57 protein-coding genes (2 of these 57 running past the window's edge) are annotated in these 54670 nt (G+C 69.7%); 26 read left to right on the top strand and 31 right to left on the bottom strand.

Going from position 1 to position 54670, the window contains the following annotated elements; all coding sequences use genetic code 11:
* A protein-coding gene (locus tag ASG30_RS12315) for an arginine/lysine/ornithine decarboxylase (protein WP_055896672.1) crosses the window boundary here: on the top strand, positions 1-941 show its end. Its footprint begins 1327 nt before the window's first position; 941 of the gene's 2268 nt are visible here — the last part of the coding sequence; its start codon lies beyond the left edge, outside the window; its stop codon occupies positions 939-941.
* A 57-nt stretch (positions 942-998) separates the two neighbouring features.
* Here ASG30_RS12315 and ASG30_RS12310 read toward each other — a convergent pair whose 3' ends face one another.
* Positions 999-1865 (bottom strand): DNA ligase, encoded by an 867-nt coding sequence (locus tag ASG30_RS12310; protein WP_055896669.1) that lies wholly within the window; start codon positions 1863-1865, stop codon positions 999-1001.
* 30 nt (positions 1866-1895) lie between these two features.
* Positions 1896-2687 carry an enoyl-ACP reductase FabI gene (gene fabI / locus ASG30_RS12305; RefSeq protein WP_055896666.1) on the bottom strand — a complete coding sequence of 264 codons (792 nt, stop codon included), beginning with the start codon at positions 2685-2687 and terminating at the stop codon, positions 1896-1898.
* A gap of 37 nt (positions 2688-2724) precedes the next feature.
* Between fabI and ASG30_RS12300 the strand changes: the two genes are divergently transcribed.
* The 13 genes from ASG30_RS12300 to ASG30_RS12240 all read left to right on the top strand — a co-directional run bounded on the left by ASG30_RS12300 (position 2725) and on the right by ASG30_RS12240 (position 19067).
* Entirely contained in the window at positions 2725-4521 is a 1797-nt protein-coding gene (locus ASG30_RS12300; protein WP_055896663.1) for an extracellular solute-binding protein, read from the top strand.
* Positions 4522-4524: 3 nt separating this feature from the next.
* The gene (locus ASG30_RS12295) at positions 4525-5559 is read left to right on the top strand and encodes a microcin C ABC transporter permease YejB (protein WP_055896660.1); all 1035 of its coding nucleotides are present in this window, start codon (positions 4525-4527) and stop codon (positions 5557-5559) included.
* Positions 5552-6637, top strand: a complete 1086-nt coding sequence (locus tag ASG30_RS12290) for an ABC transporter permease (RefSeq protein WP_442965689.1) — start codon at positions 5552-5554, stop codon at positions 6635-6637. Before ASG30_RS12295 ends, ASG30_RS12290 begins: the two co-directional genes overlap by 8 nt.
* Entirely contained in the window at positions 6634-8244 is a 1611-nt protein-coding gene (locus tag ASG30_RS12285) for an ABC transporter ATP-binding protein (protein ID WP_055896657.1), read from the top strand. Before ASG30_RS12290 ends, ASG30_RS12285 begins: the two co-directional genes overlap by 4 nt.
* Complete coding sequence (gene arfB / locus ASG30_RS12280) at positions 8245-8664, top strand: alternative ribosome rescue aminoacyl-tRNA hydrolase ArfB (protein ID WP_055896652.1); 420 nt, start codon at positions 8245-8247, stop codon at positions 8662-8664.
* A 147-nt stretch (positions 8665-8811) separates the two neighbouring features.
* Complete coding sequence (gene rimP, locus ASG30_RS12275; protein ID WP_055896649.1) at positions 8812-9378, top strand: ribosome maturation factor RimP; 567 nt, start codon at positions 8812-8814, stop codon at positions 9376-9378.
* A complete protein-coding gene (gene nusA, locus ASG30_RS12270) occupies positions 9378-10871 on the top strand; it encodes a transcription termination factor NusA (protein WP_055896646.1) in 1494 nt (497 codons plus the stop codon). The genes rimP and nusA overlap by 1 nt, the downstream gene beginning before the upstream one ends.
* 23 nt (positions 10872-10894) lie before the next feature.
* On the top strand, positions 10895-13744 hold the full coding sequence (gene infB, locus ASG30_RS12265) for a translation initiation factor IF-2 (RefSeq protein WP_055896644.1): 2850 nt from the start codon (positions 10895-10897) through the stop codon (positions 13742-13744).
* Between the two features lie 41 nt (positions 13745-13785).
* Positions 13786-14154 (top strand): 30S ribosome-binding factor RbfA, encoded by a 369-nt coding sequence (gene rbfA / locus ASG30_RS12260; RefSeq protein WP_055896640.1) that lies wholly within the window; start codon positions 13786-13788, stop codon positions 14152-14154.
* Between the two features lie 3 nt (positions 14155-14157).
* Positions 14158-15126, top strand: coding sequence for a tRNA pseudouridine(55) synthase TruB (gene truB, locus ASG30_RS12255; RefSeq protein ID WP_055896638.1), 969 nt, complete (start codon positions 14158-14160; stop codon positions 15124-15126).
* Positions 15123-16955: a translational GTPase TypA gene (gene typA, locus ASG30_RS12250; RefSeq protein WP_055896635.1), complete on the top strand. Its 1833-nt coding sequence runs from the start codon at positions 15123-15125 to the stop codon at positions 16953-16955. Before truB ends, typA begins: the two co-directional genes overlap by 4 nt.
* Positions 16956-17133: 178 nt before the next feature.
* The gene (locus ASG30_RS12245; RefSeq protein WP_055896633.1) at positions 17134-18006 is read left to right on the top strand and encodes a DMT family transporter; all 873 of its coding nucleotides are present in this window, start codon (positions 17134-17136) and stop codon (positions 18004-18006) included.
* Complete coding sequence (locus ASG30_RS12240; RefSeq protein WP_055896631.1) at positions 18003-19067, top strand: enoyl-CoA hydratase/isomerase family protein; 1065 nt, start codon at positions 18003-18005, stop codon at positions 19065-19067. Before ASG30_RS12245 ends, ASG30_RS12240 begins: the two co-directional genes overlap by 4 nt.
* A 7-nt stretch (positions 19068-19074) precedes the next feature.
* Here the strand turns inward: ASG30_RS12240 and ASG30_RS12235 are convergent, their stop codons facing one another.
* From ASG30_RS12235 to smpB, 4 genes are all read right to left on the bottom strand, one after another.
* Positions 19075-19890, bottom strand: a complete 816-nt coding sequence (locus ASG30_RS12235; RefSeq protein WP_055896628.1) for an anti-sigma factor family protein — start codon at positions 19888-19890, stop codon at positions 19075-19077.
* A gap of 4 nt (positions 19891-19894) precedes the next feature.
* Positions 19895-20410, bottom strand: coding sequence for a sigma-70 family RNA polymerase sigma factor (locus ASG30_RS12230; RefSeq protein ID WP_055896625.1), 516 nt, complete (start codon positions 20408-20410; stop codon positions 19895-19897).
* Positions 20411-20458: 48 nt separating this feature from the next.
* Positions 20459-20830, bottom strand: a complete 372-nt coding sequence (locus ASG30_RS12225) for a COG4315 family predicted lipoprotein (protein WP_055896622.1) — start codon at positions 20828-20830, stop codon at positions 20459-20461.
* Positions 20831-20909: 79 nt separating this feature from the next.
* Entirely contained in the window at positions 20910-21383 is a 474-nt protein-coding gene (gene smpB / locus ASG30_RS12220; RefSeq protein WP_055896620.1) for an SsrA-binding protein SmpB, read from the bottom strand.
* Between the two features lie 68 nt (positions 21384-21451).
* Between smpB and ASG30_RS12215 the strand changes: the two genes are divergently transcribed.
* Together ASG30_RS12215 and ASG30_RS12210 are read left to right on the top strand one after the other, a co-directional pair.
* Positions 21452-21892: a type II toxin-antitoxin system RatA family toxin gene (locus ASG30_RS12215; protein ID WP_055896616.1), complete on the top strand. Its 441-nt coding sequence runs from the start codon at positions 21452-21454 to the stop codon at positions 21890-21892.
* Between the two features lie 4 nt (positions 21893-21896).
* Positions 21897-22211: an RnfH family protein gene (locus ASG30_RS12210; RefSeq protein ID WP_055896613.1), complete on the top strand. Its 315-nt coding sequence runs from the start codon at positions 21897-21899 to the stop codon at positions 22209-22211.
* On the opposite strand, the gene ASG30_RS12205 is transcribed toward ASG30_RS12210, so the two are convergent.
* Entirely contained in the window at positions 22205-22717 is a 513-nt protein-coding gene (locus ASG30_RS12205; protein ID WP_055896610.1) for a DUF4124 domain-containing protein, read from the bottom strand. The genes ASG30_RS12210 and ASG30_RS12205 overlap by 7 nt on opposite strands.
* Positions 22718-22856: 139 nt before the next feature.
* On the opposite strand from ASG30_RS12205, the gene guaB reads away from it, so the two are divergent.
* The 7 genes from guaB (at position 22857) to ASG30_RS12170 (ending at position 29754) form a co-directional block, all read left to right on the top strand.
* Positions 22857-24326, top strand: coding sequence for an IMP dehydrogenase (gene guaB / locus ASG30_RS12200; RefSeq protein ID WP_055896608.1), 1470 nt, complete (start codon positions 22857-22859; stop codon positions 24324-24326).
* Between the two features lie 95 nt (positions 24327-24421).
* The gene (locus ASG30_RS12195; RefSeq protein ID WP_055896605.1) at positions 24422-24727 is read left to right on the top strand and encodes a type II toxin-antitoxin system Phd/YefM family antitoxin; all 306 of its coding nucleotides are present in this window, start codon (positions 24422-24424) and stop codon (positions 24725-24727) included.
* A complete protein-coding gene (locus ASG30_RS12190) occupies positions 24714-25130 on the top strand; it encodes a type II toxin-antitoxin system VapC family toxin (RefSeq protein ID WP_055896602.1) in 417 nt (138 codons plus the stop codon). The genes ASG30_RS12195 and ASG30_RS12190 overlap by 14 nt, the downstream gene beginning before the upstream one ends.
* A gap of 1 nt (position 25131) precedes the next feature.
* Positions 25132-26745: a glutamine-hydrolyzing GMP synthase gene (gene guaA / locus ASG30_RS12185; RefSeq protein ID WP_055896599.1), complete on the top strand. Its 1614-nt coding sequence runs from the start codon at positions 25132-25134 to the stop codon at positions 26743-26745.
* An 81-nt stretch (positions 26746-26826) separates the two neighbouring features.
* Complete coding sequence (locus tag ASG30_RS12180; RefSeq protein WP_055896595.1) at positions 26827-27444, top strand: FMN-binding negative transcriptional regulator; 618 nt, start codon at positions 26827-26829, stop codon at positions 27442-27444.
* 10 nt (positions 27445-27454) lie between these two features.
* Positions 27455-28837: a tRNA adenosine(34) deaminase TadA gene (gene tadA, locus ASG30_RS12175; RefSeq protein ID WP_082522060.1), complete on the top strand. Its 1383-nt coding sequence runs from the start codon at positions 27455-27457 to the stop codon at positions 28835-28837.
* Positions 28834-29754, top strand: a complete 921-nt coding sequence (locus ASG30_RS12170) for an LD-carboxypeptidase (protein WP_055896592.1) — start codon at positions 28834-28836, stop codon at positions 29752-29754. The genes tadA and ASG30_RS12170 overlap by 4 nt, the downstream gene beginning before the upstream one ends.
* Before the next feature lie 10 nt (positions 29755-29764).
* Here the strand turns inward: ASG30_RS12170 and ASG30_RS12165 are convergent, their stop codons facing one another.
* The 9 genes from ASG30_RS12165 to mltG form a co-directional block, all read right to left on the bottom strand.
* On the bottom strand, positions 29765-30106 hold the full coding sequence (locus ASG30_RS12165) for a hypothetical protein (protein ID WP_055896589.1): 342 nt from the start codon (positions 30104-30106) through the stop codon (positions 29765-29767).
* A gap of 290 nt (positions 30107-30396) precedes the next feature.
* Positions 30397-31026 (bottom strand): hypothetical protein, encoded by a 630-nt coding sequence (locus tag ASG30_RS12160; RefSeq protein WP_055896586.1) that lies wholly within the window; start codon positions 31024-31026, stop codon positions 30397-30399.
* Positions 31027-31049: 23 nt separating this feature from the next.
* Positions 31050-31625, bottom strand: coding sequence for a hypothetical protein (locus tag ASG30_RS12155; RefSeq protein WP_156385508.1), 576 nt, complete (start codon positions 31623-31625; stop codon positions 31050-31052).
* A 101-nt stretch (positions 31626-31726) separates the two neighbouring features.
* Positions 31727-32386 carry an ankyrin repeat domain-containing protein gene (locus ASG30_RS12150; RefSeq protein WP_055896581.1) on the bottom strand — a complete coding sequence of 220 codons (660 nt, stop codon included), beginning with the start codon at positions 32384-32386 and terminating at the stop codon, positions 31727-31729.
* Complete coding sequence (locus ASG30_RS12145; RefSeq protein ID WP_055896578.1) at positions 32383-33189, bottom strand: TatD family hydrolase; 807 nt, start codon at positions 33187-33189, stop codon at positions 32383-32385. The genes ASG30_RS12150 and ASG30_RS12145 overlap by 4 nt, the downstream gene beginning before the upstream one ends.
* 42 nt (positions 33190-33231) lie before the next feature.
* Complete coding sequence (locus ASG30_RS12140) at positions 33232-33588, bottom strand: PilZ domain-containing protein (RefSeq protein ID WP_055896575.1); 357 nt, start codon at positions 33586-33588, stop codon at positions 33232-33234.
* A 10-nt stretch (positions 33589-33598) separates the two neighbouring features.
* Positions 33599-34594 carry a DNA polymerase gene (locus tag ASG30_RS12135; RefSeq protein WP_055896572.1) on the bottom strand — a complete coding sequence of 332 codons (996 nt, stop codon included), beginning with the start codon at positions 34592-34594 and terminating at the stop codon, positions 33599-33601.
* Positions 34591-35235 (bottom strand): dTMP kinase, encoded by a 645-nt coding sequence (gene tmk, locus ASG30_RS12130; protein WP_055896569.1) that lies wholly within the window; start codon positions 35233-35235, stop codon positions 34591-34593. The genes ASG30_RS12135 and tmk overlap by 4 nt, the downstream gene beginning before the upstream one ends.
* Positions 35232-36227 (bottom strand): endolytic transglycosylase MltG, encoded by a 996-nt coding sequence (gene mltG / locus ASG30_RS12125; protein ID WP_055896567.1) that lies wholly within the window; start codon positions 36225-36227, stop codon positions 35232-35234. Before mltG ends, tmk begins: the two co-directional genes overlap by 4 nt.
* A gap of 47 nt (positions 36228-36274) precedes the next feature.
* Here mltG and ygfZ point away from each other — a divergent pair, with 47 nt between their 5' ends.
* Positions 36275-37192 (top strand): CAF17-like 4Fe-4S cluster assembly/insertion protein YgfZ, encoded by a 918-nt coding sequence (gene ygfZ / locus ASG30_RS12120; protein WP_055896564.1) that lies wholly within the window; start codon positions 36275-36277, stop codon positions 37190-37192.
* Here the strand turns inward: ygfZ and ASG30_RS23110 are convergent, their stop codons facing one another.
* From ASG30_RS23110 to ASG30_RS12105, 3 genes are read right to left on the bottom strand one after another with little or no spacing between them, the layout of a single operon-like run.
* Complete coding sequence (locus tag ASG30_RS23110) at positions 37193-39409, bottom strand: O-antigen ligase family protein (protein ID WP_055896561.1); 2217 nt, start codon at positions 39407-39409, stop codon at positions 37193-37195. It lies immediately after the preceding gene.
* Between the two features lie 11 nt (positions 39410-39420).
* A complete protein-coding gene (locus ASG30_RS12110; protein WP_055896558.1) occupies positions 39421-40293 on the bottom strand; it encodes a YbgC/FadM family acyl-CoA thioesterase in 873 nt (290 codons plus the stop codon).
* Positions 40290-41204, bottom strand: coding sequence for an alpha/beta hydrolase (locus tag ASG30_RS12105; protein ID WP_082522059.1), 915 nt, complete (start codon positions 41202-41204; stop codon positions 40290-40292). Before ASG30_RS12105 ends, ASG30_RS12110 begins: the two co-directional genes overlap by 4 nt.
* A 99-nt stretch (positions 41205-41303) precedes the next feature.
* Between ASG30_RS12105 and ASG30_RS12100 the strand changes: the two genes are divergently transcribed.
* Complete coding sequence (locus ASG30_RS12100) at positions 41304-42440, top strand: iron-containing alcohol dehydrogenase (protein WP_055896554.1); 1137 nt, start codon at positions 41304-41306, stop codon at positions 42438-42440.
* 105 nt (positions 42441-42545) lie between these two features.
* Here ASG30_RS12100 and ASG30_RS12095 read toward each other — a convergent pair whose 3' ends face one another.
* Both ASG30_RS12095 and ASG30_RS12090 read right to left on the bottom strand, forming a co-directional pair.
* Complete coding sequence (locus ASG30_RS12095; protein WP_055896551.1) at positions 42546-43643, bottom strand: hypothetical protein; 1098 nt, start codon at positions 43641-43643, stop codon at positions 42546-42548.
* Between the two features lie 4 nt (positions 43644-43647).
* A complete protein-coding gene (locus tag ASG30_RS12090) occupies positions 43648-45969 on the bottom strand; it encodes a Tex family protein (RefSeq protein WP_055896548.1) in 2322 nt (773 codons plus the stop codon).
* A 141-nt stretch (positions 45970-46110) separates the two neighbouring features.
* On the opposite strand from ASG30_RS12090, the gene ASG30_RS12085 reads away from it, so the two are divergent.
* A complete protein-coding gene (locus ASG30_RS12085) occupies positions 46111-46677 on the top strand; it encodes a hypothetical protein (protein WP_156385507.1) in 567 nt (188 codons plus the stop codon).
* A gap of 94 nt (positions 46678-46771) precedes the next feature.
* Here the strand turns inward: ASG30_RS12085 and ASG30_RS12080 are convergent, their stop codons facing one another.
* The 10 genes in view from ASG30_RS12080 to ASG30_RS12035 are tightly spaced (at most 26 nt apart) and all read right to left on the bottom strand, a layout consistent with a single transcriptional unit that may run on beyond the window.
* On the bottom strand, positions 46772-47323 hold the full coding sequence (locus ASG30_RS12080; RefSeq protein ID WP_055896544.1) for a methylated-DNA--[protein]-cysteine S-methyltransferase: 552 nt from the start codon (positions 47321-47323) through the stop codon (positions 46772-46774).
* 8 nt (positions 47324-47331) lie between these two features.
* Complete coding sequence (locus tag ASG30_RS12075) at positions 47332-48237, bottom strand: SDR family oxidoreductase (protein WP_055896542.1); 906 nt, start codon at positions 48235-48237, stop codon at positions 47332-47334.
* Positions 48234-49181, bottom strand: a complete 948-nt coding sequence (locus ASG30_RS12070) for a glutathione S-transferase family protein (protein ID WP_055896539.1) — start codon at positions 49179-49181, stop codon at positions 48234-48236. Before ASG30_RS12070 ends, ASG30_RS12075 begins: the two co-directional genes overlap by 4 nt.
* A 26-nt stretch (positions 49182-49207) precedes the next feature.
* The gene (locus tag ASG30_RS12065) at positions 49208-50905 is read right to left on the bottom strand and encodes an isovaleryl-CoA dehydrogenase (RefSeq protein WP_055896536.1); all 1698 of its coding nucleotides are present in this window, start codon (positions 50903-50905) and stop codon (positions 49208-49210) included.
* Positions 50898-51932 carry a fatty acid desaturase family protein gene (locus ASG30_RS12060; protein WP_156385506.1) on the bottom strand — a complete coding sequence of 345 codons (1035 nt, stop codon included), beginning with the start codon at positions 51930-51932 and terminating at the stop codon, positions 50898-50900. Before ASG30_RS12060 ends, ASG30_RS12065 begins: the two co-directional genes overlap by 8 nt.
* 8 nt (positions 51933-51940) lie before the next feature.
* Complete coding sequence (locus ASG30_RS12055) at positions 51941-52957, bottom strand: NADP-dependent oxidoreductase (protein WP_055896533.1); 1017 nt, start codon at positions 52955-52957, stop codon at positions 51941-51943.
* A gap of 9 nt (positions 52958-52966) precedes the next feature.
* Positions 52967-53398, bottom strand: coding sequence for a PaaI family thioesterase (locus tag ASG30_RS12050; protein WP_055896530.1), 432 nt, complete (start codon positions 53396-53398; stop codon positions 52967-52969).
* Complete coding sequence (locus tag ASG30_RS12045; RefSeq protein WP_055896527.1) at positions 53399-54190, bottom strand: SDR family oxidoreductase; 792 nt, start codon at positions 54188-54190, stop codon at positions 53399-53401.
* Between the two features lie 9 nt (positions 54191-54199).
* On the bottom strand, positions 54200-54439 hold the full coding sequence (locus ASG30_RS12040; RefSeq protein ID WP_055896523.1) for a hypothetical protein: 240 nt from the start codon (positions 54437-54439) through the stop codon (positions 54200-54202).
* A gap of 2 nt (positions 54440-54441) precedes the next feature.
* A protein-coding gene (locus tag ASG30_RS12035) for an acyl-CoA dehydrogenase (protein ID WP_055896520.1) crosses the window boundary here: on the bottom strand, positions 54442-54670 show its 3' end. It continues 1604 nt past the right edge of the window; the window shows 229 of its 1833 coding nt (coding positions 1605-1833); the start codon falls outside the window, past its right edge — the gene reads right to left on this strand; it ends in the stop codon at positions 54442-54444.

The following is a 54670-nucleotide window of genomic DNA, read 5'->3' as shown; positions in this document are numbered from 1 at the left end:
GCGACGTGGCCGCCGCGATGATGGAGCCGCCCGGCGGCACGGCCCTGGTGGAGGAGAGCATCCAGGAGGCGCTGGACTTCCGCCGCGCCATGCGCAAGGTCGACCAGGAGTACGGCAAGGACTGGTGGTTCAAGGTCTGGGGACCGGACCGGCTGGCCGAGTCGGGCATCGGCCGGGCCGACGACTGGATCATCAAGGGCGAGGCGCGCGCCGCCAAGTGGCACGGCTTCGGCAACCTGGCCGAGGGCTTCAACATGCTGGACCCGATCAAGTCCACCGTGGTCACGCCCGGCCTGGACCTGAACGGCAAGTTCGCCAAGACCGGCATCCCGGCCTCGATCGTCACCCGCTTCCTGGCCGAGCACGGGATCATCGTGGAGAAGACCGGCCTCTACAGCTTCTTCATCATGTTCACCATCGGCATCACCAAGGGCCGCTGGAACACGCTGCTGACGGCGCTGCAGCAGTTCAAGGACGACTACGCGCGCAACCAGCCGATGTGGCGGATCCTCCCGGAGTTCTGCGCCCAGCATCCGCGCTACGAGCGCATGGGGCTGGCCGACCTGTGCCAGCACGTGCACGAGATGTACGCCAAGTACGACATCGCCCGGCTGACGACCGACATGTACCTGTCGGACCTGACGCCCGCGATGAAGCCGAGCGACGCCTACGCCCACATCGCCCACCGCAAGACCGAGCGGGTGGAGATCGACGAGCTGGAGGGCAGGGTGACCACGTCCCTGGTGACGCCTTACCCACCCGGCATCCCGCTGCTGATCCCCGGCGAGGTGTTCAACCGCAAGATCGTCGACTACCTGAAGTTCTCGCGCGAGTTCAACGCCAGCTGTCCGGGCTTCGAAACCGACATCCACGGCCTGGTGGAGGAGGTCGGCGCGGACGGCAAGACGCGGTACTACGCGGACTGCGTGCGGGCGTCCTGATCACCCGGCGTCATCCCCGCGAAGGCGGGGATCCAGGGGCGCGCGCAGCGCGCTGGCTTAACCTCCGAGATCCGGCCGCTCCCGCAGGAACGTGGCGAACCGGGGCACCCCCGCCTCGGTCCGTCCGCGGTACCGGTAGCTGACCCAGCTGCCCACCCGCGGCGGCTGCCGGCGCTGCACGTCCGTGAAGCCGGAGCCGACCCGGAACCGCAGTCCCTGCGGCGTCTCGACCAGCAGCGCACCCATCACGCCGGCGTGCCGCCCCTCGCCCGGCAGGTGCTTGAGCACGCGCGCATCGTCATCGTCCTCCGGCTTGTACTTGAGCACGGCATCGCTGCGGCCGGCACGGTAGGTCGAATCCCATCGGTGCAGCATCAGCCCTTCGCCGCCTTCGCGCACCGTCCGGGCCAGCAACGCACGCAAGGCGGCATGACCGCCCACGGTGGCCTGTTCCACCACGGAGATCGGACCGCCGGCCGGCACCAGCGCAGCGAGCGCCGCATGCCTTTCGCGGAACCGCCCCGGGTGCGCCGGCAGGTCGAACACCATGTAGCGCAGGGCCTTCCAGGCCTGGGGATCGGGCGACCGGGTCCGGGCGATGCCGACTGCGGTCTCGAACCGGCCACGACCGGCCCACAGCTCGCCGTCCAGCGGCGTGGCGGGCCAGCCGGCGGTGAACCAGGCGGGCGCGTGGATCCGCTCGCCGCCGCGGGTCCAGAGCGCCTGCCCGTCCCAGTAACCGCGCAGGCCGTCGTACTTCTCGCTGACGCCGTAGCGGCCGAGGTCGATCGATGGGCTGTAGTTCTGCGCCAGCATCAGCGCCGGCGCGGCCGTGGCCGCACCCGGGGCCAGGCCGCCGGCAGCGGCCAGCCAGGCGATCGCCTGGCGGCGCGAAAGGTTCTTGGGCGAGTGTGAGTCCCGCATCGTGCGCTCCCTCGAAAGGAAGCGCGGATGCTAGGCGGCGGGCTCGGCGATGCCACCCACCACTTGGCTGAAGCCGCCGTCCACGTAGGTGATCTCGGCGCTGACGCCGCCCGCCAGGTCCGACAGCAGGAACGCGGCCACGTTGCCCACGTCCTCGATGGTGACGTTGCGGCGGATCGGCGAGGCCTCGGCCACCACCGAGAGGATCTTGCCGAAGCCCTTGATGCCGCTGGCCGCCAGCGTCTTGATGGGGCCGGCGCTGATGCCGTTGACGCGCACGCCCTTGGGGCCCAGCGATTCGGCCAGGTAGCGCACCGACGCTTCCAGCGAAGCCTTGGCCAGGCCCATGGTGTTGTAGTTCGGGACCGTGCGGATCGCGCCCAGGTAGGTCAGGGTCAGCAGCGATGCCTTGTCGTTGAGCATCGGCGCCGCGGCCTTGGCCATGGCGGGGAAGCTGTACGCGCTGATGTCGTGCGCGATGCGGAAGGCCTCGCGCGACAGGCCGTCGAGGAAGTCGCCGGCGATGGCCTCGCGCGGCGCATAGCCGATGGCGTGGACGAAGCCGTCGAACTTCGGCCAGGTGGCCGAGAGGTCGGCGAACAGCTTCGCGATCTGGGCGTCGTCGCCCACGTCGCAATCGAACACCAGTCTGGAGTCGAAGTCCGCCGCGAATTCGGTGATGCGGTCCTTGAAGCGCTCACCGACGTAGCTGAAGGCCAGTTCCGCGCCTTGCGCGTGGCAGGCCTTGGCGATGCCGTAGGCGATGGAGCGGTTGGACAGCACGCCCGTGATCAACAATTTCTTGCCGGAGAGGAAGCCCATGCGTCTTGCGTGTTGGAAAAGTCGGCAGAATTGTCTCATGCAAGGTTGGCTCGTCCTGCTGGCGACCCTGGTGGCCGCGCCCTCCTGGGCGGCCCATGCGTACGCACAGTTCGGCGACATCAAGTACGGGCCGGACTTCACCCACTTCGCCTACGTCGATCCCAATGCGCCCAAGGGCGGCGAGATCCGCATGGTCCCGCCCACGCGGCCGACCAACTTCGACAAGTTCAACCCGTTCACGCTCAAGGGCACGCCGCCCTACGGCATGGGCGGGCTGCTGTTCGACAGCCTGCTGTCCGGCAACTTCGACGAGCCCACCACCGCCTACGGCCTGCTGGCCGAGGACGTGGAGCCGGCGCCGGACGGCCGCTCGGTCACCTTCCGGCTGCGGCCGCAGGCGCGCTTCCACGACGGCAAGCCGGTGCTGGCCGCCGACGTGGTGCACTCCTTCCGCACGCTGATCAGCAAGGAGGCGGCGCCGCAGTTCCGCACCATCTACGCCGAGGTGCGCCAGGCGGTGGCAATGGACGAGCGCACGGTGCGCTTCGAGTTCGAGTCGCCCAACCCGGAACTGCCGCTGGTGGTGGGCGGCATGCCGGTGTTCAGCCGCGAGTGGGGCAAGGGCAAGCCCTTCGACCAGGTGGTGACCGAGGTGCCGATCGGCTCGGGCCCGTACCGCATCGCCAACCCGCGCATGGGCCGCGACATCACCTACCAGCGCGACCCGAACTACTGGGCGCGCGACCTGCCGGTGCGCCGGGGCCATTTCAACTTCGACCGCATCAGCTTCAAGATCTACCTGGACGACACGGCGCGCTTCGAGGGCCTGAAGTCCGGCGAGTTCGACTTCATGCGCGAGTTCACCTCGCGCAACTGGGCGCGCCAGTACAAGGGCAAGCAGTTCGACAGCGGCGAGCTGAAGAAGGCCACCTTCGAGAACCGCAACCCGGGCGACTTCCAGGGCTACGTGTTCAACCTGCGCAATCCCAAGTTCCAGGACATCCGGGTGCGCAAGGCGCTCACCCTGGCCATGGACTTCGAGTGGATGAACCGGCAGCTGTTCTACGGCCTGTACAAGCGCGTGCAGGGCTACTTCCCGAACAGCGACTTCCACGCCGAGGGCACGCCCACGCCCGAGGAACTGGCATTGCTGGAGCCGCTGCGCGGGAAGCTGCGGCCGGAGGTGTTCGGCAGCATCCCCGTGTCGCCCAGCACGAACGCGCCGCGCAGCCTGCGCGACAACCTGCGCGAGGCCCAGGCCCTGCTGCGCGAGGCGGGCTGGACCTACCGCGACGGCGCGCTGCGCAACGAGAAGGGCGAGCCCTTCGTCATCGAGTTCCTGAACGACCAGCCTTCGCTGGTGCGCATCGTCGCGCCCTTCGAGCAGGCGCTGGCCAAGCTGGGCATCGGCTGGGTTTACCGGCAGGTGGACTTCTCGCTGAGCAAGGAGCGCATGGACAAGTTCGAGTTCGAGCTCACCACCCGGCGCATCCCCGGCATGGTGGCTCCCGGCGGCGAGCTGCTCGAGTACTTCGGCTCTCGGGCGGCGACCACCAACGGCTCGGCCAACTACTGGGGCATCGCCGATCCGGCGGTGGACGACCTGCTGCAGAAGGTGGTGCAGGCCAAGACCCGGGCCGAGCTGAGCGCCGCCATGCGGGCCCTGGACCGGGTGCTGTCGCACGGCCATTATTCCATCCCGCAGTATTTCAGCGGGGCCTTCTTCATCGGCTACCGGGCGAAGCGCTTCGTGCTGCCGCCGGTGGTGCCGCCTTACTACGAGGCCGACACCTGGGCCATGGCCACCTGGTGGGCGTCGCCCCAGAACCGCTGAAACATGACGGCCTACATCCTCAAGCGACTGCTGCTCATGGTGCCCACGCTGCTGGGCGTTTTGCTGGTCACCTTCGCCATCGTGCAGTTCGTGCCGGGCGGGCCGGTGGAGCAGATGGTGGCGCAACTGCAGGGCCGTGACTCCGGCGGCGAGCGTGCCGCGGCCACCGGCGCGGGCTACCGCGGCCGCCAGGGCATCGACGAGAAGCGCATCGCCGAGATCCGCCAGCTCTACGGCTTCGACAAGCCGGCCCACGAGCGCTTTATCCAGATGCTGGGGCAGTTCGCGCGCTTCGACCTGGGCCGCAGCTTCTACCAGCACAAGGACGTGTGGGAGCTGGTGAAGGAAAAGCTGCCCGTGTCCATCAGCCTGGGGCTCTGGACGTTCTTCCTCAGCTACCTGATCGCGGTGCCGCTGGGCGTGGCCAAGGCGGTGCGGGCCGGCACGCGCTTCGATTTCCTGACGACTCTGATCGTGCTGGTGGGCTACGCGATCCCGGGATTCGTCCTGGGCGTGGCCCTGCTGGTGGTGTTCGGCGGGCAACTGCAGTGGTTCCCGCTGCGGGGGCTGACCTCGGCCAACTGGGAGCAGCTGAGCGTGGGCGCCAAGGTGGTCGACTACCTGTGGCACATCGCGCTGCCGGTCACGGCCATGGTGTTCGGCAGCTTTGCCGTCACGGCCATGCTGACCAAGAACGCCTTCCTGGAAGAGATCCGCAAGCAGTACGTCCTGACGGCGCGCGCCAAGGGGATGGACGAGCGCCGGGTGCTGTGGAAGCACGTGTTCCGCAACGCGCTGATCCCCATCATCACGGGCTTTCCGGCGGCCTTCATCGGCGCCTTCTTCACCGGGTCGCTCTTGATCGAGACCCTGTTCTCGCTGGACGGGCTGGGCCTGCTGAGCTACGAGAGCGTGATCCGGCGCGACTACCCGGTGGTGCTGGGCACGCTGTACCTCTTCACGCTGATCGGGCTGGTGACCAAGCTGATCAGCGACCTTTCCTACGTGCTGGTGGACCCCCGTGTCAAACTTGACTGACGCCCTGCTGGCCCCGGAACTCGAGCCCGCGGCCCGCGATGCGCAGGCGCCGGTCAGCGTCAGCCCCGGCCGCCGCGCCTGGCAGCGCTTTCGCCGCAACCGCCTGGGCTTCGTCAGCCTGGTGATCTTCTCGGTGCTGGTGGTGCTCAGCCTGTTCGCGGAGGTGCTGTCCAACGACAAGCCGCTGGTGGTGCGCTACGAGGGCAGCCTGTACTTCCCGCTGGTTCGCGACTATCCGGAGACTGCGTTCGGCGGCGACTTCCACACCCCCACCGACTACCTGGACCCTTTCATCCAGCGCAAGCTCGCCCAGGGCGGCAACTGGGCGGTCTACCCGCCCAACCGCTACGGCCCCAAGACGCTGAACTACTTCGCCAGCAGCCCCAACCCGGCCGCGCCTTCGCGCGAGAACCTGCTGGGCAGCGACGACCGCGGGCGCGACCTGCTGGCGCAACTCATCTACGGCTTCCGGGTCAGCGTGCTGTTCGGGCTGGCGCTGACGGCCATCGGCGTGGTGCTGGGGGTGGCGACCGGCGCGATCCAGGGCTACTTCGGCGGCAAGACCGACCTGGCGTTCCAGCGCTTCATCGAGATCTGGGGCTCGATGCCCGAGCTGTACCTGCTGATCATCTTCTCGGCGGTGTTCGCGCCCAGCGTGGCGCTGCTGCTGATCCTGCTGTCGCTGTTCGGCTGGATGGGCCTGTCCGACTACGTGCGGGCCGAGTTCCTGCGCAACCGGCAGATGGACTACGTGCGGGCGGCGCGGGCCTTGGGCGTGGGCAACGGCCGCATCATGTGGCGGCACATCCTGCCCAACAGCATGACGCCCGTGGTGACCTTCCTGCCTTTCCGCATGAGCGCTGCCATCCTGGCGCTGACCTCGCTCGACTTTCTGGGGCTGGGCGTGCCGCCCGGCACGCCGTCTCTGGGCGAGCTGCTCAACCAGGGCAAGGCCAACCTGGACGCCTGGTGGATCTCGCTGTCCACCTTCGCCGTGCTCTCCATCACCTTGCTGCTGCTGACCTTCATGGGCGACGCGCTGCGCGATGCGCTGGACCCTCGGAAGGCGAGCACATGAGCGGCGGGCCCCTGCTGGACGTCCACGGCCTGCGCGTCGCCTTCGGCGGCAAGGAGGTGGTGCACGGCGTAGACCTGCGCATCCGCCAGGGCGAGAAGCTGGCGCTGGTCGGCGAGTCGGGTTCGGGCAAGACGGTGACGGCGCTGGCGCTGCTCGGCCTGGCGCAGAACGCCACCGTCAGCGGTTCGGCGATGCTGGCGCCGGGCAAAGAGGGCGGGGCGCCGGTCGACCTGGTCGCCTTGCCGGAGCGGCAGCTCCTGGGCATCCGCGGCGACGACATCGCCATGATCTTCCAGGAGCCGATGACGGCGCTGAACCCGCTCTACACCGTGGGCGACCAGGTGGCCGAGGTGCTGGAGCTCAAGCAGGCGCTGTCGCGGCGCCAGGCCTGGGAGGCCGCGGTGGAGGCATTGGCCGCCACCGGCATCCCGGAGCCGCACCGGCGCGCCCACGCGTATCCGCACCAGCTCTCCGGCGGCCAGAGACAGCGGGCCATGATCGCGATGGCGCTGGCCTGCCGCCCGCGGCTGCTGCTGGCGGACGAGCCGACCACGGCGCTGGACGTCACGCTGCGCGTGCAGATCCTGGCGCTGCTGGACGACCTGCAGCGCCAGACCGGCATGGCGCTCCTGCTGATCACGCACGACCTGAACATGGTGCGCAAGTTCGCCGACCGGGTGGCCGTGATGGAGAACGGACACCTGGTGGAGGAGGGCGGCGTCAACGTCGTCTTCGCCCACCCGCAGCACGCCTACACGAAGAAGCTGATCGACAGCCGTCCCGCGCGCCACGTGGTCGAGGGTCTGGGCGGCGAGGACGAGGTCATGCGGGCCGACGGCCTGCGCGTCGCCTACCCGGTGCCGGTGCCCGGCGTGCGGGGGTGGTTCCGCCGCGGCGAGTTCATCGCCGTGCAGGGCGCGAGCTTCGGCATCCCGGCGCGCCGTACGCTGGGCGTGGTGGGCGAGTCGGGTTCGGGCAAGTCCACCCTGGCGCTGGCGGCGCTGGGGCTGATGCCGCACCGTGGCGAGCTCGAAGTGGTAGGCCACCAGTGGGGCCTGCACGCCGCGTCCAACAAGGCGGCGCGGCGCCAGGTGCAGGTGGTGTTCCAGGACCCGTTCTCCTCGCTGTCGCCCCGGATGACGGTGGAGGAGATCGTGGGCGAGGGCCTCCTGGTGCACGAACCGGAGCTGGCCGCGCCCGGACGGCGCGAGCGCGTGCTGGCGGCGCTGGCGGACGTCGGCCTGACCGAAAAGCAGTTTCCCGGCCTGCTCGACCGCTATCCGCACGAGTTTTCCGGCGGCCAGCGCCAGCGGCTGGCGATCGCCCGGGCGCTGATCGTCGGTCCCCGGCTGCTGGTGCTGGACGAGCCCACCAGCGCACTGGACGTCACCATCCAGAAGCAGGTGCTGGGCCTGCTGCAGCGGCTGCAGCGCGAGAAGGGCCTGGCCTACCTGCTGATCACCCACGACGTGGACGTGATCCGCGCCATGGCCCACGACGTGCTGGTGATGAAGGACGGCCAGGTGCTGGAATCCGGCCCGGTCGACCAGGTGCTGGGGCAGCCCTCGCACGACTACACCCGCGCCCTGGTGGCCGCCGCCGCCTGAATGGCGCTGGAGCGCAGGCACACGCCCATTCCGCCGGAAGAGGTGGAGATCACCGCCGTGCGGGCGCAGGGCGCCGGCGGCCAGAACGTCAACAAGGTCTCCAGCGCGGTCCACCTGCGCTTCGACATCCGGGCGTCGTCCCTGCCGGCCGACCACAAGGCCCGCCTGCTGGCGCTGCAGGACCGGCGCATCAGCCGCGCGGGCGTGGTGGTGCTCAAGGCCCAGACCCACCGCAGCCAGGACATGAACCGGGCCGAGGCCTGGGAGCGGCTGCAGGAGCTGGTGGACGGCACGGCCGAGCCGCCGCACTTGAGGAAAGCGACGCGGCCCCCAGCTTCAGCGGGCCGTCGACGCCTGGCCGACAAGCGCCACCAGTCCGAGGCCAAGCTCAGGCGTACGGGACGCGATCCTCTGGGCTGATCGGCCTCCTCGCAGTTGCGTAAAAGCCGCTCTCGCGGTACAATCTTTGCTTCACGACCAGGACGGGCGGGTACTCACCGGCCCTTTTTTTTTGCCCGTCGCCTTTTTGGCATCGGGCCTGGTCGGTGCAAGGAACAGACGAGAACCGTGGCGCTGCAGGAGATCGCCCAGCAAACCGTGACCGGACTGGGATATGAGCTGGTGGAGATTGAACGCTCCGCCGGCGGACTGCTGCGCGTGACGATCGACCTGCCGTGGGCGCCGGGGCAGGAAGGCTTCGTGAACGTCGAGGACTGCGAGAAGGTCACGCGCCAGCTGCAGTATGCGCTGGAGGTCGAGGGCGTCGACTACAAGCGGCTGGAAGTGTCCTCGCCGGGGCTGGACCGGCCGCTGCGCAGCGAGCGCGATTTCGAGCGCTTCGCCGGCGAGCTGGTGGACATCACGCTGAAGGCGCCGGTCGGCGCCGCGGGCGCCGGCCAGGTGTCGGCCAACCGCAAGAAGTTTCGCGGCCAGCTGGGACGGGGCGAGGGGGGCGGCTGGCAGCTGGTGTGGAGCGAGGAGCCCGCGGCCAAGCCGGGGCAGCGCGTGAGCCGCAAGAAGGAGCCGCCGCCGCTGCAGGCGATCGGCTTCACGCTGGACGAATTGAAGGAGGCGCGCCTAGCGCCGGTAGTGGATTTCAAGGGCCGCAGGCCCAGGCAGACAGGAGAGTCGTGATGAATCGCGAATTGTTGATGCTGGTCGAAGCGATCTCGCGCGAGAAGAACGTGGAGCGGGACGTGGTGTTCGGCGCCGTGGAGTCGGCGCTGGCCCAGGCCACCAAGAAGCTGTACCAGGGCGAGGTGGACATCCGCGTGGCCATCGACCGTGACAGCGGCGACTACGAGACTTTCCGCCGCTGGCTGGTCGTGCCCGACAGCCAGGGGCTGCAGAACCCCGACGCCGAGGAGCTCCTCATGGACGCCCGCGAGCGCGTGGACGACGTGGACGAGGGCGACTACATCGAGGAGCCGGTCGACTCGCTGCCCATCGGCCGCATCGGCGCCATGGCCGCCAAGCAGGTGATCCTGCAGAAGATCCGCGACGCCGAGCGCGAGATGCTGCTCAACGACTTCATGTCGCGTGGCGACAAGATCTTCGTGGGCACGGTCAAGCGCATGGACAAGGGCGACATCATCGTGGAGTCGGGCCGCGTCGAAGGGCGCCTGCGCCGCGGCGAGATGATCCCCAAGGAGAACCTGCGCAACGGCGACCGCGTGCGGGCCATGATCATGGAGGTGGACCTGACGCTGCGTGGCGCGCCCATCATCCTGTCGCGCTCGGCGCCCGAGTTCATGATCGAGCTGTTCCGCCAGGAAGTGCCCGAGATCGAGCAGGGCCTGCTGGAGATCAAGAGCTGCGCCCGCGACCCCGGCTCGCGCGCCAAGATCGCCGTGCTGTCGCACGACAAGCGCGTGGACCCGATCGGCACCTGCGTCGGCGTGCGCGGCACCCGCGTGAACGCGGTGACCAACGAGCTGGCCGGCGAGCGCGTCGACATCGTGCTGTGGTCCGAGGACCCGGCGCAGTTCGTGATCGGCGCGCTGGCGCCCGCCAACGTGACCTCCATCGTCGTGGACGAGGAGAAGCACGCGATGGACGTGGTGGTCGACGAGGAGAACCTCGCCATCGCCATCGGCCGCGGCGGGCAGAACGTGCGCCTGGCTTCCGAGCTCACCGGCTGGAAGATCAACATCATGGACGCCAACGAGTCGGCCCAGAAGCAGGCCGAGGAACAGAGCGGCCTGCGCAGCCTGTTCATGGAAAAGCTGGATGTGGACGAGGAAATCGCCGACATCCTGATCGTCGAGGGCTTCACCAGCCTGGAAGAAGTGGCCTACGTGCCCATCCAGGAGATGCTGGAGATCGAGTCCTTCGACGAGGAAACCGTCAATGAGCTGCGCGCCCGTGCAAAGGATGCGCTGCTCACCATGGAAATCGCGCGCGAAGAGAGCGTCGAGGAAGTCTCGCAGGACCTGCGCGACCTCGACGGCCTCAGCCCGCAGCTGATTTCCCAGCTGGCCGAGGCCGGCGTGCAGACTCGTGACGAGCTGGCCGATCTGGCTGTCGACGAGTTGACCGAGATTACCGGCCAGTCTCCGGACGAGGCCAAAGCCCTGATCATGAAAGCGCGCGAACACTGGTTTTCCGGTGCGACCGCGCAAGCGTGACGTGATGGAGGGTTCGAGAACATATGTCCAGTACGACCGTCGCCGAGTTCGCCAGCGAACTCAAGAAATCTCCCCAGACGCTGCTTGAGCAATTGCGCAGCGCCGGCGTGGCCAAGTCCGCGCCGACCGACGCGCTGTCCGAGGCGGACAAGCAGAAGCTGCTCGGTTACCTGCAGGCCAGCCACGGCACGGCCTCGCCCGAGCGAAAGAAGATCACATTGGTCAAGAAGTCCACCAGCGAGATCAAGCAGGCCGATGCCAGTGGCAAGGCCCGCACGATCCAGGTGGAAGTGCGCAAGAAGCGCACTTTCGTCAAGCGCGAGGAGGGCGGCGACACCGCCGTCGTCGAAGCGCCTGAAGCCGAGCTGCACGAACCTTCCGCGCCCCGCCAGGACGACGCCGAACTGGCCCGTCGCGAGGAAGAGGCGCGCCGCCAGGCCGAGCTGATCAGCCGGCAGGAGGCCGACCTGGTCGAGAAGCGCCGCCTGCGCGAAGAGCAGGAGCGCCGCGAGCGCGAGGCCGAGGAACGCGCCGCCGCCTACGCCGCCAACGAGGAACAGAAGAAGGTCGCCCAGACCCAGGCGCAGGCGGAAGCCAGCGCCGAGGCCGCCGCGGCTGCTGCTGCCCGTGCGGCCGCCGCCGCGGAAGCCCGCGCGCGCGCCGAGGCCGAATCCAAGGCCCGCGCCGACGAGGAAGCCGCCCGCGCCAAGGACCTCGAGGAACGCCGCCGCAAGGCCCTGGCGGAAGCCGAGGCCATCCGCGCCATGATGGCCGCGCCCAAGAAGGTGCTGGTCGCCAAGAAGCCGGAAGAAGCCAAGCCGGTCGCCAAGCCGGGTGACGGCGCCAAGCCGGCCGCCAAGGGCACGCTGCACAAGCCCGCCGTCACGGCGCGCGCCCCGGGCGCCGCCCCGGCCGGCCCGGGTGCGGGCAAGGAAGTCAAGTCGGCCAAGCTGTCCTCCAGCTGGGCCGCCGATCCGTCCAAGAAGAAGGCCATCCCGACCCGCGGCGACGCCTCGGGCGGTGTCGGCCGCAACAGCTGGCGTGGGGGCCCGCGTGGCCGCCGCGGCAACGACCGCGACCAGCGCGACGATTCGCAGCAGGTCCAGGCCGAGCAGCGCGTCATCGAAGTGCACGTGCCGGAGACCATCACGGTCGCCGAGCTGGCGCACAAGATGGCCGTCAAGGCGTCCGAGGTGATCAAGGCCCTGATGAAGATGGGCCAGATGGTCACCATCAACCAGCCGCTGGACCAGGACACGGCCATGATCGTGGTCGAGGAAATGGGCCACAAGGCGGTCACCGCCGCGCTCGACGACCCCGAGGCCTTCACCGAGGAAGAAGTGGGCCAGGCCACCGCCGACGCGCTTCCGCGCGCCCCGGTCGTCACCGTCATGGGCCACGTCGACCACGGCAAGACCTCGCTGCTGGACTACATCCGCCGCGCCAAGGTGGCGGCGGGCGAAGCCGGCGGCATCACCCAGCACATCGGCGCGTACCACGTGGAAACGCCGCGCGGCGTGATCTCGTTCCTGGACACCCCGGGCCATGAGGCCTTCACGGCCATGCGGGCCCGCGGCGCGCAGGCCACCGACATCGTCATCCTGGTGGTGGCGGCCGACGACGGCGTGATGCCGCAGACGCGCGAGGCGGTCAAGCACGCCAAGGCGGCGGGCGTCCCCATCGTGGTGGCGGTCAACAAGATCGACAAGCCCGGCGCCAACCCCGACCGCGTCAAGCAGGAGCTGGTGGTCGAGGAAGTGGTGCCCGAGGAGTACGGCGGCGATTCGCCGTTCGTCAGCGTCTCGGCCCTCACCGGCCAGGGCGTCGAGGAACTGCTGGAGCAGGTGCTGCTGCAGGCCGAAGTGCTGGAGCTGAAGGCGCCGGTGGAAGCCGCCGCCAAGGGCCTGGTTATCGAAGCGCAGCTGGACAAGGGCCGCGGCCCGGTCGCCACGGTGCTGGTGCAGTCCGGCACGCTGAAGGTGGGCGACGTGGTGCTGGCGGGCCAGACCTACGGCCGCGTGCGCGCCATGCTCGACGAGAACGGCAAGACCATCAAGTCGGCCGGCCCGTCGATCCCGGTGGAGATCCAGGGCCTGACCGAAGTGCCGCAGGCAGGCGACGAGTTCATGGTGCTGACCGACGAGCGCCGTGCGCGCGAGATCGCGACGTACCGCGCCGGCAAGTTCCGCAACACCAAGCTGGCCAAGCAGCAGGCCGCCAAGCTGGAGAACATGTTCTCGGACATGACCGCCGGCGAAGTGAAGATGCTGCCGATCATCGTCAAGGCCGACGTGCAGGGTTCGCAGGAAGCGCTGTCGCAGTCGCTGGTCAAGCTGTCGACCGAAGAGGTCAAGGTGCAGATGGTCTACGCGGCCGTGGGCGGCATCAGCGAGTCGGACATCAACCTGGCCATCGCCTCCAAGGCGCTGATCATCGGCTTCAACGTGCGCGCCGATGCCGGTGCGCGCAAGCTGGCCGAGGGCAACGGTGTCGACATCCGCTACTACAACATCATCTATGACGCGGTGGACGAGCTGAAGGCCGCCATGTCCGGGATGCTGGCGCCGGAAAAGCGCGAAGAGATCATCGGCTCGGCCGAGATCCGCACCGTGTTCGTGGCTTCCAAGATCGGCACCGTGGCCGGCTCGTACGTCACGTCGGGCGTGGTCACCCGCAACGCGCACTTCCGACTGCTGCGCGACAACGTGGTGATCTACACCGGCGAGATCGAGTCGCTCAAGCGCCTGAAGGACGACGTGCGCGAGGTCAAGGAAGGCTTCGAGTGCGGTATCAAGCTGAAGAACTACAACGACATCAAGGAAGGCGACCAGCTCGAGGTCTTCGAGATCAAGGAAGTCGCCCGTACGCTGTAAGGTGAACGCGGGCCCCGCGCGAGCGGGGTTCGCGCCCCTCGATGAAGAAGACCGGAAAACCCAACCGCAGCTACCAGGTCGCCGACCAGATCCAGCGGGACCTGGCCGAGCTGATCCGCGAGATCAAGGATCCGCGGCTGGGCATGGTCACGATCAACACGGTCGAGGTCACGCCCGACTACGCGCACGCCAAGGTGTTCTTCAGCGTGCTGGTGGGCGACCCGCACGAGTGCGAGGAGGCGCTGAACCACGCCGCCGGCTTCCTGCGCAACGGCCTGTTCAAGCGCCTGCACATCCACACCGTGCCGACGCTGCATTTCCAGTTCGACCGCACCACCGAGCGTGCCGCCGACATGAACGCGCTGATCGCCCGCGCGGTCGCTTCGCGTTCCAAAGATTCCGACGGCTAGACGATGAGCGCACCACGAGCACGGGTCGTGAGGCGCCCCGTGCACGGGGTGCTGCTGTTCGACAAGCCGCTGGGCCTGTCGAGCAACGACGCGCTGCAGAAATGCAAATGGCTGCTGCGCGCGGAGAAGGCGGGCCACACCGGCACGCTCGATCCGCTGGCCACGGGCGTGCTGCCCCTGTGCTTCGGTGCGGCCACCAAGTTCAGCCAGCTGCACCTGGACGCCGACAAGACCTACGAAGCCGTGGCCGTGCTGGGCGTCAGGACGAGCACCGGTGACGCCGAAGGCCAGGTGATCGCCGAGCGCGCCGTGCCCGGGATCGCCCCCGCCGACCTGCAGGCGCTGGAGCGCCGGTTCACCGGTGCGCAGCGCCAGGTGCCGCCGATGCACAGCGCACTGAAGAAGGATGGCAAGGCCCTGTACGAGTACGCCCGCGCCGGGCAGGAAGTCGAGCGCGAAGGCCGCGACATCGTGGTGCACCAGCTCTCGATCGCCGCCACCGTCGACGCCGGCCGGCCCGCGCTGCGCTTCACCGCCCGCGTGAGCAAGGGCACCTACATCCGCACCCTGGGCGAGGACCTCGGCGAGGCGCTGGGCTGCGGCGCGCACCTGTCCTTCCTGCGGCGCACCGCCACCGGGCCCTTCGACGTTTCGCAATGCGTGACGCTGGAGGCCCTGGAGGCGATGGGCGAGGAGGAGCGCGAGGCGGCGCTGCTGCCGCCCGAAGCGCTGCTGCCCGGTCACCCGCGCGTCATGCTCGGCGCCGAAGATGCCGGGCGTTTCCTGTCGGGCCTGCGCCGGCGCGGCGCCTGGACCGACATGCCGGCCGTCGCCGTCTTCGGCGATTCGCCTCCCGCCCTCCTGGGCACCGGCCACGTGAAGGCCGGAGAACTCATCCCCGGGCGTCTGCTGAGCCCGATCGAAATCCAGCAAATCCTGCAGTCGCCCACCGCGACGACCACGACCCCATGAGCAATAAGCAGATCCGCAACATCGCCATCATCGCCCACGTCGACCACGGCAAGACCACCATGGTCGACCAGCTGCTGCGCCAGTCCGGCACCTTCGCCGAGCACGAGAAGGTGGTCGACACCGTGATGGACAACAACGCCATCGAACGCGAGCGCGGCATCACCATCCTGGCCAAGAACTGCGCCGTGAGCTGGAAGGGCACGCACATCAACATCGTCGACACCCCGGGACACGCGGACTTCGGCGGCGAGGTCGAGCGCGCCCTGTCCATGGTCGACGGCGTGGTGCTGCTGATCGACGCGCAGGAAGGCCCGATGCCGCAGACGCGCTTCGTCACCAAGAAGGCGCTGGCCCTGGGCCTGCGGCCGATCCTGGTGGTCAACAAGGTCGACAAGCCCGGCGCCCGGCCGCAGCACGTGGTGAACGCCGCCTTCGACCTGTTCGACAAACTGGGCGCCACCGACGACCAGCTCGACTTCCCGGTGGTCTACGCCTCGGGCATCAACGGCTGGAGCTCGCTGGAGGAGGGCGCGCCCGGCGAGCAGTGGGGCCCCGACATGTCGGCCCTGTTCGACACCGTCCTGCAGCACGTGCCCGCCCACGAGGGCGATCCGGACGCGCCGGTGCAGCTGCAGATCTCGGCGCTGGACTACTCCAGCTTCGTCGGCCGCATCGGGGTGGGGCGCATCAACGCCGGCACCCTGAAGCCGCAGATGGACGTGCTGGTGATGGAAGGCCCGGATGGCAAGTCCATCAAGGGCCGCATCAACCAGGTGCTGACCTTCCAGGGCCTGGACCGGGTGCAGGTCACCGAAGCCGGCCCCGGCGACATCGTGCTGATCAACGGCATCACCGACATCGGCATCGGCGTCACGGTCACCGACCCGCTGTCGCCGGCGCCGCTGCCCATGCTCAAGGTCGACGAGCCGACCCTGACCATGAACTTCTGCGTCAACACCAGCCCGCTGGCCGGCCGTGAAGGCAAGTACGTCACCAGCCGCCAGATCTGGGACCGCCTGCAGAAGGAACTGCAGTCCAACGTCGCGCTGCGCGTGAACGAGACCGACGAGGAGGGCGTGTTCGAGGTGATGGGCCGGGGCGAGCTGCACCTGACCATCCTGCTGGAGAACATGCGGCGCGAAGGCTACGAGCTGGCCGTGTCCAAGCCGCGCGTGGTGTTCAAGAACGAGGGCGGCGAGCGCCAGGAGCCGATCGAGCTGGTCACCATCGACATCGAGGAGCAGCACCAGGGCGGCGTGATGCAGGCCATGGGCGAGCGCAAGGGCGACCTGGTCAACATGGAACCGGACGGCCGTGGCCGCGTGCGCCTGGAATACCGCATCCCGGCGCGCGGGCTGATCGGCTTCTCCAACGAGTTCCTCAACCTCACGCGCGGCTCGGGCCTGATCTCCAACATCTTCGACCGCTACGAGGGTTTCCGCGGCGAGATCGGCGGGCGCAAGAACGGCGTGCTGATCTCCATGGACGACGGCGAGATCTTCACCTACGCCCTGGGCAAGCTGGACGACCGTGGCCGCATGTTCGTGCGCGCCAACGACCCGGTGTACGAGGGCATGATCGTGGGCATCCACAGCCGCGACAACGACCTGGTGGTGAACGCCACGCGCACCAAGCAGCTGACCAACTTCCGCGTGTCCGGCAAGGAAGACGCGATCAAGATCACGCCGCCGATCGAGCTGACGCTGGAGTACGGCGTCGAGTTCATCGAGGACGACGAGCTGGTGGAGATCACGCCCAAGTCGATCCGCCTGCGCAAGCGTTTCCTCAAGGAACACGACCGCAAGCGGGCGCTGCGCGAAGCGGCCTGAGAGGAAGCCCTGGATCCCCGCCTGCGCGGGGATGACGGGAGAGCGGTCCGGGATGACGGGAGAGCGGTCCGGGGTCGCGCCGCGGCGGGCCGGGATGGTGGGGCGGCAGGCTGCACCGTTTAGAGTCCGTCATTCCCGCGGAGGCGGGAATCCAGCGCTCCCCAAACGCAGAACGACAATGAGGCTCAAGCACTCCCAAGCCGTCTTCCTGATGGTCGCGGTGACCCTGATGTGGTCCATCGCCGGCGTCATCACGCGCCACCTGGAGCAGGCGCGCAGCTTCGAGATCACCTTCTGGCGCAGCTTCTTCACCGTGCTGTCGCTGCTGGTGATCCTGCCGTTCTTCCAGGGCCGCGCGGTGTTCGGCAAGGTCCGCCACGGCGGCGCGGCGCTGTGGCTGTCGGGCCTGTGCTGGAGCGTGATGTTCACCGCCTTCATGGTGGCGCTCACGCTCACCAGCGTGGCCAACGTGCTGGTCACGATGGCGGTGGGGCCCTTCCTCACGGCGCTGGTGGCCCGCATCTTCATCGGCCACCGCATCCCCGGCCGCACCTGGGCGGCCATCCTGGTGGCCGGGGCGGGCATCGCCTACATGTACGGCGCGCAGGTGTCCGGCGGGCAGCTCGCCGGGACGCTGGTGGCGCTGTGCGTGCCGTTGGCCGGTGCGGTCAACTGGACCATCACGCAGAGGGCCCACGCCCACGGATCGGACATCGACCTGGTGCCGGCCGTGCTGGTCGGCGCGGTGATCTCCTCGCTGGCCACGCTCCCGCTGGCCATGCCGTTCGCGGCGTCCTGGCACGACATCGGCCTCTTGGCCCTGCTGGGCCTGGTGCAGCTGGCGATCCCGTGCGCGCTGTCGGTGGTCTGCGCCCGGGTGCTGAAGGCGCCCGAAATCGCGTTGCTGGCCCTGCTGGAGGTGATCTTCGGGATCCTGCTGGCCTGGGTGGGCGCCGACGAGGTGCCCACGCAGACCGTGCTGGCCGGCGGCGCGCTGGTGATCGGCGCGCTGGTGATGAACGAACTGATCGGATGGAAGCAAAAAGCATGAGCGAGGAAGTCGTCGCGGAAGTCGCCGGCAAGGCCGGGCGCATCACCCTGAACCGGCCCAGGGCGCTCAATGCGCTGTCGCTGGCCATGATCCGCGAGCTCACCGCCACGCTGCGGGCGTGGCGGGACGACCCGGGCGTCGAGGTGGTCACCATCCGCGGCACCGGCAAGGAAGGTCCGTTCGGCGCGTTCTGCGCCGGCGGGGACATCCGCTTCTTCCATGCGGCGGGCCTCTCCGGCGATCCCCAGCTGGAGGACTTCTTCACCGAGGAGTACACGCTCAACCACCTGGTGCACCGCTACCCCAAGCCCTACGTGGCCTTCATGGACGGCATCGTGATGGGCGGCGGCATGGGCATCTCGCAGGGCGCGCGCTGCCGCATCGTCACCGAGCGCACGAAGATGGCCATGCCCGAGACCAACATCGGCCTGTTCCCCGACGTGGGCGGCGGACACTTCCTCTCGCGCTGCCCGGGCCGGCTGGGCGAGTACCTGGCGCTCACCGGCGAGGTGATCGGCGCGGCCGATGCAGTGGATGCCCGGCTGGCCGACCTGGTGCTCCCATCGTCCGAGCTGCCGGCGCTGTGGGAGCGGCTGTCCCTGGAGGGCGAGGCGGCCGTGCCGACGCCGCACCGCGTCGAAGGCTCGCAGCTGGCCGATCACCGGCTGGAGATCGACCGCGTCTTCGCGCTGGACACCGTGCAGGATATCGTGCGCGAACTCGAGGCCGGCCCCGGCGACTGGAGCCGGCACACCGCCGCCGTGCTGCGCAAGCGCTCGCCGCTGATGCTGCACGTGGTGCTGGAGCAGGTGCGCCGCGCGCGCGGCATGAACCTGGCCGACGACCTGCGCATGGAGCGCGACCTGGTGCACCACTGCTTCCACCTGCGGCCGGGCGCGGCCAGCGAGACGGTGGAGGGCATCCGCGCGCTGGCCGTGGACAAGGACCATGCACCGCGCTGGAACCCGGCGCGCATCGAGGACGTGACGCCCGAGGCGGTCGCGGCGTTCTTCCGCAGCCCGTGGTCGCCGCAAGCGCACCCGTTGCGCGACCTCGACTGAAGCGAAGTCAGAGCTGGCGGTGCACGCTGTCGGCCAGCGGGCGCAGCTGCGCCCGCTCCAGTCGGCCTGCCAGGGCGTAGCCGAACCCCTGGTCGACCCAGTAGAAGCTCGACGCGCCGGCCTCGGTGGTGAACCGGAAGGCCGTCTCGCCGCTGGAGGCGCCGACGTCCTTGCCGGGCGCCACCGCGCCGACGTACAGCGTGATGCGCTCAGCGCGGGCGTTCTGGTACATGAACTGCGCCCGCGCGCCCTGTTCGCCGGGCAGCAGGCGGCCGCCCACGAGCTCGTAGCCCTGCGCCGTGAGGTCGGGCACCTTCAGCGGCCGGCCGAGGCGCTTGGACAGCCACTGCACCAGGTGCTCCTGCTCGGACGCGGGGACCTCGACGGGGTGCCGCACCTCGGGCGAATAGACCCGGTGCGCCAGCACCGCCTGCCGGCCGAAGTCGGCCATCTGCGGCGACCGCGAAATCGCGCCAGGCCCTGTCCGGCCCCACTGGCCGTTCGCCAGCCACCCGGCCGTGAAGGCCACCAGCACCGAGGCGGCGACGCCGCCCCAGCGCTGCCACCGGTCGACCAGGCGGCCACGCTCGCCGACCCGGCGGACGGCCTGCACCAGCGCAGGCGGCACGGCCTCGTCCCGCACGTCCCGGTGCAGGGTGCGCAGCAGCGCCCGCTGCTCCTGCCAGGCCTGGGCCGACTGCGACGCCGCCGGATCCGCGGCCAGACGCGCGCGCAGGTCCGCGGCGTCCTGCGGCGACAGGCGTCCGTCGGCCAGCGCGTGCAGCATGGCTTCGTCGGGGGAAGGGGAGGGGTCCTGTGTCATCGATTCATTTCATGCGCTTGAGCGGCACGACGGCGGCGCTCGGGCGCGGCGTGGCTTCCATCAGGTCGCGCAACCGGCTGCGAGCGCGCGACAGGCGCGACATCACGGTGCCGATGGGCGTTCCGGTGATGCGCGCGACGTCCTGGTAGGCCAGGTCCTCCAGCGTCACCAGCAGCAGCACCTCCCGCTGCTCCTCGGGCAGGCGCATCAGGCAGCGTTGCAGGTCGAGCAGCTGGTCGTTCGAGGGTGCGGGGGCGACCAGTTCGGCCTCGGCGTCCTCCAGGTCCACGCGCTGGCCGGCCTGCCGCACGGCGCGACGGGCGCCGTCGACGAACAGGTTGTGCATGACGGTGAAGAGCCAGGCGCGCAGGTCGGTGCCCGCGCGCCAGAGGTTCCAGCGGCCGCAAGCCCGCTCGAGCGTGTCCTGCACCAGGTCGTCGGCCGCCCAGCGGTCGCCCGTGAGGGCCCGCGCGTAGCGCCGCAGCTGGGGGATCTGCGCTTCCAGTTCGCCGGTGTGCACGGCGCTAGGGTAGTGCTTCGCGCGCCACCGTGGGGGCGCAGGACAGGGTCAAGGCTTGGCCAGCTTCCAGTTGGGGACGCTCTCGCCGGTCTTGTCGCCCGCCTTGGTGTCCTTGACCCAGTAGTAGAGCGGCTTGCCCTTGTAGGCCCACTGCTTGGCGCCGTCGTCGCGCTTGACGACCGTCCAGTCGCCGGTGGGCTTGTCGGAGTCCTTGGCCATCAGCGGCGGCCAGTTGGTCGCGCACTGGCCGTTGCAGACCGACTTGCCGCTGTCCTTCTCATCCTTGTCGAAGGTGTACAGCGTCATGCCCTTGTCGCCGACGAGGACCCCGCCGGTTTCCTTGGCCGGTGCGCCGGCCAGGGCAGCCGAGGCGCCGAACGCGGCGGCGGCCAGGACGAGGGTGGACCATTGGAAGTTCATGAGCGTCTCCACGGGTTGTACGTGGAGGATGAACGCTCCGGCGGGCCGGTTTATTCCATCCGGCCCGCGTCTTGCCTGGTCAGCGGTGGCGGCTCTTCATGGCCCGCTCGACTTCGCGCTTGCCTTCGCGGTCCTTGATGGTGTCGCGCTTGTCGTGCTCGGCCTTGCCCTTGGCCAGGGCGATCTCGCATTTGACCCGGCCGCCCTTCCAGTGCAGGTTGATCGGCACCAGCGTGTAGCCCTTCTGCTCGACCTTGCCGATCAGGCGGCGGATCTGTTCCTTGTGCATCAGCAGCTTGCGGTTGCGGATGCTGTCCGGGTTGACATGGGTGGAGGCGGTGCGAAGCGGGTTGATCTGGCAGCCGATGATGAAGAGCTCGCCGTTGCGGATCACCACGTAGCCGTCGGTGAGCTGGACCTTGCCTTCTCGCAGGGCCTTGACCTCCCAGCCTTCCAGCACCATGCCCGCCTCGAACCGCTCCTCGAAGAAGTAGTTGTAGGCTGCTTTCTTGTTGTCGGCGATGCGCGTCGCGCCGTCTTGCTTGGTGGCCATGGACTGACAGTTGGGGGTCGCGGGCCCTCTCTACAATCCCGGCAGGCCCGCAGGGTCCCGCATTCTGTATGAAAACCGTCCACCGCTCCGTGCTCATCTGGTACAGCGCGGAAGAGATGTTCAAGCTGGTCACCGACGTGGCGCAGTACCCCAGGTTCCTGCCCTGGTGCGACCACGCCCAGGTGCTGGAGCACGACGACCACGGCATGAAGGCCGAGGTCGGCATCGCCTTCGGCGGCATCCGCCAGACCTTCATCACGCGCAACGAGCACGTGCCGGGCCGCCGCGTGGGCATGAAGCTGGTCGAGGGGCCGTTCTCCAACCTCGATGGCCGCTGGAACTTCCATCCGGTGGGCAGCGACGGGCAACGCGCCTGCAAGGTGGAACTGGACCTGAGCTACAGCTTCAAGAGCGGGGCCCTGGCCGCGATGGTTGGGCCCGTTTTCGATCGGATCGCCGGCAGCCTGGTCGACGCCTTCGTCAAGCGCGCCGAACACGTCTACAACTGACCGCATGCCGCGCGTGACCGTCTGCCATTCGCCGGCCCCCCGCCAGGTGCTTGAAAAGGTGCTGGACCTCGCCCAGGGCGCCACCGTCGCCGATGCGCTGGGCGGCTGCGGCCTGGTGCCGGCGGAAGGTGAACTGGTGGGGATCTGGGGCCGGCGGGCGGAGCTTTCGCAGCCGCTGCGTGACGGTGATCGCGTGGAGCTGGTGCGGCCGCTGCGGGTCGACCCCAAGGTCGCGCGCCGAGAGCGTTTCCGGCGCCAGGGCAGCCGCGCCGCGGGCCTGTTCGCGGGGCGCCGGCCGGGCGCCAAGCCCGGTTACTGAGCGGGCTTGCAGTCGCGGTCGATCACGGACTGGAGCCGCTTGACCTCGGACTGGCGCTGGGCATCGTCGAGGAATTCGCGCTCGCCCTTGGCGTTGACGCGGGCGACACGCTGGCCGGAGTCGTAGGTCGCCTTGGCCTGGCGGGCCCGCCCGCAGTTCTCGTTCTGTTCCTTGGCCTGCGCTTCGGCGCGGGCCTTGTTCTTCTCGGCCTCGGCGGCCTCGGCCTGCTTGCGGCGATCTTCCAGTTCCTTGTCCTTGCCGGTGATCTTGGGCGCGCTGGCCGCCGCGGACGAGGCCTTGGCGGGGGCGGCCGCAACCGGCTCCGCCGCCACGGGGGCCTTCATGCCCGGCTGGCGCAGGATGTTCTTGGCGGGCGTCTCCGGCGGCGGGGCCTTGTCGCTGAAGACCTTGCGCCCGTCCTTGTCGAGGTACATCCATTGCGCGGACGCAATGGCGGGCAGGATGCAGAGGGCGGCGAGGGCGAGGGCGCGAAGGGCGATCGTCATCGTGGCAGTGTAGCGGCGCAGCTCTACAGTTCCCACTGCGGTGCACGTGCGGCGCGCGCATTGCTTCACGACCGCGCCCCGCCCAGCACTGGGGTTAGTACCAAGGTGCTGAGTACAATCCTTTTTTTGGAGCACTGACATGCGCCTTCTTGGCAAAGCGCTGACCTTCGACGACGTGTTGCTGGTCCCGGCGTTCTCCCAGGTCCTTCCCAAGGACACCTCGCTGGCCACCCGGCTCTCCCGGAACATCCCGCTGAACCTGCCGCTCGTCTCCGCGGCCATGGACACGGTGACCGAAGCGCGGCTGGCGATCGCCATCGCCCAGGAAGGCGGCATCGGCATCGTCCACAAGAACCTCACGCCCCAAGAGCAGGCCGCCGAGGTCTCTCGCGTCAAGCGCTACGAATCCGGCCTCTTGCGCGACCCCGTCGTGATCACGCCCAGCCACACGGTGCGCCAGGTGCACGCGCTGTCGGAACAGCTGGGCATCTCGGGTTTCCCGGTGCTGGACGGCGGCAAGGTGGTGGGCATCGTCACCAACCGCGACCTGCGCTTCGAGACGCGCTACGAGGTGCCGGTCAGCCAGATCATGACGCCGCGCGAGCGCCTGGTGACGGTGCGCGACGGCACCAGCCCGGCCGAGGCCAAGGCCCTGCTCAACAAGCACAAGCTGGAGCGCCTGCTGGTCGTCAACGAGGCCTTCGAGCTCAAGGGCCTGATCACCGTCAAGGACATCAACAAGCAGACCAGCTTCCCCAACGCCGCCCGCGATGCGTCCGGCCGCCTGCGCGTGGGCGCCGCGGTCGGGGTGGGCGAGGGCACCGAGGAGCGGGTCGAAGCGCTGGCCAAGGCCGGCGTCGACGTGATCGTGGTCGACACCGCCCACGGCCACAGCAAGGGCGTGATCGAGCGCGTGCGCTGGGTCAAGCAGAACTATCCCGGCGTGGACGTCATCGGCGGCAACATCGCCACCGGCGGCGCGGCTCGCGCGCTGGTGGAGGCGGGCGCCGACGCCGTCAAGGTCGGCATCGGGCCCGGCTCAATCTGCACCACCCGCATCGTGGCCGGCGTGGGCGTCCCCCAGATCACCGCCATCGACAACGTGGCCACCGCCCTGCAGGGCAGCGGCGTGCCGCTGATCGCCGACGGCGGCATCCGCTACTCGGGCGACATCGCCAAGGCCATCGCCGCTGGCGCCAGCACCGTGATGATGGGCGGCATGTTCGCCGGCACCGAGGAGGCACCCGGCGAGATCGTCCTGTACCAGGGCCGCAGCTACAAGAGCTACCGCGGCATGGGCTCCATCGGCGCCATGCAGCAGGGCAGCGCCGACCGCTACTTCCAGGAAGCCACCAGCACCAACCCCAACGCCGACAAGCTGGTGCCCGAGGGCATCGAGGGGCGCGTGCCGTACAAGGGTTCGCTGGTCTCCATCGTCTACCAGCTCGCCGGCGGCGTTCGCGCCGCCATGGGCTACTGCGGCTGCGCCAGCATCGACGACATGCGCAGCAAGGCCGAGTTCGTCCAGATCACCGCGGCCGGCATGCGCGAGAGCCACGTGCACGACGTGCAGATCACCAAGGAAGCGCCGAACTACCGGGCAGATTGACATCGCCCGACCCGCAAAAAGGCCAGAACGTTCTGGCCTTTTTTATTTGAGGCCGTTAAAATCTAGCCCGAATCTGTAGAGAACGGGCCAGAAACATGCAGACCGTCCCCATCCATCAGGCCAAGAGCCAGCTCTCCGAGCTCATCCGCGCGGTGGAGCAGGGCGAGGAAGTGGTGTTGACCCGGCACGGCAAGCGGGTGATCCGCCTGATCCGCGAGCCGGAGACGGAGCAGCCCAGCATCGAAGCGCGCCGCCAGGCCATCGTGCAGGAACTGCAGGCCCTGCGCGCGAAGGTCGGTCCCGGCAGGGGATTCGACGAGTTCTGGTCCGAACACAAGAGGGAGCTGGCCGAACGCGTGGACGGCTGGCTCGATGCCAAGGCGTCCGATGCTGGTCGTTGACGCGTCCGCTTTCGCGAGCTGGGCTTTCCCGGACGAGGGGCGCGACCGCGTCTCCCAGGCGCTGATCCGCGTCATGACCCAGGAGGAAAGCGCCACCAGCACCGCCATCTTTCCCCTGGAGGCCATGCACGCCGCCGGGCGGGCGCTGGCCCGGGGCCGCTTCTCGCCGGCCGCGCACCAGCATGTGCTGCGCCTGCTGAGCCGTCTGCCGGTGGCTCTCGCGCCGATGCGCGTGTCGCCGCTCGAGTTCTGGTCCTGGAGCCAGCCCCTGGGCCTGACGCCCTACGACGCCGCCTACCTCCGACTGGCTCTGGACCTGGAGGCGCCGCTGGTGACGATGGACCGCGCGCTGCAGCGCGCCTGCCATCAGATCGACCACCCCGTGATCACCGACCTGACCTGACATGCAACACGACAAGATCCTCATCCTCGACTTCGGCTCCCAGGTCACGCAGCTGATCGCCCGCCGCGTGCGCGAAGCCCACGTCTATTCCGAAGTCCACCCCTGCGACGTTTCCGACGACTGGGTGCGGCAGTACGCCGCCGACGGCACGCTCAAGGGCGTGATCCTCTCCGGCAGCCACGCCAGCGTGTACGAGGACACCACCGACAAGGCCCCCCAGGCCGTCTTCGAGCTGGGCGTGCCGGTGCTGGGCATCTGCTACGGCATGCAGACCATGGCGCACCAGCTGGGCGGCAAGGTGGAGGGAGGGCACAAGCGGGAGTTCGGCTTCGCCGCCGTGCGCGCCCGCGGCCACACCGAGCTGCTGCGCGACATCGCCGACGCCACCACGCCGGAAGGCCACGGCATGCTCAACGTGTGGATGTCGCACGGCGACAAGGTGGTGGAGATGCCGCCCGGCTTCAAGCTGATGGCCTCCACCGAGAGCTGCCCGATCGCCGGCATGGCCGACGAGGACCGGCGCTTCTACGCACTGCAGTTCCACCCCGAGGTCACGCACACGGTGCAGGGCCACGCGATCCTGGAACGGTTCGTCCGCAGCATCTGCAAGGCCCGCCCGGACTGGGTGATGCGCGACCACATCGCCGAGGCGGTGGAAGCCATCCGCCGGCAGGTCGGCGACGAGGAGGTGATCCTGGGCCTGTCCGGCGGCGTGGATTCGTCGGTGGCGGCGGCGCTGATCCACCGGGCCATCGGCGACCAGCTCACCTGCGTGTTCGTCGACCACGGCCTCCTGCGCCTGAACGAGGGCGACATGGTCATGGACATGTTCGCCGGCAAGCTGCATGCGAAGGTGGTGCGCGTCGACGCCAGCGACCTTTTCCTGGGCAAGCTGGCCGGCGTGAGCGACCCGGAGGCCAAGCGCAAGATCATCGGCGGCCTGTTCGTCGACGTCTTCAAGGCCGAGGCCGCGAAGATCAAGCAGACCCATTCGCGCCACGTGGCCTGGCTGGCCCAGGGCACCATCTACCCGGACGTGATCGAGTCGGGCGGCGCCAAGAGCAAGAAGGCCGTGACGATCAAGAGCCACCACAACGTCGGCGGCCTGCCGGAGCAGTTGGGGCTCAAGCTGCTGGAGCCGCTGCGCGACCTGTTCAAGGACGAGGTGCGAGAGCTGGGCGTGGCCCTGGGGCTGCCGCCCGAGATGGTCTACCGCCATCCCTTCCCGGGCCCCGGCCTGGGCGTTCGCATCCTGGGCGAGGTGAAGAAGGAGTACGCCGACCTGCTGCGGCGCGCCGACGACATCTTCATCCAGGAGCTGCGCAACTTCCGCGACGAGGCCACCGGCAAGACCTGGTACGACCTGACCAGCCAGGCCTTCACCGTGTTCCTGCCGGTCAAGAGCGTGGGCGTGATGGGCGATGGCCGCACCTACGACTACGTGGTGGCGCTGCGCGCCGTGCAGACCAGCGACTTCATGACGGCCGACTGGGCCGAGCTGCCCTATGCGCTGCTCAAGAAGGTGTCCAGCCGCATCATCAACGAGGTGCGCGGCATCAACCGCGTCACCTACGACGTCTCGAGCAAGCCGCCGGCCACGATCGAGTGGGAGTGAGCGCATCGCAGTGATGCGCAAATCGCGTCGCTGTGTCCGCCCGCCGCGGCTACAGTGCGGACGACGACGAGGAGCCCGCCCATGTACATGCCGCCGCAGTTCAATGCCAAGGATCCCGCGCTCGCCGCGACCCTGATCCGCGAGCATCCCTTCGCCAGCCTGATCTCGTGCGACGAGGAGGGGCTGCCCTACGTCACGCACCTTCTGCTGCACCTGGAAGAGCGGGGCGAAGGCCTGGTGCTGCTCGGGCACTGCGCCAAGCCCAACCCGCACTGGCGCTACCTCGCCGCCCGGCCGAAGGCGGTGGCCACCTTCCTGGGCCCGCACGCCTACCTGTCGCCCAAGGTCTACCCGGACCTGCAGCGCGTGCCCAGCTGGAACTACGTCGCCGTCCACTGCACCGTGCAGGCTCGCCTCATCGAGGAGCCGCAAGCGAAGGACGCCCTGCTCAAGAAGCTGATCGGCGATCACGAGCCGCCCTATGAGGAACAATGGCGCGGCATGCCGCAGGACTTCGCGCAGAAGCTGCTGGCGGGCATCGTCGCCTTCGAACTGCAGGTGGTCGACCTCCAATGCAAGATCAAGCTCAACCAGCACCGTCCCGAATCGCACGCCCGCATGAAGGCGGCCTATCTCGAGGGCAACGAGGAGGCGAGGGCGCTGGCCGGCTGGATGGACCGCATCGGCCTGCAGGCCTGAGGGGCGGGCGGTGAGCGCCACGCGTGACGCGCAGTTCATGCGCCTGGCGCTGGAGCAGGCGGAGCAGGCGCGCGCCGCGGGCGAAGTGCCGGTGGGGGCCGTGGTGGTGCAGGGGGATCGCGTGGTCGGTCGCGGCCACAACCGGCCCGTGGCCGGGCACGATCCGACCGCGCACGCCGAGATCATGGCGCTGCGCGAAGCCGCCGCCGCCCTCGGCAACTACCGCCTGGACGGCTGCGAGCTGTTCGTCACGCTGGAGCCGTGCGCGATGTGCTCGGGCGCTATGCTGCATTCGCGGCTCAAGCGGGTGGTGTTCGGCGCGGCCGATCCCAAGACCGGCGCGGCGGGGTCGGTGCTGAACCTGTTCGACGAGCGCCGGCTGAACCACCGCACGCAGCTTTCGGGCGGCGTCCTGGCCGCCGAATGCGGCGAGCCGCTCACCCGCTTCTTCGTCTCGCGACGGCAGGAAGCCCGGGCGGCCCAGCCTCCCTTGCGCGACGACGCGGTCCGCACCCCAGAGGAGCGTTTCGCCGGACTGCCGGACTACCCGTGGGCGCCCAACTACGTGAGCGACCTGGCTTCGCTGGCCGGCCTGCGGATGCACTACCTGGACGAAGGCCCGAAGGATGCGCCGCTCACCTGGCTGTGCCTGCACGGCAATCCGGCCTGGAGCTACCTGTACCGCAGGATGCTCCCGGTGTTCCTGGCCCAGGGGCATCGGGTGGTCGCGCCCGACCTGGTCGGCTTCGGCCGGAGCGACAAGCCGAAGAAGGAATCCGCCCATGGCTTCGACTTCCACCGGCAGGTGCTGCTGGAGTTCGTCGAGCGGCTCGACCTGCAGGACGTGGTGCTGGTCGTGCAGGACTGGGGCGGCCTGCTCGGCCTGACGCTGCCCATGGAGGCGCCCGGCCGGTATCGCGGCCTGCTGGTGATGAACACCACGCTGGCCACCGGTGAAGCGCCCCTGAGCCCCGGCTTCCTGGCCTGGCGCGAGATGTGCGCGCGCAACCCGGAGTTCGACATCGCGCGACTGTTCGCGCGTGGCAACCCGCACATGAGCGCCGGCGAATGCGCCGCCTACAACGCGCCGTTTCCCGACCGGGGCCACCGGGCCGCGCTGCGCGCCTTTGCGCCCATGGTGCCGGAGTTCCCCACGTCCGAAGGCGCGGAGGTGTCGCGCCGCGCCCGCGACTTCTGGCGGGACGACTGGCAGGGGCGCAGCTTCATGGCCATCGGCGCGCAGGACCCCGTGCTCGGCCCGCCGGTGATGCAGGCCCTGCGCGCGCAGATCCGCGGCTGCCCCGAGCCCCTGGTGCTGGAGCACGCCGGCCATTTCGTTCAGGAGCATGGCGAAGAGATCGCGCGCCGCGCAGTGGGATACTTCCGCCCGTGACCGACCGCTCGCGCATCTACATCTTCTCCCCCTCCAGTGCCGTTCGAGACAAGCCCGCCGTCCGCCGGGGCATCGCCCGCCTGCGGGCCCTGGGCCACGAGGTCGAACTCGACCCGGCGGTGTTCGCCACCCATATGCGCTTTGCCGGCGACGACGAGACGCGGCTGGCCGCCATCGGGCGCGCTGCGGCCAGTGGCGCGGACATCGCGCTGATCACGCGCGGCGGCTACGGCCTCACGCGGCTCTTGCCGCAGCTTCCGTACAAGGCGATCGCCAAGGCGGTCAAGGGCGGCACGCGCTTCGTCGGCCTGAGCGACTTCACGGCCTTCCAGAGCGCGGTGCTGGCCAAGACCGGCGAGGTAACCTGGGCGGGCCCTGCCGTCGGCGAGGACTTCGGCGTCGAAGGCGAGCCCGACGAGATCATGCAGGCCTGCTTCGGCGACCTGGTCAGCGGGCAGGGCGAGGGCACGGGCTGGCAGTTGCCCGCGTCGGAGCGCAAGGAAGGCTTCAAGCCGGTCAAGGGCGTGCTCTGGGGCGGCAACCTGGCCATCCTGGCGACGCTGGTGGGCACGCCCTGGCTGCCCAAGGTGCGCGGCGGCATCCTGTTCATCGAGGACGTGTCGGAGCACCCGTACCGCATCGAACGCATGCTCACGCAGATGCTCTACGCCGGCGTGCTGCAGCAGCAGAAGGCCATCCTGTTCGGCCAGTTCAACAACTACAAGCTGGTGCCGCACGACAAGGGCTACCGCCTGAAGACCGTGGTGGACTGGCTGCGCACCCAGGTGAAGGCGCCGGTGCTGACCGGGCTGCCTTTCGGCCATGTGCCGACCAAGGTGGCGTTGCCGGTCGGTGCGCCGGTGCACCTGGCGGTGGAAGGACGGGACGCTTTCCTGCTCTGGGGCCACCGGCACTAGCCGGCGCCGGTCAGCCGAACAGGGCGCTGCGGCGCGAGGTCAGCGCTCCGGGCAGCACGCCGCGGAACATGTCGGTCAGCTTGCGCACCTGGCGCCGCGCGATGGCTTCCCCATGGACGTCGGCCAACACCGCCATCAGGTCACCGCGCAAGTACCAAAGGGAGTGCACGTCGGACGCATAGCGGATGCGCCGGATCACGTTCGGGTGCTTGCGGGCACCGTTGTCCCCGAGCAGGTCGAGCATGGATTCGCGGATGTCCTCGGTTCGGTTGTCCAGCAGCGATTCGCTGGGCTGTGCATGTCCGAGGAGGCCGTAGAGGCTGTTGCGAAGACTCGGTGTGATCCAGGCCATGGTGTCTTTTTTGTCCCTGATCTGCCCGAATTCGGCAGCAGGCTGACAAGGTAGGTCTTGACTCAGCCGGAAGCAAGCCCGATCGGTGATTTAGTTCACAGATTGCAGATCGGCAGCCCGGTAGTTGGTAACTAGAAGTGAGGGTGTGACGGTCTGTGTCAGGGCTGTAGGTCATTCGTACGCTTTGGCGCGAGTCGCACTCGTAACGACCCACCTGACCTTGGTTCAATCATTCATTTGACATAATGCACATCGTATCTAGTTAATTGAGAGGTGCTCAAGGGGCCGTCTCACCGCGCCAAACCTTTCGGAATCGCGGTCCTTATCGGTACATCCCGACCCACAAGGCGCTTCACGGCTGCCTGGGCCTCCCGAAGCTCCTGGTTGGCTTGAATGCGCGTGACTGAATTGAACTCGTCACGCCAGACCCGCCATGAACCCACGTAGACGGCCGAATCCTGGGCCTGGATGTCGATCGAGACTGGAGCCGGCAGAAGCAACTCGGACGACTGCGTGTGCGCCTGCCGGCGGCCTGTGATCACCGTCTGGAAGTCCATGACGACGACTGCCTCCGTGATGTGCCTTTTCCCGCGCGGCACCCAGTAGGCGAACCAATCTCCAAGCCGTGGATTGATGTAGTCGCCTGAACCTTCCCGTTGCGTCGATGGCGCGTCGGACAGGTACAGCAGCGCGCGCTGCTGCAGTTTTCCCTTGATGTCCGCCGGGTCCAGGCCGAAGCTGCCAGCGCGGATCTTTTGCTCGCCAGGGGCGATCGGCGGAATGATGTCGATCTTGCCGACAATCAGGACGTCGCCACTCCGCGCGCCGGCCTCCGAGGCTTCCGGGAGTCGGATGGGAATCAGCGAACCGCAGCCGGCAGAACCCAAGAGCATCGCGCCGCCGAACGCGACAAGTGCCACCCGGCGGCCTGGGCATCGAGCGCTCATTGACCCGCTCCCAATTTGGCCCTGATCCGCCTGATCTGATGCCGGTACGTACTCAAGGACGGATCGGCCTCCATGATCCGCAGCAGCTTCTGCCAACCGTCGCGCTCACCCGGGCTGGACATCGGCTGCATCTCGAACTTGGCCTGTTCGAAGATACCTGACGGCTGGCTCACATACCGATGGGCTCCCATGAAGAACACACCTGGGCGCTCGATTCGTACGGCCGTGCTGTTCCGGCCTCGCGTACCCCAGTCGTATTCGTACGGCTGGCCGAAGACCGGGATCAGGCTTCTGTCCCCGCCGAAGCGCTCTACCTGGTAGGCGCCGGGCTTGACGCCGACGTGGAAGAACATTCCATCCTCCACGCCGGCACGGTAGCTGGAAGCGCCTGCACCATAGGCCTTGAGGGAAACCCACTTGATGTTGGAGGGCGCGTCGCTCATGTCGATGAATCCGAAGATCACCGAAAGGTCTTCGGCCGAGGGATCGACCGGCTTCGATGAGAAAGCGCAGCCGACAAGGCCGGCGCCCGCGGTCGCCGCCATCAAGCCCAATGCAGAGCGTCTGTCCATTGCTGGCCCCATGATGAAAAGGGACGCAGGCTATGGAAGCGGACGACAAACGAGAGCTGTCGCCAGTCACACGCGCTGACGCCGACGACCTCAGGCAGGCTTTACCACTTCCCCTTGGGCTGCTGCTTCCGGATGTGCCCCGAAATCAGCTCCAGCGCGTCCGGCCGGTTGCCGCGCCGGGCGAAATCGACGGCCGTCAGGCCGAGCTGGTTCTTCATGGCCGTGTCCGCGCCGGCCTCCAGCAGCAGCTTGACCGCTGCCGGCGTGCCGTAGTGCGCGGCCATCATCAGCGGCGTGGTGCCGTTGGGCGACTCGGCGTCGATGAAGGCATGGTGCTCCAGCAGCAGTTCCATGATCGCCAGGTGCCCGCCGGTGGCCGCGTAATGCAGCGGCGCCCAGCCGGGCTTGTTGATGTCGGCGTCGCGCTCGATGAGCTTCTTGACCAGGGCCGTGTGGCCCTTGAGCGCGGCCATCATCAGCGGGCTCTCGTCCTGGGCGTTGCGGGCCTCGACGTTGGTCTTGGGCCAGTCGACCAGCGCCTGGGCCGCCTTGAGCGAGCCTTCCCGCAGAGCCAGGAACAGGCCGTTCTGGCCGTCCGGGCTGCGCGTGTCCGGGTCGAACCCGCGCTTGAGGAGCTGGGTGATCGTCGCAGGATCGTCCTGCTTGATGGCCGTGAAGAAGTCGTCGTAGGAGCCGGCTTGCGCGGCTGAAAACCAAGCTGCGACAAGAAGATAAATGGCGAACCTGAAGTACTTCCTCATGACGAAACCCCTGCGAACAGGCGTTCGAAATTGCGGCTGGTGAGCTCGCCCACGGCCTCCACCGGCAACCCGCGCAGCTCGGCGATCTGCCGGGCCACGTACGGCACCAGCGACGGGTCGTTGGTCTTGCCCCGGTACGGCACCGGCGCCAGGTAGGGGCTGTCGGTCTCGATGAGCAGCCGGTCTTCCGGCACGAAGGCCGCCACCTCCCGCAGGTCGGCGGCGCTCTTGAAGGTCAGGATCCCGGAAAACGAGATGTAGAAGCCCAGGTCGAGCGCGGCACGGGCGACCTGCGCCGTCTCGGTGAAGCAGTGGAAGACGCCCCCCGCGCTGCCCGCCGAGCCGTCTTCGCCCTCCTCCTTCAGGATCGCCACGGTGTCGTCGGACGAGGCCCGGGTGTGGATCACCAGCGGCTTGCCGGTCTGCCGCGCCGCCCGGATGTGGGTGCGAAAGCGCTCCCGCTGCCATTCCAGGTCGGCAATGCCGCGGCCGCCCTTGCGCTCGTCCATCTGGTAGTAGTCCAGGCCGGTTTCGCCGATCGCCACCACCTTGGGCAGTGCCGCGCGCGTCAGCAGGTCGTCCAGGCTGGGCTCGGTCACGCCCTCGTTGTCGGGATGGACGCCGACGGTGGACCAGAAGTTGTCATGGGCCAGCGCCAGGGCATGGACAGTCTCGAATTCCTCCAGCGTGGTGCAGATGCACAGGGCCCGGTCGACGCCGGCCTGCGCCATGGCGGCGCGGATCTCGTCCAGGCGGCTGGACAGTTCAGGAAAGCTCAGGTGACAGTGCGAATCGACGAACATCCGCCGATGATGCACCAGCGCCGCGCAGGGTCGCGGGCGGGTTCAGATGGTCTGGGTGGGCCGCTCGGACGCCAGGTGGCCGCCCAGGACCTCTTCGATCTTGAGCTTGAGCAGCTTGGACTTCTCGTCGGCCGGAAAGCGCACGCCGACGCCCTGGGTGCGGTTGGCCGCGGCCCGCGGGGGCGTGACCCACGCGACCTTGCCGGCCACCGGATAGCGCTGCGGATCGTCCGGCAGCGACAGCAGCACGTAGACGTCGTCGCCCAGCTTGTAGTCGCGCGTGGTCGGGATGAAGACCCCGCCGTCCGCGAACAACGGGATGTAGGCCGCATACAGCGCCGCCTTCTCCTTGATGGCGAGCTGGATGACGCTGGGGCGCGGGGTGGCGGACGTGCTCATGGGGGGCTGATCAGCTGGCCGAGTGTAGGGCCGAGCGCGCCCGGCTCACAAGCGATTCCAGCATCAGTCCGGCGTTGAACGGGTGTTCCGCCGTTTTTTGCTCCTGCGCGAGTTCACGCCACCACGCTGTCAGCGATTCACACGTGCCCACCTTCGGCAGGTCGCCCGGCTCGAAGAACCGCGGCGCGGCCCCGGTCTGGACCGCCATCAGGTCGTGGCAGACCTTCTGCAGCAGGTCGATCGCCTCGGCCGGCGTGCAGTCGCTAACGGCCGACACGTCGCCGCGCGAGATCGCCCGTGGCAGCTGCGACCAGGCCTTGGCGGTCCGGCCGCCCTGCGCGAGCCCCAGCGCCTCCTGCGGCCGGCCCCCGGCCGCGCGCAGCAGCACCGGCACGTCGGCCGCGGGCACGCCCTGCCCCGCCAGCCAGGCCTGGCTTTGCTCGGGCTGCGGCCAGCGCATCGTGTGGCCCAGGCAGCGGCTGCGGATGGTGGGAAGCAGCTGGTGCGCCGCCTCGGTGGCCAGCACGAAGCGCACGTCGCCGGGCGGCTCCTCCAGCGTCTTGAGCAGGGCGTTGGCGGTGACGTTGTTCATGCGCTCGGCCGGATAGACCAGCACCGCCTTGCCGCGGCCGCGCGCGCTGGTGCGCTGCGAGAACTCGATCGCATCGCGCATGGCCTCGACCCGGATCTCGCGGCTCGGCTTGCGCTTCTTGTCGTCCAGCTCCTGCTGCGCCTTCTCGGGCAGCGGCCAGCCCAGGGCCTGCATGGCGGTCTCGGGCATCAGCACGCACAGGTCCGCATGCGTGCGAACGCCGATGGCATGGCAGCTGCCGCAGACCCCGCAAGCGCCCTGCGGCGTGGGCTGCTCGCACAGCCAGGCCCGTGCCATCTCCAGCGCCAGCGCGTACTGGCCCAGGCCCGAGGGGCCCTGCAGCAGCCACGCATGCCCGCGCTGGGCCAGCAGCGCCTCGGCCTGTTCGGTGATCCAGGGGGCGACCGCGCTCATTCGAGGAATCCCTTCGCCCGCACCGCCCCGAGCACCTGCTCCCAGACCTGCTCACGCGGCTGGCTGCCATCGATGCGCGCGAAACGCCCCGGGTCGCGCGCGGCGCGCCGGGCGTAGCCGTCGGCCACCTTGCGGAAGAACGCCACCGGCTGCGATTCGAAGCGGTCGGGCGCGCGGGCGCCGGCCAGGCGCTGGGCCGCGACTTCCGGCGGCAACTCGAACCACAGCGTGAGCAGCGGCTGCCGCAGCTCCCCCGGCGGCAGGGCGTCGACGGACTGAACCCAGCGTTCGAGCTGGCCGAGCACCGCCAGGTCGAACCCCCGGCCCCCGCCCTGGTAGGCGAAGGTGGCATCGGTGAAGCGGTCGCACAGCACCACCTCGCCGCGGGCCAGGGCCGGCTCGATCACCTGCTGCAGGTGGTCGCGGCGGGCAGCGAACATGAGGAGCGCCTCGGTCAGCGGGTCCATGGCCGCGTTGAGCGCCAGCGCCCGCAGCTGTTCCGCCAGCGGCGTGCCGCCGGGCTCGCGCGTGAGCGTCACCGTGCGGCCCGCGTCGCGCAAGGCCTGCGCCAGCGCCTGGACGTGGGTGGACTTGCCCGCGCCGTCGATGCCTTCGAAGCTGATGAAGAGGCCGGCCGTCACTGGCCCCTCTGGTAGCGGTTCACGGCCCGGTTGTGCTCGTCCAGGCTCTCGCTGAAATGGCTGCTGCCATCGCCGCGCGCGACGAAGTACAGCGCCTTCGCCGGCGCCGGCTGCACCGCCGCCAGCAGCGCGGCGCGTCCGGGCATGGCAATGGGCGTGGGCGGCAGGCCGGGGCGCGTGTAGGTGTTCCAGGGCGTGTCGGTCTGCAGGTCCACCTTGCGCAGGTTGCCCTTGAACGCTTCGCCCATGCCGTAGATCACCGTGGGGTCCGTCTGCAGCGCCATGCCGATGCGCAGCCGGTTGTTGAACACGGCCGAGATCAGCGGCCGGTCCGCCCCGCGGCCGGTCTCCTTCTCGACGATGCTGGCCAGGATCAGCGCCTCGTCCGGCGACTTCACCGCGGCCTGCGGGGAGCGCTGGGCCCAGGCCGCCTCCAGCCGGCGGTCCATCGCGCGCATCGCACGGCGCAGCACCGCGGTGTCCGTGCTGCCCTTGGCGTAGGTGTAGGTGTCGGGGAAGAAGCGCCCTTCCGGATGCTGGCCCGCGCGGCCCAGGAGCGCCATCAGCGCGGCGTCGTCCAGCTTGCCGGCCTCCTGCCGCAGGCTTTCCTCCTTGGCGAGCGCGACGCGCAGCTGGCGGATGTTCCAGCCCTCGACCAGGGTGATCGCGCGCAGGCTCTCCTCGCCGCGCGCCAGCTTGGACAGCAGCCGCCTGGGCGTGATGCCCGCCTCGAGCTCATAGCTGCCGGCCTTGATCTGCCGCGCCTGCCCCGAGAGGCGGAACCAGCCGTAAAGGAGGTCCGGGTTCACGGCCACGCCGGCATCGCTGACGGCCTGCGCCACGCCGCGCGGCAGGGTGCCGGGCTCGATGGAAAGGTCGACCGAGGCGGCCGGCAGCCGCAGGGGCTGGTGGACCCACCACCACCCTGCGCCGGCGGCGGCCAGGAGGGCCAGCGCGCCGAACAGGAAGACCGTCTTGAGCAAGCGCGCCACTGTCCCTGATCACCCGAGTGAATTCGAGGGGCCATGATAATGGAGCGATGGTCCAGTCCCTCGAAGGGCGTTGCGCCCTGCCGCAACTTGGCGTGATCCGCGCGCAAGGCGAGGAGGCCGCGCGCTTCCTGCACAACCAGCTCACCCAGGATTTCGCGCTCCTGCCGCCGGGCCAGGCGCGGCTGGCCGCGTTCTGCAATGCCAAGGGCCGCATGCTGGCCAGCTTCGTCGGCGTGCCCCTGGGCGCCGACCAGATCCTGCTGGTCACCTCGCGCGACCTGCTCGCGCCCACGCTCAAGCGCCTGTCGATGTTCGTGCTGCGGTCCAGGGTGAAGCTGAGCGACGCGTCAGACGAATTCGCCCTGTTCGGCCTGGCCGGCGACGCCGCCGCGAAGGCGCTGGGGGGCCCGCGCGAGCCCTGGGCCCAACACGCCGCGGGCGCGGCCCAGGTCGTGTCGCTCTACCCGGCCGACGGCCAGCCGCGCGCTCTGTGGATCGCCCCCGCCGGCGAGGCGCCTCCCGCGGGCGCCGAGCTGCCGCTGGAAGCCTGGCTCTGGGGCAAGGTGCGCAGCGGCATCGCCAGCATCACCGCGCCGGTCACCGAGCTGTTCGTGCCGCAGATGCTCAACTACGAATCGGTCGGCGGCGTGAACTTCAAGAAGGGCTGCTACCCGGGCCAGGAGGTGGTGGCCCGCAGCCAGTTCCGCGGCACGCTCAAGCGGCGCGGCTACGTGGTGCACGGCCCGGCCGCCATGCAGGCGGGGCAAGAGGTGTTCCACGAGGGCGACCCGTCGCAGCCCTGCGGCACGGTGGTCGAGGCCGCACCGGCCCCCGCGGGCGGCTGGGACGCGATCGTCTCGATGCAGACCAGCGCCGCCGAAAGCGGCCGCCTCACGGTGGGCAGCGCCGAAGGCCCGGCGCTCGAGCGCCTGCCCCTGCCCTACCCGCTGCTCGCCGACATCTGATCAGCGCTCCACGCGCTCCCGCAACGCGGGCGGCACGTGGGCCAGGATCGCCGGCCGGCGCGCGGCCGGTGCCGCGGCCAGGGCCTGGCGCCAGCTGTCCACCGCCCTGGCCTCGTCCTTCAGCGCCCGGAGCTGGAAATCGGCCAGCAGCAGCAGGCTGTCCGGGCGGACCGCCGGGAATTCCTCCAGCAGCAGTTCCATCGCCCGGGACAGCAGCGCGTCGTCGCCGGCGCGCCAGCCCAGCAGGAAGGCGTTGCGCAGCAGGTCCACGTCGTAGAAGCCCCCCTGCAGGGCGCGCCGTGCCAGATCGAGGGCGCGCTCATCCTGGCCGTGGCGGGACAGCAGGATCACCTCGAGCGAGCGCACCGATGGGGCATCCGGCGAGATCGACTTGGCGTGCTCGAGCGTGCGCAAGGCCTGCTCCGGCCGCCCCAGCTGCGCGTGCGCCCGGGCCACGTTGGTGAGGATGGCCACGATGTGCGGCCGCGACTCGAGCACCGATTCCCAGATCCAGGAGGCGTTGTGCCAGTCGCCCCAGTTCGCGAGTTCGTCCGCCACGATCGGGGTGATCTTGCGGTAGTGGGGATTGATCGCGATCGCTTCGCGGGTGAGCTGCAGCATCTGCGCCTTGGCCCCTTCCCACTCGCGCGCCTGCGGCCGGCCCGAGGCCGAGATCCGCATCGCGATCTTGGCGGCCTCGACGATCTTTCGCTCGCACTCCGCCGCCTGCTGCGTGATGTGGGCGGCCAGCACGGTGCAGGCGCCCGCGCAGGCCAGCGCCGCGGTCGAGCGGCGACGTGTCCATGGCAGCGCGACCGGCCCGATGCGGCCTTGGACCCTCAGCCGTGCGTCGGAGGCGGCCACGACCGCCAGCGCGATCGCGAACAACGCGCCGGTGGTCGCCATCCGCCAGGGAAAGCCGGCGTTGCTCACCAGCAGCAACGCCAGCAGGCCGCACAACGCCGTCGCGCGCCAGGGGCCCTCCTCCATCGCCTCGCTGTCACGAGCCCGCCAGGTGCGCCAGGCCGCCTGCAGCAGCCAGCCGAACAGCCCGAGCAGGAAGACCGCGCCGGCCAGCCCGTACTCGGCCAGCATCTGCAGCACCTCGTTGTGCACGTAGTAGTCGGCCTCGACCTGGCTGCTGCGCGGCAGGTACAGCGGCACCTGGACCTCCCAGGCGCCGGCGCCCACGCCGGTCAGCGGCCGGTCGGCCATCATGCGCAGCGTCGCCTTCCACATCACCATGCGGATGCCGACCGACGGATCATTCGGCACCGCGACCGAGGCCGTGCGCTTGAGGCCGCGCTCCAGCGGCGTTGCGCCGCGGCCCTCGGCCAGCAGGCGGTCGTTGCCACTGGGCACCATCCCCATCCCCAGGACGCCGACCAGCAGCAGCCCCGCGGCCAGCGCGCGCCGGCCGGTGTCCCAGCCGCCCAGCGCCAGCTGGACGCGGTAGCGCCACAGGATGAAGGGCAGCACCACCAGCACCTGCAGCCACAGCGCGAACAGCGCGGCCCGGGTGCCGGTCATGAGCACGCTGACGATCACCAGCGCCGTGGTCGCGGCCAGCAGGGCGATGGTGGCGGTCTGCCGCGCCCGCGCCAGCAGCAGCGCCGAGAACGGCAGCGTGCAGACCACGAACTCGGCGAAGAAGTTGCGGTTGATGAAGGTCGAGGCCGGCGGCGGGCCTTGCGGGAAGCCGCGCCAGTCCACCCAGAACTGCAGCGCCGCCCACACCGCGGCGATCACCGCGCCGCCGTGGATGCCCCAGAAGACCCAGTGCAGCCGCGAACGCGCCAGCGTGTTCAGTCCCAGCCAGAGCAGGAGCGCGAACACGAACCAGCGGATCGCCTCCACCGCGCCCAGGTAGGCATGCGACCAGGCCATGCTGCCCAGCGAGTACGCCATCAGCAGCAGCGGCAGCCAGAGCACCGGATGCCACAGCACGGCCTGGGGCCGGCGCCGGCGCTCGAAGAAGAAGACCATTGCCGCCGCCAGCGCGCCGAAGGACACGACGATGGACTTGAGCGTGTCTTGCAGCATCAGCTCGTCGGGAACGCCCAGCGCGGGCGCGAGCAGCAGGATGGCCGCCAGCAGCAGCGGAACGATGGGCGAACCTTCGTCGGCCCGGTCCGCGACCGGTGACGGGGCGACCGGTGCGGTGGTCGCCGCGGCAGGCGGTGGGGTGCCCGGCGTGCGGGCCTTCTTCCTGGCCATCCGGCCGCCGCTCAACGGCCCGGCAGGGGCAGCGCCGCCGCCATCTCGACGTGCGGGATGCCGGCCTCCTCGAAGGGCTCACCCTGCGGCCGGAAGCCCAGCCGGCGGTAGAAGTCCTCGGCGGTGCGCTGGGCGTGCAGCACGGCCTGCTTGTCGCCGCGCTGCGCTGCCGCTTCCAGCAGCGAGATCAGCACCTGCCGCCCCATGCCGCTGCCTCGCAGCACCTCGTGAACGGCCATGCGGCCGATCTTGGCCACGCCGGGCGAAGGTTGCAGCAGGCGGCCGGTCGCCACCGGCCGGCCGAGGCGGTTGTACGCCACGGCATGGAGCGCGGCGGCATCGGCCTCGTCCCATTCCATCTCGGCCGGGATGCGCTGCTCCTGCACGAAGACGCGCGTGCGGATCGCGGCGGCGTCCTGGCCCAGCTCGGACCACGAGCCGGTGCGCACCTGCAGCACCGGCTCSCCGGCCTCGTAGCCGGTGAGGATGTCGCGCAGCGCCTGCGGCACCGGCCGCGAAGTCTGCGTGGCCGGGTCGGCGAACACGTAGACCAGTTCGCAGGTGATGAGCAGCTGCTCGCCGCGGAAGATCGCGCCGTCGAAGACCATGGACGACTTGCCGATGCGGCCGCAGCGCATCGCCACGTCCAGCTGGTCGTCCATGCGGGCGGACGCATGGAACTCCACCGTCGCCTTCTTGACGTAGAGGTCGCCCTCCAGCTCGTGCATGGCCTCCTCGTAGGGCAAGGCCAGCGCGCGCCAGTAGTCCGCCACCGCGGTGTCGAAGTACATCAGGTAGTGCGCGTTGAACACGATCTTTTGCATGTCCACCTCGGACCAGCGCACGCGCAGGCGGTGGAAGAAGCGGAAGTCGTCTCGTTTCATGGCGTGCGCAAGGCGTTGGCGAGGGCCTGGGCGGCGGCGGCGTGGGCCTCGCGGGCTTCGGGAAGGGCTCGGCCCATCTTGATGAACTCGTGGGTGACGCCGCGCCAGACCTCCAGCTCGACCGGCACCCCTGCGCCGCGCAGTTTATCCGCGTAGGCGATGCCCTCGTCGAAGAGCGGATCGCATTCGGCCAGCCCGAGCCAGGCCGGCGCGACGCCCTCCGCGTCGTCGGCATTGAGCGGGGCGAAGCGCCAGTCGTCGCGGGCCCGCGCATCGATGTACTGGCTGAAGAAGTACTCGATGTGGGCCTGCTCCAGCACCATGCCGTGTCCGTAGCGGCGGTGCGAGGCGCTGTCCTGGCGGGCCGCCGTGCCCGGGTAGAACAGCAGCTGCAGCGCCAGCGGCAGGCCGGCATCGCGCGCGCGGATCGCATTCACGGCCGCCAGCGTTCCACCGGCGCTGTCGCCGCCGACCGCGAGGCGTGCGCCTTCGAGGCCCAGGGCCGGGCGCTGTGCCGCCAGCCAGCGCAAACCCGCCCAGGCGTCCTCGTGGGCCACCGGAAACCGGTGTTCGGGCGCCAGCCGGTAGCCCAGCGACAGCACGGCCCAGCCCGAGAGCGTGGCCAGTTCGCGGCAGAGGATGTCGTGGGTGGCGACGCTGCCGATGGTGAAGCCGCCTCCGTGCAGGTACAGCAGCACGCCCGGAGCGGAACCGTCCAGCTGGTAGAGGCGCGCAGGGAGGCAGGCGCCATCGTCGGCGGGAAGCTGGAAGTCTTCGACGCGCGGCAAGGGCCGCCGCGGCAGCTCCAGCACCTCGGCCGACGCCTCGTAGGCCGCCCTCGCCTCCTGCGGCGAAAGCTCGTGCAGGGGTCGCTGCCGCACGCGCGCCATGCGCTCGAGCACCGAGCGCATCCGGGGGGTGAGTTCCGGGAAATCCGGGAGGTGGGTCACGCAGACGGCGCGGGGCGGCTGGGATACAGTCGGACGGCATCTTAGACCAGCGATCGCGCCATGGCCCTCATCTACTACGTCACCCAGATCCAGTTCGAATTCGGCGCCGTGCGCCTGCTGCAGGACGAGTGCAAGCGCGTGGGCATCACCCGCCCGCTGATCGTCACCGACCAGGGCGTCAAGGCTGCGGGCGTGCTGCAGAAGGCGCTGGACGCGCTCGGGCCCCTGCCCCATGCGGTGTTCGACCAGACGCCGTCCAACCCCACCGAGGCGGCGGTGCGCGCGGCGGTGAAGATCTACAAGGAGCAGCGCTGCGACGGCCTCATCGCCGTGGGTGGCGGCTCGGCGATCGACTGCGCCAAGGGCGTGGCCATCGCCGCCACGCACGAAGGCCCCCTCACCCACTACGCCACCATCGAGGGCGGCTCGCCGCGCATCACCGACAAGGTCGCGCCGCTGATCGCCGTGCCCACCACCAGCGGCACCGGCAGCGAGGTGGCGCGCGGCGCGATCATCATCGTGGACGACCACCGCAAGCTGGGCTTCCACTCCTGGCACCTGGTGCCGCGCACCGCGATCTGCGACCCCGAGCTCACGCTGGGCCTGCCGCCCAAGCTGACGGCCGCCACCGGCATGGACGCGATCGCGCACTGCATGGAGACCTTCATGTCGGCCGCGTTCAACCCGCCGGCCGACGGCATCGCGCTCGACGGCCTGGAGCGCGGCTGGGCGAACATCGAGCGCGCCACCCGCGACGGGTCCGACCGCGAGGCGCGCTCGCAGCTGATGAGCGCTTCGATGCAGGGCGCGATGGCCTTCCAGAAGGGCCTGGGCTGCGTGCATTCGCTCAGCCACAGCCTGGGCGGCGTGAACCCGCAGCTGCACCACGGAACGCTCAATGCCGTGTTCCTGCCGGCGGTGGTGCGATTCAATGCACAGGCCGAGTCGGTGAAGAAGGAGCGCCGGCTGGAGCGCATGGCGCACGCCATGGGCCTGGCCTCCTCGGGCGACATCCCCGACGCGATCCGCGACATGAGCGCCCGCCTGGGCCTGCCCACCGGGCTGGCCGAGATGGGCGTGCAGCGCGAGTGGTTCGGCAAGATCATCGAGGGCGCCATGGCCGACCACTGCCACAAGACCAATCCGCGCCTGGCGGACGTGAAGGACTACGAGCGGATGCTCGAAGAGTCGCTCTGAGTTCCGTCGTTCCCGCGCAGGCGGGAACCCAGTGCGTCCGCCTTCGCGGCGGTCATGGAAGCACTGGATTCCCGCCTCCGCGGGAATGACGCAAGCGGCACGGGCCTAAAGCGCCTCGACCCGCCCCAAGTCCGGCCGCTCCAGCCACTGGGAGAACTCCTCCGCCAGCTGCGCGCTGGCCGACGTCGCCGCCTGCCAGGCCTTCATCCGAGCCGCCAGATCCGTGCCATAGCGCGCAAAATCCGTGCGGTCCGGCAGCTTGCCGTTGGGCAGCCCGCGCACCCACTCCGGATCGGGGGCCAGCACGATGGTGTTCTCCAGGAAGGGCGTGGCGCCGTGGCGCCAGCGCCAGGCCTTGTCCAGCCAGCCGGGCACCACCGACTTCTGGAAGTGCGGGTACAGCACCAGCCCCTTCGGATGCGCCGCCGCGTAGTTCAGGTGCAGGTGGTAGTCGGTGATGCCGCCGTCCCAGTAGGCGCCGGGCGGCGCACCGGGGATGTCGTGGATGGCCTCCAGCACGAAGGGGATCGAGCAGCTGGCCTGCAGCGCCGGATGGAAGTTCTCTTGCGTCAGGTGCACCTGGCGCGTGCTGAAGTCCTGCTCGTCGAAAGGCAGGCTGAGCGCTTGCGCATCGGGGCCGGACGAGAACACCACCCGCTCCAGCCAGGCGCACAGCGCGCGCCGGTGCAGGCCGTTCGAGAGGTACGCGCCCAGGTAACCGACCGGCGTGCCGAACCGGTGCTCGCGCGACAGCAGGTGCCGCCCGCGCGAGGTCACGATGTGCAGCCGATAGCGCGGGTGGTCCAGCACCTGCCGCACGCGGCCGCCATAGAACGAGGCGAGGTTCTGCGAGAAACGCTCGCTGACGTGCCGCGCCGTCGGTGTCTTGCGGCCGGGCTCCAGTTCGTAGTCCTGCGCGATGTAGTCGCGCTCCAGGCGCTCGAAGGCCGGCAGCGCCTCGTCCAGGCAGGCCGTGGCCAGGCGCCAGGCGCCGATGGAGGCGCCGACCAGGTGAACCGGCTGTTCCGAGCCAGGCAGCCACTGGCCGAAGATGAAGCGGTCCAGCGGCCCGAGGATCAGCCCCTTGGGGCCGCCCGCCGCGCCCGGGATGACGCTGATGTCCTGCGGGCCCAGCCCGTGCTGCTCGATGTGGCGGCGGGCGCGCGGTCCGGCGTGGATCCTGAGCGCGCGCGCCGCCGCCATGCGTTTACTTGCGCGCCTGCTGCAGCTTGGCGAAGGCGCCCGCGATGGCGGTGTTCAGCTGCGGATTGGCCGGCGCGCGCTGGCCGCGCCCGGCGTTCTCGAAGCGGTTGTCGCGCGGCCCGTCGCGGCGCGGCGCGGCCTTGGCGTCCAGCTTCATCGTGAGGCTGATGCGCTTGCGGGCCGCGTCCACTTCCAGCACCTTGACCTTGACGATGTCGCCGGTCTTGACCACCTCGCGCGCATCGTTGACGAAGCGGTTGGACAGCTGGCTCACGTGCACCAGGCCGTCCTGGTGCACGCCCAGGTCGATGAAGGCGCCGAACTGGGCGACGTTGCTCACCGTGCCCTCCAGCAGCATGCCTTCCTTCAGGTCGGCGATGTCCTCCACGCCCTCGTTGAAGCGCGCCACCTTGAAGTCGGGGCGCGGGTCGCGGCCGGGTTTCTCCAGCTCGACGAGGATGTCGCGCACGGTGATGACGCCGAACTTCTCGTTGGCGAACAGCTCCGGCTTGAGCGTCTTGAGCATCTCGGCCCGGCCCATCAGCTCGACCACCGGCTTGCCGCTGGTGGCGATCATCTTCTCGACCACCGGGTAGGTCTCGGGGTGCACGCCGGTCATGTCCAGCGGGTTGTCGCCCTCGCGGATGCGCAGGAAGCCCGCGCTCTGCTCGAAGGTCTTGGCGCCCAGGCCGCTCACCTCCAGCAGCTGCTGGCGGCTGCGGAAGGCGCCATGCGACTCGCGCCAGCGCACCACCGACCTGGCCACGGACGTCGACAGCCCCGAGACGCGCGTGAGCAGCGGCACGCTGGCCGTGTTCAGGTCCACGCCCACCGAGTTCACGCAGTCCTCGACCACCGCGTCCAGCGTGCGGGCCAGCTCGGTCTGGTTGACGTCGTGCTGGTACTGCCCCACGCCGATGGACTTGGGATCGATCTTCACCAGTTCCGCCAGCGGGTCCTGCAGCCGCCGGGCGATGCTGGCGGCGCCGCGCAGGCTCACGTCCACGTCGGGCATCTCCTGGGAGGCGAACTCGCTGGCCGAATACACCGAGGCGCCGGCCTCGCTCACCACCACCCGCTGCAGCCCTTCGACGCGCTTGCCCAGGTCGGCCGCCAGCTTGTCGGTCTCCCGGCTGGCCGTGCCATTGCCGATCGCGATGAGGTTCACGCCGTGCTTGAGGCACAGGCGCTCCAGCGCGTGCAGCGAGCCGTCCCAGTCCCGGCGCGGCTCGTGGGGGTAGACCGTGGCGGTCTCCACCAGCTTGCCGGTGACGTCCACCACCGCGACCTTCACGCCGGTGCGGATGCCGGGGTCCAGGCCCATGACCACCTTGGGGCCCGCGGGCGCGGCCAGCAGCAGGTCGCGCAGGTTGTCGGCGAACACCTTGATCGCGACCTTCTCCGCCTCCTCGCGCAGGCGGGCGAACAGGTCGCGCTCGATCGACAGCGACAGCTTGACGCGCCAGGTCCAGGCCACGCACTTGCGCAGCAGGTCGTCGGCCGGCCGGCCCGCGTGGGACCAGCCCAGCTGCAGCGCGATCTTGCCTTCGGCGATCGACGGCTTGCCGGGCTCGGGCTCCACCGGCAGCGTGAGCTTGGCATCCAGGATCTCGAGCTGGCGGCCGCGGAACACCGCCAGCGCGCGGTGCGAAGGCACGCGGCCGATCGGCTCGTCGTAGTCGAAGTAGTCGCGGAACTTGGAGACGTCGGGGTGGTTCTCGTCCTTTCCCGCGGCCAGCTTGCTGCGCAAGAGCCCCTCCTGCCACAGCCATTCGCGCAGCGTCTGCACCAGCGCGGGCTCCTCGGCCCAGCGCTCGGACAGGATGTCTCGCACGCCGTCGAGCACGGCGGGCACGGTGGTGAAGTCCTCGCCGCCCTCGCCTTTCTCCGCCTTGACGAAGGCCTGCGCCTCGGCGGCGGGGTCCAGCTTCGGGTCGGCGAAGAGCTTGTCGGCCAGCGGCTCCAGGCCGGCTTCACGCGCGATCTGGCCCTTGGTGCGGCGGCGGGGCTTGAACGGCAGGTAGAGGTCTTCCAGCTCCTGCTTGGTGGGCGCCGCCTCGAGGGCCGCGCGCAGCTCGGGCGTGAGCTTGCCCTGCTCCTCGACGCTGCGGATGACCGCCTCGCGCCGTTCTTCCAGCTCGCGCAGGTAGCCCAGCCGGAACTGCAGCTCGCGCAGCTGCACGTCGTCGAGGCCGCCGGTGGCTTCCTTGCGGTAGCGGGCGATGAAGGGGACCGTGGCGCCACCGTCGAGCAGGTCGACAGCGGTGCGTACCTGCTGCTCACCGACGCGGAGTTCGGCGGCGATCTGGCGGGTGATCTTGTTCATGGGGTACTGCTGGGCTGCCAGGAAGCGCGCGAGTTTGCCACAGGGCTCGCACAGCAAAACGGGACCGTGGCTGACACCGTGAGAACTTGCCGCTTCGAAGAATCGTTGCATTCCGTTGTAGCTTTTTTAAGGGAGAACGACATGCGCGCGCGAATGCTCTTCCTGGTGCTGGTGATCCTGGCGGTGGCCGGTTTCGCGGCCCAGAACTGGCCGGAGATCACCCGACCCTCCAGCCTCAACTTCGGCATCGTCCAGGCGGATGCGCCGATGGGCCTGATCCTGCTCACGCTGCTGGGCCTGACGCTGCTGGTCTTCCTGGCCACCACGGCGACGATGCGGACGCAGAGCCTGTACGAGACGCGCCAGCACGCCAAGGCGCTGAACGCCCAGCGCGACCTGGCCGAGAAGGCCGAGGTGTCGCGCTTCACCGACCTGCGCCAGCTGCTGGACGGCCACCTGCGCGACGAGAAGCAGCGCGAGAGCATCGTGCAGGCCGAGATGGAAAAGACCATGGCCCAGCACCAGCGCGAACTGCGCAACCAGCTGGAGCAGATGTACCACCTGCTCACGTCGCGGCTGACCGAGATGGAACGGCGGATCGACACCCGGGGCGGCGCTCGTGTGGAGCGGGTCGAGGAGATCGGGCCGACCCGGGTCGTGGAACCCGGCCTGGGCGTCCATTCTCAGCCGGGACGGGAAAGGGTCTAGATGGAGGCCGTCATTCCCGCGAAGGCGGGAATCCAATGCGTCCGCCTTCGCGGACTGCAGGGAAGCCCTGGATCCCCGCCTTCGCGGGGATGACTCAATCGAACAACCCCGGCCCCTGCGGGCTGAGCACCGCCCGCTCGAGCTCCAGCATTTTCAGCTTGGTCCTCGCGCCACCTTCGGCGGAGAAGCCGCCGCTGGCGCCGTGCGCCGCCAGGATGCGGTGGCACGGCACGACAGGCGCGAACGGGTTGTGCCCCAGCGCCTGCCCCACCGCGCGCGACGCACCCGCATCCCCCAGTTCCCGCGCGAGCTCGCCGTAGGTCTTCACGCGCCCGGGCGGGATCGCGCGGGCCGCTTCGTACACGCGCTGGTGGAACGGCGGCACACCTTCGTAGTCCAGCGCCACGTCCAGCATCGCATCGCGCTCGCCCTGCAGGACGAGCTGCACGCGCCCAATCACTGCCGAAACGGCCTGCGGCGGATCGCCCACCGGCACGTCGCCGCAGCGCCGCCGCATGCGGGCCAGGGTGCCCTCGTCCCGGGTCTCGGGCAGCTGCACCGCCTGCACCGAACCGCCCGCCGTCCAGGCGATGCCGCAGCGGCCGACCTCCGTGTCGAACAGGCAGCAGCCGACCGCGGCGCCCATGGCCTTCTTCAGCCCTCGCGCAGCGCCTTGCGCAGCTGCTCGCCGACCTCGGGCCGCTCGAGGAAGGGATCGGGCGGGTTGCGGATCTCGACGATGGCCTCCATGCGGCTGCGAACGTTGCCCAGGGCCTTGGGATGGCTGAAAACGTAGAAACGGTCCTGCGCGATCGCATCGAAGACCTTCTGCGCCACCTCCGCCGCCGTGACCTTGCCCGAACTCACCGCCTTGTCGCTCATGGCCTGGCCGATCAGCTGGCTGCGCGTCGGCTTCGCGGCCGCGAGCTCGCCGGGCCGGTTGCGCTCGCTCTGGTGGATGCCGGTGGGCACGAAATACGGGCACAGCACGCTGGCGCCGATCTGGTCCGTCACCAGGCGCAGGTCCTGGTAGAGCGTCTCGGTGAGGCTCACCACGGCGTGCTTGCTCACGTTGTAGATGCCCATGTTGGGCGGCGTGAGCAGGCCCGCCATGCTGGCCGTGTTGACGATGTGGCCCTGCCAGGAGGGATCGGCCTGGGCGGCGGCCAGCATCATGGGCGTGAACAGGCGCACGCCGTGCACCACGCCCCAGACGTTGACGCCCATCACCCACTCCCAGTCGGCGAGGCTGTTCTCCCAGACCAGGCCCCCGGCGCCGACGCCGGCGTTGTTGAAGACGAAGTGCGGCGCGCCGAAGCGCTGCTGCACGGCCTGCGCCAGCGCCTCCATCTCCGCCGCCTTGGACACGTCCACGCGCCGGGCCAGCACCGGGGCGCCGGCCTGCTCCATCTCGGCCCGGGCGCGGTCCAGCGCGTCCTGCTGCACGTCGACCAGCACCAGGTTCATGCCCAGGCGCGCGCCGATGCGGGCGCATTCCAGGCCGAAGCCGGAGGCGCCGCCGGTCAGCACGGCGGTCCTGCCCTTGAAGTCCGAGATCATGTCGCGTCTGCCTTTCTCAGCACGAAGCCGATGCGGGGGAAATGCACGTGGATCGGGCCGGCGCGCGGGTCCTCGCGCAAGAGGCTGTAGTGGGTGCGGGTGGCGGCCATCAGCACGCCCTCGGTGGATTCCGGGCCGAAGGCCTCGGCCGTGACCGTCACGCGCGTGCCCAGCGGGATGCCGTGGTCGTTCTGGAAGGCGCTGTCCACCAGCAGGTTCTGGCCGGGCGGCAGCGGCTCCGCGCGCTCGGCCACGGTGACGGCGTCCTGCGCCGACAGCTCCTCGAAGCGGCTGTGGCCGAAGGCGGACATGCGCTCCATCCACTCCAGCAGCGAAGGCGTGGGCTGCAGGATGTCGGCCAGCACGGGCGTGCGCGTGCGGGTGAACCAGAGCGGGTGGTAGGCGGCGAAGTCGGCCAGGCAGGGCTCGGCACCGAACAGGAAGTCGTGCTCGTCGGTCATGTGCGCGATGCGCCGCAGGTAGGAGCGGTAGGCGGACGTGGCGTCGCCCAGCCGCAGCTGGGTCATGTTGGTGCGCATGGCCTTGCGGTCGGCCATGAAGGCCTGGCCCACCTCGGCGCTGGGGAACAGCTGGCCCGCGGCCTTGGGCTGGCTGTTGTACGTCATGGCGGCCCAGAACAGCGTGCTGTCGGCCCACTGCGCAAAGATGCGGGCCACGCCCTTGATGTGCAGCGGGTACAGAGGCGGCTCCGGCTGCACGTGCTCCAGCACGTCGCAGATCAGGGCCGTGTCGCAGTAGATGTCGGCGCCGACCTGCAGCACGGGCGTGCGGCGGTACCCGCCGGTCAGCGCCTGCACGTCCGGCTTGGGCATCACCCGCGGGATGCGCACCGACTGCCAGGGCAGCTTCTTGTGGCCCAGGATCAGCCGGACCTTCTCGGAGAAAGGCGACTCGGGGTAGTGGTGCAGGATCAGGTCCGTCATGCTCGTCCTTGTGCGGGTCCTTGGGGTCAGCGCGGCATCGCCCGCGCGATCAGGGTGTCGAAATCGGTGCGGGCGCCCAGCGTGCCGAAGGCCTGGCCCCAGTCGCCGCCCAGGCGCGAGTCGCAGAAGGCGGCGAACACCGCGGGCGGTGCGGTCTGCAGCAGCAGCGCCGCCTGCACGGCCAGCGCCACGTCCTGCGCCAGGCGGCGCGCCTCGGCCTCGGTGGCCATTTCTTCCACCCGGGTGGGCAGCGCGGACGCCAGGCGATCCAGCGCGGGATGGGCGCCGCGCGCGGGCTGCAGCTCGTGGGCCAGCGCCGCGGCCGCATCGGCCTTGCGCAGCGCGCGCAGCAGGTCCAGCGCCATGATGTTGCCGGCGCCTTCCCAGATCGAATTGAGCGGCATCTCGCGGTAGATGCGGGCCATCACGCCTTCGCCGCCCTCCTCCACGTAGCCGTTGCCGCCCAGGCATTCCATAGCCTCCTGGGCGAAGGGGCTGCCCCGCTTGCAGATCCAGAACTTGGCCACCGGCGTGAGCAGCCGCGCCATGGCGGCCTCGTGCGCGTCGCCGCGGCGGTCGAAGGCGCGCGCCAGGCGGATCGCCAGCGCGGTCGCGGCCTCGCTCTCCAGCGCCAGGTCGGCCAGCACGTTGCGCATCAGGGGCTGCTCGATCAGCCGCTTGCCGAACGCCTGGCGCTGCGAGGTGTGGTTGAGCGCCAGGGCCAGCGCCTGCCGCATCAGCCCGCTGGTGCCCAGCGCGCAGTCCAGCCGGGTCATGGTGCCCATCTCCAGGATCTGCGGCACGCCCCTGCCCTCGTCGCCCACCAGCCAGGCGGTGGCGCCCTCGAACTCCACCTCCGAGCTGGCGTTGGCCTTGTTGCCCAGCTTGTCCTTCAGGCGCTGGATGCGGAGGGCGTTCAGGCGGCCGTCCGGCAGCACGCGCGGCAGGAACAGGCAGGACAGGCCCGAGGCGGTCTGCGCCAGGATAAGGAACGCATCGCACATGGGCGCGGAGAAGAACCACTTGTGGCCGGTGACGCGCATGCGCTGGCCCCAGGCGTCGCTGCCGTCCGGCTCGGCGCGCGTGGTGTTGGCCCGCACGTCGGAGCCGCCCTGCTTCTCGGTCATGCCCATGCCCATGGTCAGGCCGGGCTTCTCGTGCCAGGGTTTGAGCGCAGGGTCGTAGCGGCGGCTGGTGAGCCTGGGGCCCCAGTCGGCGTAGATCGCGGCATTGCTGCGAAGCGCCGGCGTGACCGCGTAGGTCATGGAGATGGGGCACAGGACCGAGGGCTCGAGCTCGGTGAAGAGCATGAAGCCGGCGGCGCGCTGGACGTGGGGGGCGCCCCCACCCTGGCCCTCCCCCGGAGGTGGAGGGAGCGAATCCCGGAGGGGCGCGGGTTCGGCCCAGGGCGTGCCGTGCAGGCCGGCTTCGACCGCGGCGGCCATCAGGGCGTGGTAGCTGGGGTGGAACTCCACGACGTCGGCGCGGCGGCCGAAGCGGTCGTGCGTGCGCAGCTGGGGCGCATGCACGTTGGCCAGCCGCGCGTGCAGCTGCATCTCCGCCGTGCCCAGGCGGGCGCCCAGCGCGGCCAGCGGCGCCATGTCCAGCGATGGCGCGTTGAACTTCAGCGCGTCGCGCAGCGGCGCATTGCCGGCGAACAGGTCGTAGCCCACCAGCGGCTCGGGCTGGTTGAAGACCTCGTGGGTGGCGACGCTGTCAGGCACGAGCCCTCCTCGGTGCGAACACGCGACGCCAGGTGTCGGTGAAATCGCGCACCTCGGCCGCCTGGAGCGCCCCCTTGTCCACCAGCAGGCGGTGCAGCGCTGGCAGGTGGTAGTGCGGCACCGCCGGGTAGAGGTGGTGCTCCACGTGGTAGTTGACGTGGTGCGGGAACAGGACGATTCGGGCGATCCAGTTGCCGAACGAACCGACAGTGCGGTTGGTGCGCGCGGCCGTGAGCGGCGAACTCAGGTCCGTCGTCGCGCCGTGCTCGCAGATGGCGCGCAGCCGCAGGATGGGCTGCAGCACCGTCACCAGCGGCAGGAGCCACAGCACCAGGTACAGGAGCAGGCCCTGCCCGCCCCCGAGGACGAAGGCCACCGCCGGCGCGGCGAGGTGGAAGCCGGCCACCCACAGCCGGTCGGCCCGCGCGGCCGCGCGCAGCTGCGGCGAGGTGTCGTCCAGCGGGCGGATCTCCCGGTTGGTGTCGGCATTGATGGCCGGCGCGCCGAAGAAGTAGGCGTACGTCTTCCAGGCGTTCAGCGCCAGCAGGTCGCGCCCCAGCTTGTCCAGCAGGTAGGCCTTGCCGCGCGGGTAGCCGCCGTGGATGGCGGTGTCCGGGTCTTCCTCGGTGTAGAGGTTGTTGTGGTGCAGCCGGTGCGTGACGCGGTAGGTGCACATGGACACGCCGCCGACCATGCCGATGAAGCGCCCCGCGAGGTCGTTGGCCTTGCGGTGGGCGAACAGCCGGTAGTGCGCCGCCTCGTGCGCCAGGATGAACAGGCCGTGCTGGGCGATGCCGATCACCACGATGGCCGGCACCATCCACGCGCTCGGCCAGGTGGCGACGGCCAGCGCCATCGCCAGCGCGATCAGGCCGAACGTCTGCGCGATCGACAGCAGCGACCGCGCGGTGGAAAGCCGCGTGAGCGGCGCCAGCTCCCCGGGCCCCAGCAGGCGGCGCGCCTGCGCGTTGCGCGACCCCGGCGCCCGGTGGTCCTCGCGGAACTCCTCGCCCTGGCGCGCTTGCACGGGCCGCCTCAGACCAGCTGGACCAGCTGCTTGCCGAAGTTGCGGCCGCGCAGCATGCCCAGGAAAGCCTCGGGCGCCGACTCCAGGCCCCGGGCGATGCTTTCCCGCGGCCGCAGCTTGCCGCCCGCGACCAGCTGGCCCAGCTCCTTCAGGGCCTCGGGCCAGACATCCATGTGCTCGCTGACGATGAAGCCTTCCACCGTCATGCGGTTGGTCAGCAGCAGCTGCGGGTAGGACATGGGGATCGGCTTGCCGTCGTAGCCGGAGATCATCCCGCACAGGGCGATTCGGGCGAAGGCGTTCATGCGCAGCATCACCGCATCCATCACCATGCCGCCCACGTTCTCGAAGTAGCCGTCCACGCCGTCGGGGCAGGCGTCCTTGAGCGCGCGGGACAGCGAGGCCGCGTCCTGGTGCTGCTTGTAGTCCACGGCGGCATCGAAGCCGAGGTCGTGCGTGACGTAGCGGCACTTGTCGGCGCCGCCGGCGACGCCCACGGCGCGGCAGCCCCGGGCCTTGGCCAGCACGCCCACGGTGCTGCCCACCGCGCCGCTGGCGGCGCTGACCACGATGGTCTGGCCCGGCTTGGGATCGATGATCTTGACCAGCCCGTACCAGGCGGTGACACCCGGCATGCCGACCGCGCCCAGGTAGTGCGACAGCGGCACGTGCGTGGTGTCGACCTTGCGCAGCGCGCCGGGCTGGCCGGCGTCGTACACACCGAATTCCTGCCAGCCCCCCATGCCCACGACCTTGTCGCCCGGCTTGAATTTCTCGTTGCGGCTCTCGACCACCTCGCCCACCGTGCCGCCGATCATCACCTCGCCCAACTTCTGCGGCGCGGCGTAGCTCTTGGCATCGTTCATGCGCATGCGCATGTAGGGGTCCAGGCTCAGGTAGTGGTGGCGCACCAGCACCTGGCCGTCCCGCAGCGGCGGCGTGTCCTCCGTGACCAGCCGGAAATTGGTGGTGCTGGCTTCCCCGTGCGGGCGGTTGTCCAGCAGGATCTGGCGGTTCCTGGGCATTGCTGTCTCCTAGTCGGTGCGGATCACGTCGAGCTGTTGCGTGCTCCTGGGCCCGATCGGCAGCCGCGGCACGTACTTGAAGGTGCCGGTGGCATGGGCGCAGGCACGGCCCGCCTCGTCGTAGATCGTGGATTCGGTGAAGGCCATGGTGGCCGTGCGGTGGACCAGCCGCCCCTTGGCCGTCAGCCGGCCGCGGGCGGGCTGCATGAAGGTGGTCTTCATTTCGATGGTCACCACGCCCATGGACTGCTCGACGCTGCGCGCGGCCGTGGCCATGGACACGTCGTGCAGCGTCATCGAAGCGCCGCCATGCACCACGCCGAAAGAGTTCAGGTGCTCCGGGCGCGGCTCGTAGACGATCTCCGACTCGCCGCCTTCGAAGCGGGTGAGCTCGAAGCCCAGGTGGTCGACAAAGGGGATCTTGACGCCGAAGCCTGCCATCTAGCCCCCCGTGACCACGCTGACGCCGCCGTCCACCGCCAGCCACTGGCCGGTGATGTGCTTGCCGGCGTCGGAGGCGAACAGCAGGGTCGTGCCCTTGAGGTCCTCGTCGTCGCCCAGCCTCTGCAGCGGCGCGTGCGCGGCCAGCGCGTCCTCGCCCAGCCGCTCCAGCGTGCCGCGCGTCATCCTGCTGGGGAAGAAGCCCGGGCAGATGGCGTTGACCGTGATGCCGTACTTGCCCCATTCGCAGCCGAGCGCGCGGGTGAAGTTGATGACCGCGCCCTTGGATGTGTTGTAGGCCAGGGTCTGCATCTCGGGCGGGTTGCCGCCCAGGCCGGCGATCGAGGCGATGTTGATGATCCGGCCGTAGCGCGCCGGGATCATGCTCTTCTTGGCCAGGTGCTGGCTGAGGATGAAGTAGCCCCGCACGTTGAGGTTCATCAGCTTGTCCCAGGCCTCGACCGGGTGGTCCTCGGCCGGCGCGCCCCAGGCGGCTCCCGCGTTGTTCACCAGGATGTGGACGTCGCCCATGCGCTGCAGCGTCTCGTCGGCCAGGCGGCGGATGTCCTCCTCCCTGGAAGCGTCGGCGGCGATCCAGCGGGTGTCGATGCCGGCCGCCTGCAGCTCGGCCGCGGCCTCCTCCAGGTCGCCGGCCTTGCGCGAACTCAGCATGATCTTCGCGCCCGCCTCGCCCAGCGCATGCGCCATCTGCAGGCCCAGGCCGCGCGAGCCGCCGGTGACGAGCGCGGTCTTGCCCGTGAGGTCGAACAGTTGCTGGGTGGTGCGGGTCATCGCGTCTCTCTAGGGTTGTTTTTCAGTGGAAGATTGTGCGCCGCCGGGCGGTGTCTCGCGCAGGCGAGAACGCACCCAGACCAGCACCACGCCGGCGGCGACGGCGATGCCGCCGAGCACCCCGAGCGACCAGCCGGCCACCAGGTGCCGCCCGCCGGTGGCGACGCCCAGGATGATGGCGATCACGCCGCCATAGATGAGGAGCCAGACCAGTCGCTCGATCCAGGCCAGGGCGCGCGCCGAGGCCATGCTCAGAAGGCCTCTTCCGGCATCTGCGCGCAGGTGGGGTCGCGGCTCTCGACCACGGCCAGCCAGGCGGGGACCTTCGGCAGCTCGTAGTGGAAGAAGTAGCGCGCCGCGTGGATGCGGCCCACGTCCGCCGGCGAGCGGCTTTCCCCCTGCGCCGGCACGGTGAGCAGCACGTCCAGCCAGGTCCAGGCGAGCACCAGGTGGCCGAAGGCCTGCATGTACGGCACCGCG

This window comes from Ramlibacter sp. Leaf400 (genome assembly GCF_001424545.1).
Classification (GTDB): Bacteria; Pseudomonadota; Gammaproteobacteria; order Burkholderiales; family Burkholderiaceae_C; genus Ramlibacter.
Note: the sequence above shows the minus strand (reverse complement) of the source record. Positions and strands in the feature narration are given on the sequence as shown.

What these genes read in the sequence shown, in the direction of transcription:
- ASG30_RS12310 (WP_055896669.1), bottom strand. Translation starts at nt 1,865, where the DNA reads ATGCGGGACTCACACTCGCCCAAGAACCTTTCGCGCCGCCAGGCGATC.
- fabI (WP_055896666.1), bottom strand. Translation starts at nt 2,687, where the DNA reads ATGGGCTTCCTCTCCGGCAAGAAATTGTTGATCACGGGCGTGCTGTCC.
- ASG30_RS12300 (WP_055896663.1), top strand. Translation starts at nt 2,725, where the DNA reads ATGCAAGGTTGGCTCGTCCTGCTGGCGACCCTGGTGGCCGCGCCCTCC.
- ASG30_RS12295 (WP_055896660.1), top strand. Translation starts at nt 4,525, where the DNA reads ATGACGGCCTACATCCTCAAGCGACTGCTGCTCATGGTGCCCACGCTG.
- ASG30_RS12285 (WP_055896657.1), top strand. Translation starts at nt 6,634, where the DNA reads ATGAGCGGCGGGCCCCTGCTGGACGTCCACGGCCTGCGCGTCGCCTTC.
- arfB (WP_055896652.1), top strand. Translation starts at nt 8,245, where the DNA reads ATGGCGCTGGAGCGCAGGCACACGCCCATTCCGCCGGAAGAGGTGGAG.
- nusA (WP_055896646.1), top strand. Translation starts at nt 9,378, where the DNA reads ATGAATCGCGAATTGTTGATGCTGGTCGAAGCGATCTCGCGCGAGAAG.
- infB (WP_055896644.1), top strand. Translation starts at nt 10,895, where the DNA reads ATGTCCAGTACGACCGTCGCCGAGTTCGCCAGCGAACTCAAGAAATCT.
- rbfA (WP_055896640.1), top strand. Translation starts at nt 13,786, where the DNA reads ATGAAGAAGACCGGAAAACCCAACCGCAGCTACCAGGTCGCCGACCAG.
- truB (WP_055896638.1), top strand. Translation starts at nt 14,158, where the DNA reads ATGAGCGCACCACGAGCACGGGTCGTGAGGCGCCCCGTGCACGGGGTG.
- typA (WP_055896635.1), top strand. Translation starts at nt 15,123, where the DNA reads ATGAGCAATAAGCAGATCCGCAACATCGCCATCATCGCCCACGTCGAC.
- ASG30_RS12245 (WP_055896633.1), top strand. Translation starts at nt 17,134, where the DNA reads ATGAGGCTCAAGCACTCCCAAGCCGTCTTCCTGATGGTCGCGGTGACC.
- ASG30_RS12240 (WP_055896631.1), top strand. Translation starts at nt 18,003, where the DNA reads ATGAGCGAGGAAGTCGTCGCGGAAGTCGCCGGCAAGGCCGGGCGCATC.
- ASG30_RS12235 (WP_055896628.1), bottom strand. Translation starts at nt 19,890, where the DNA reads ATGACACAGGACCCCTCCCCTTCCCCCGACGAAGCCATGCTGCACGCG.
- ASG30_RS12225 (WP_055896622.1), bottom strand. Translation starts at nt 20,830, where the DNA reads ATGAACTTCCAATGGTCCACCCTCGTCCTGGCCGCCGCCGCGTTCGGC.
- smpB (WP_055896620.1), bottom strand. Translation starts at nt 21,383, where the DNA reads ATGGCCACCAAGCAAGACGGCGCGACGCGCATCGCCGACAACAAGAAA.
- ASG30_RS12215 (WP_055896616.1), top strand. Translation starts at nt 21,452, where the DNA reads ATGAAAACCGTCCACCGCTCCGTGCTCATCTGGTACAGCGCGGAAGAG.
- ASG30_RS12210 (WP_055896613.1), top strand. Translation starts at nt 21,897, where the DNA reads ATGCCGCGCGTGACCGTCTGCCATTCGCCGGCCCCCCGCCAGGTGCTT.
- ASG30_RS12205 (WP_055896610.1), bottom strand. Translation starts at nt 22,717, where the DNA reads ATGACGATCGCCCTTCGCGCCCTCGCCCTCGCCGCCCTCTGCATCCTG.
- guaB (WP_055896608.1), top strand. Translation starts at nt 22,857, where the DNA reads ATGCGCCTTCTTGGCAAAGCGCTGACCTTCGACGACGTGTTGCTGGTC.
- ASG30_RS12195 (WP_055896605.1), top strand. Translation starts at nt 24,422, where the DNA reads ATGCAGACCGTCCCCATCCATCAGGCCAAGAGCCAGCTCTCCGAGCTC.
- ASG30_RS12190 (WP_055896602.1), top strand. Translation starts at nt 24,714, where the DNA reads ATGCTGGTCGTTGACGCGTCCGCTTTCGCGAGCTGGGCTTTCCCGGAC.
- guaA (WP_055896599.1), top strand. Translation starts at nt 25,132, where the DNA reads ATGCAACACGACAAGATCCTCATCCTCGACTTCGGCTCCCAGGTCACG.
- ASG30_RS12180 (WP_055896595.1), top strand. Translation starts at nt 26,827, where the DNA reads ATGTACATGCCGCCGCAGTTCAATGCCAAGGATCCCGCGCTCGCCGCG.
- ASG30_RS12165 (WP_055896589.1), bottom strand. Translation starts at nt 30,106, where the DNA reads ATGGCCTGGATCACACCGAGTCTTCGCAACAGCCTCTACGGCCTCCTC.
- ASG30_RS12155 (WP_156385508.1), bottom strand. Translation starts at nt 31,625, where the DNA reads ATGGACAGACGCTCTGCATTGGGCTTGATGGCGGCGACCGCGGGCGCC.
- ASG30_RS12150 (WP_055896581.1), bottom strand. Translation starts at nt 32,386, where the DNA reads ATGAGGAAGTACTTCAGGTTCGCCATTTATCTTCTTGTCGCAGCTTGG.
- ASG30_RS12145 (WP_055896578.1), bottom strand. Translation starts at nt 33,189, where the DNA reads ATGTTCGTCGATTCGCACTGTCACCTGAGCTTTCCTGAACTGTCCAGC.
- ASG30_RS12140 (WP_055896575.1), bottom strand. Translation starts at nt 33,588, where the DNA reads ATGAGCACGTCCGCCACCCCGCGCCCCAGCGTCATCCAGCTCGCCATC.
- ASG30_RS12135 (WP_055896572.1), bottom strand. Translation starts at nt 34,594, where the DNA reads ATGAGCGCGGTCGCCCCCTGGATCACCGAACAGGCCGAGGCGCTGCTG.
- ygfZ (WP_055896564.1), top strand. Translation starts at nt 36,275, where the DNA reads ATGGTCCAGTCCCTCGAAGGGCGTTGCGCCCTGCCGCAACTTGGCGTG.
- ASG30_RS23110 (WP_055896561.1), bottom strand. Translation starts at nt 39,409, where the DNA reads ATGGCCAGGAAGAAGGCCCGCACGCCGGGCACCCCACCGCCTGCCGCG.
- ASG30_RS12105 (WP_082522059.1), bottom strand. Translation starts at nt 41,204, where the DNA reads ATGCGCTCGGTGCTCGAGCGCATGGCGCGCGTGCGGCAGCGACCCCTG.
- ASG30_RS12100 (WP_055896554.1), top strand. Translation starts at nt 41,304, where the DNA reads ATGGCCCTCATCTACTACGTCACCCAGATCCAGTTCGAATTCGGCGCC.
- ASG30_RS12095 (WP_055896551.1), bottom strand. Translation starts at nt 43,643, where the DNA reads ATGGCGGCGGCGCGCGCGCTCAGGATCCACGCCGGACCGCGCGCCCGC.
- ASG30_RS12090 (WP_055896548.1), bottom strand. Translation starts at nt 45,969, where the DNA reads ATGAACAAGATCACCCGCCAGATCGCCGCCGAACTCCGCGTCGGTGAG.
- ASG30_RS12085 (WP_156385507.1), top strand. Translation starts at nt 46,111, where the DNA reads ATGCGCGCGCGAATGCTCTTCCTGGTGCTGGTGATCCTGGCGGTGGCC.
- ASG30_RS12080 (WP_055896544.1), bottom strand. Translation starts at nt 47,323, where the DNA reads ATGGGCGCCGCGGTCGGCTGCTGCCTGTTCGACACGGAGGTCGGCCGC.
- ASG30_RS12075 (WP_055896542.1), bottom strand. Translation starts at nt 48,237, where the DNA reads ATGATCTCGGACTTCAAGGGCAGGACCGCCGTGCTGACCGGCGGCGCC.
- ASG30_RS12070 (WP_055896539.1), bottom strand. Translation starts at nt 49,181, where the DNA reads ATGACGGACCTGATCCTGCACCACTACCCCGAGTCGCCTTTCTCCGAG.
- ASG30_RS12055 (WP_055896533.1), bottom strand. Translation starts at nt 52,957, where the DNA reads ATGCCCAGGAACCGCCAGATCCTGCTGGACAACCGCCCGCACGGGGAA.
- ASG30_RS12050 (WP_055896530.1), bottom strand. Translation starts at nt 53,398, where the DNA reads ATGGCAGGCTTCGGCGTCAAGATCCCCTTTGTCGACCACCTGGGCTTC.
- ASG30_RS12045 (WP_055896527.1), bottom strand. Translation starts at nt 54,190, where the DNA reads ATGACCCGCACCACCCAGCAACTGTTCGACCTCACGGGCAAGACCGCG.
- ASG30_RS12040 (WP_055896523.1), bottom strand. Translation starts at nt 54,439, where the DNA reads ATGGCCTCGGCGCGCGCCCTGGCCTGGATCGAGCGACTGGTCTGGCTC.